A 57,671-nucleotide genomic window follows, 5' to 3' on the forward strand; every position below is an offset into this window, starting at 1 on the left:
AGACGGATGGAAGACACTCCACTTTGGACATGGTTTGTTCTTATCGTCAACGGCTAATTGATCCTTGCGTTCGCGCGGCGGAGGCATCCGTCAACGCCGCCGATGCACTCGTCGCTCGGCCCGATACGCCGAAGATGGCGCCTGCATGGGCTTGCGGTACGTCTGGTCACGGCCCACCGACCGGCGCATCGCATACGAACCGACGAGGGGCTCGGCGACCACACCCGACGCGCGGCAATACCCCCGCTTTCCGCGGCGCGCTTTTCCGGCTAGGGCGAGCGGATGAACGGACTTTTCCCTGTCATGGTCGGCGGTGCGATCGGCGCGGGTGCGCGGCACCTGGTCGGCCAGATCCTGCTCGCGCGGCTCGGTCCCAATTTCCCGTGGTGGACGCTCAGCATCAACATTTTCGGTAGCTTTCTGATGGGCTTGCTGGTCGGCTGGCTGGCACGCGATGCCAGCGGTGGCGAAGCGGCGCGGCTGTTTGTCGGCGTCGGCATCCTTGGCGGCTTCACGACCTTTTCCTCCTTCAGCATGGAATTCTGGCTGCTGTTCGAACGCGGCCAAGCCGGGCAGGCGGCCGCCTATGTGCTCGCCTCGGTCGTCGGCGGAATCCTCGCCTGCGGCCTCGGGCTGCTATTGATCCGGCAGCTTCCGGCATGACGCAGGACCGCGGCATTCAGGACAGCGCCACCGTTGCCGAGGAGGATGGCGGCATCCGCCTCGACCGCTGGTTCAAGCGGCACCGGCCGGGAACTCCGCACGCGCTCATCGCGCGCTGGGCGCGGTCGGGAGAGCTCACGATCGATGGCCGCAAGACCGACGTTTCCGATCGCATCGAAGCCGGGCAGCGGATCGCGATGCCCGTCCCGCCCGCAGCACCCTCGGGTCCGAAGCCGCGCAAGGAAAAGCCGCTTTCACCCGCCGAGGTCGCGCTCGCCGAGGCGATGGTGATCCACCGCGACAAGAGCGCGCTGGTCCTCGACAAGCCGCCAGGTCTTGCGACGCAGGGCGGCACCAAGACCGACGCGCATGTCGATGGCCTGCTCGGCGCCCTGCAGGGCGAGGCACCGGTGCGGCCAAAGCTCGTCCACCGGCTCGACAAGGACACATCGGGCGCGCTGCTCGTCGCGCGCACGCCGCGCGCGGCGGCCTGGTTCGCCAAGGCCTTTTCGAACCGCAGCGCCCGCAAGACCTATTGGGCGATTGTTGTCGGCGTTCCCGACATCGCGCAGGGCGAGATCGACCTGCCGCTTGCCAAACAGCCCGGATCGGGCGGCGAGAAGATGCACGTCGATGAAAAGGGGCTGGCATCGAAGACCCGCTACCGCGTCATCGAACGCGCCGGGAACAGCGCCGCCTGGGTCGAGCTGCAGCCGCTTACCGGCCGCACGCACCAGCTTCGCGTCCATATGGCAGCGATCGGGCATCCGATCGTCGGCGACGGCAAATATGGCGGCAAGGGCGCGTTTCTAACCGGCACGATCAGCCGGAAGCTGCACCTCCACAGCCGCCGCCTGCGCATCGACCATCCCGACGGGGGTAGCATCGACGTCAGCGCCGACGTTCCCGAGCATTTCGCGGCCAGCCTCGATGCCCTTGGCTTCGACTTGCTGCTCGGCGAGGCGGGCATCGACGATGCCCCCAAGGGCCCGCCCCCCAAAGCTGCAGCCAAGGCAGCCGCCAAGGCGCATAGCAAACAGATCCGCAAGGCGCGCCGCGGCGAACGGCGCGGGCGTACAGCGACAAGCAAGCCGACCGACCGGGTTGGAAAACCGAAAACCAAAGCAAAAAACAAGCCCAGCAGCCCTTCCGGACGCGGCGGCCCGCCCAGCCCTCGCAAACCTCCTTCCAAAAGGCCACGCTGATGCACCCCAATTCCGCTTTTCGTCCGGATCATGACGACCTTGCCGCGATGTTCGTGCGCGAGATCGGCTTCGCCGCAATCTTTGCCGGCACGCCCGACGGCCCGCGCGTCGCGCACGCTCCGGTCGTGCTGAGCGAAGATAACACAACGATCCGTTTCCACCTGTCACGCGGCAACGCACTGACAAAGCATCTCGATGGCTCGCCAATGCTCGCCGTCATCCAGGGACCCGACGCCTATGTCAGCGCGAACTGGTACACCGACATCGAGAAGTCGGTTCCTACATGGAACTATGTGGCTATCGAGATGGAGGGCGTCGCTCAGAAGCTCGACGACGCGGGTCTGGTGGCCCAAATAGACGCATTATCCGCGATCCACGAGGCGCGCGTCGGCGAGAATCCGCCTTGGACCCGCGACAAGATGGATCAGAATTATTTCGGCAAGCTGACGGGCGCCATTGTCGGATTCGAAATGCGCGTCGTCGCGTGGCGAACGACGCTGAAGCTGTCTCAAAACAAACCTGCTGACGAGCGTGAACGACTCGCCGCCGGAATCGAAGCCACAGGCAATCGAGCGGTAGCACATCTGATGCGCGAGCTCGGCAGAAGCAGGGAGGGGGCATGAACCCTTCAGACGAATCCTTGGCCAAGAAGCGCTTCTTCGCCATCGCCTCGATGCGGCTGATGGGCGCGATCTTCATCATCGCAGGCTTCATCCTGATCCGCGGCGCCTTCGAGCTTGCGGGGCAGCCGACCGACCGCTGGATCGGCGTCGCGGTGGTGCTGGTCGGAGTGTTCGATTTCGCGATCATGCCCAAGATTCTCGCGCGCCGCTGGCGGTCGCCCAAAACTCCGTGAAGCGCTTCTGGAAGCAGGCCGAGGCCGTCCGCGAAGACGGCGGCTGGGGCATCGCGCTCGACGGGCGCCCCGTCCGTACGCCCAAGCGCGCGCCGCTGTTCGTCGAAAGCCCGGCGCTCGCCGAAGCGATCGCGGGCGAATGGAATGCGGTCGGAGAGAACATCGATCCCGCGCGCATGCCGCTGACGGGAATCGCCAATGCGGCGATCGACATTGCCGGCGCCGATCCCGCTGCGTTCGCCGAGCCGATCGCGGCCTATGCGACAAGCGAGCTTTTCTGCTACCGCGAGGACCGCGACCCGGCGCTGCAATCCGAACAGATTGCCGCTTGGAACCCCCTGCTCGCCTGGGCCGAGCAGCGGTACGGCATCGAATTCGCCTTGGCGCAGGGTGTGCTGCCGATCGATCAGCCGGAGACGACCATCGCGGCGCTGCGCGACGCCGTGCTGTCACACGATCCGTTCCGGCTCGCGCCGCTCATGCTGCTGGTGACGATCGGCGGCTCGCTCGTCGCGGGCCTCGCGCTGATCGAAAATGCCTATACCGCCGCAGAGCTATGGGAGGCCGTCAGCCTCGACGAACTGTATCAGGAACGCCGCTGGGGCGCCGACAGCGAGGCGCAAAAGGCGCGCGCGCGGCGCGAGGCCGACTGGCACAATGCCGCGCGGTTTCTGAGCCTGCTCTAGTCAGCGAAATCCGGCTTCCGCTTCTGCATATGCGCCATTACCGCCTCCATCTGGTTGGGGGTGCGGATGACCTTTACCTGCTCGTCGCTCTCGGCCTGCAGGATCTCGGCGTCGCTCGCGTCGGCGAGCATGTTGCAGAGCCGCTTCGCGCCGCGGATCGCGTGGGGGTTCTTGTTCGCGATCACCTGCGCCAGCTCCATTGCCTTGGCGAGCGGCTCGTCCGACACATGCGTCGCGAAGCCGAGAATCTTGGCTTCCGACCCGGTGAATTCGCGGTTGGTGTAGATCATCTCGCGCAGCACATCGTCGGCGACCTGCGTCCGCCACAGCGCCATGCCCGCAACGTCGGGGACAAGGCCCCAGCGCATTTCCATGATCGCGATGCGCGTGTCGGGATGGACGATGCGGATGTCGGCCGCCGCCATGATCTGGCTGCCCGCACCGAAGGCGACGCCATGCACTGCGGCGATCACCGGCACCGGGATTTCGCGCCAGCCCCACGCGGCATATTGGGCGTTGTTGGCAATGCCGCGCGTGCGGTCGGACAAGGTGCCGCCCGCGCTGCTCGCACCGGGGTCGCGATCGTTGCTGAGGCTGGAAAGGTCGAGCCCGGCGCAGAAGGCACGCCCCTCGCCCGACAGGACAACGACACGCAGCCCTTGCCGGGCCTTCAGGTCGTCGACCGCCTCGGCGAGCGCCGACCACATCGCGGGGTCGAGCGCGTTCATCTTGTCGGCGCGGATCAGCCGGACGTCGGCGATGCCGTCCTCCAGCATGGTGATCGAGATACGGTCCTTCATCGGGGAGTCCTCTGCATCTGACGTTTCAGGGCCGCTTCGACGAGCGGCAGTTGGTCGTTGCCGAAATACATGTCGGTGCCGTCGACGAAGATCGTCGGCGATCCGTAGCCGCCACGCGCGACGACCTGTTCGGTGTTGGCGCGGAGCCGCGCCTTCACCTCGTCGGAGCTCGCGGCGGCGCGGATCGCTGCGCCATCGAGTCCCTCGGCCGTCGCGACGGCTTCCAGAACGTCGGGATCGTCAAGATTCTCCTGACGGTCGAAATAGCTGGCGAAGGCGGCGCGCGCGAAACGCACGAGGGCGGCCTGATCCGCTTCGAGCGCGGTCGCGAAGCGCATCGCCTGCACGCTCTTCGCCGGGTGATATTGCGAGGGGAAGTTCATCGGCACGCCGGCGAGCTGCGCCCAATCCTTCAGTACCTTCCAGCTGTGCTGCAAACGCCGGTTATCGCTCTGCTCGCGCGCCGCATAGACGGCGGGATTCACGGCGTTGAACACGCCCCCGACAAGGATCGGGCGATAGACCGCCGCCGCGCCGACCCGCTCCAGCACGCCGGGCAGGTTGTGGAACGCAAGGCAGGTCCACGGGCTCGACAGATCGAAGAAGAACTCGACGCGCGCGCTCATCGTTCAGGCTCCTGCCTTCGCCTTCTCCCAATATTGGTCGCGTAGCAGCCGTTTGTAGAGCTTGCCCGTGTCGTGGCGCGGCAGGGCTTCGAGGAAGTCGATCCGCCGCGGCACCTTCACGCCCGACAATTTCTCGCGCGCGTAGGCGGTGAGTTCGTCGCGGAAAGCGTCGGTCGCGTCGGCCATGTCGGCGGGCTGGATCACCGCGATCACTTCCTCGCCCATTTCCTCGTGCGGTCCGCCGACGACCGCGACGTCGGCGACCTTCGGGTGGGTGACGAGGTGGTTTTCGATTTCCTGCGGATAGATGTTCACGCCGCCCGAGATGATCATGAAGCTCTTGCGGTCGGTGAGGTAGAGGAACCCATCTTCATCAACTTTGCCCACATCGCCCAGCGTCGACCAGCCTTTCGAATTGCGGCTCGATGCAGTCTTCTCCGGATCATCATGATATTCAAAGATATTTTCGCTTTCGAAAAAGACCGCGCCTTCTTCGCCCACCGGCAGCTCGGTCTCGTTATCCTCGCCGACGATATGGAGCGTGCCCATGATCGGGCGGCCGACGGTGCCCTTGTGCGCGAGCCAGTCCTGGCTGGTCGCGAAGGTCATGCCATTGCCCTCCGAGCCCGCATAATATTCGAGCAGCACCGGCCCCCACCAGTCGATCATCGCCTGCTTGACCGGCACCGGGCACGGCGCGGCGGCGTGGATCGCGCCCTTCATCGAGGTCACGTCATATTGCGCGCGAACCGCTGCCGGCAGCTTCAGCATCCGGACGAAGTGGGTCGGCACGAACTGCGCGCAGTTGCAGCGGTAATGCTGGATCGCCGCGAGCGCGCCCTCGGGATCGAACTTCTTCATCAGGACGACGGTGCCGCCGAGGCGGTGGATGGTCATCGACCAGCGCAGCGGCGCGGCGTGATAGAGCGGCGCGGGCGACAGATAGACGCTGTCGGCATTGATCCCGAAGGCGGCTGAGGCGAGCATGACGAGGCTGTTCGCGGCGTCGATCGCCGGATCCTCCGGCAGCGGGACGCGCACGCCCTTCGGCCGCCCGGTGGTGCCCGACGAATAGAGCATATCGACCCCGGCGCGCTCGTCGGCGATGCGCTCCGCCGGCATTTTTTCCAGTTCGTCCTCGATCTTCGCCCAGCCCGCAATGTCGCCGCCCATCGAATAGCGGGTGATCTGCGTCGTCAACTGCTGCGCCGCCGCCGCGAGGCTCGCCGAAACGACGAGCATCTTCGCGCCCGAATTTTCGAGGATATAATCGGTCTCGTCTTGGGTCAGCCGCGACGAGATGCAGACGTAGCGCAGCCCGGCGCGCTGCGCGCCCCAAGTCAGCCCGTAGTAATGCGGGGTGTTCTCGAGCATGAGGGCGACGACGTCCTCGTGCCCCAGCCCGTGCGCGCGAAACAGCTGCGCGGCGCGGTTCGAGGCGGCGTCGAGTTCAGCATAGCTTACCGTCTCCCCCGTTTCGGCGACGATGATCGCCGGCTTGTCGGGATGGGTCGCGGCATAGGTCGAGGGGTGCATCGGGCGCTCTCTCCAAAGGGCTTATTGCTTTGTTTATGTCGAAGACCCGTAGCAAACTGAAACTTTCGGTCAAGCAAGCTGGGACGGACGGGGCCGTGGTCGTCAAAAAGCGTCAAATCCCCGCCGACGATCGGTCAAATCGCCCCGTCGGGGCGCGATTTCAGCGCGTAGCCGAGCCCCTTCACCGTCTGCAACATCGGCCAGTCGAACCCGCGATCGACCTTCGCCCTGAGTCGCGACATATGGACCTCGACCCGGTTCGTTCCGGGGTCGAAATCGATCCGCCAGACCGCTTTCAGAAGCGCCGCACGCGACAGCGGCCGGTCGGGGACCCGCGCCAGATTGGCAAGAAGGTCGAATTCGCGCAGCGGCATGCGAATCAGCCGTCCAGCGCGTTCGACGCGCCGGTCGATCAGGTCGATGCGCAGTTCGCCTTCGCCAAGCTGCCCCGCCGCGACGCGGCTGCGCCGGAGCAGGCTGGTCGCGCGCGCAAGCAGTTCGGGCAGATTGTCGGTCCATCCGACCGCATCGTCGGCGCCAGCGTGCAGCGCAGCCATCCGATCAGCGAGCGAATCGCGATCCGAAAAGACGAGCAGCGGACGGCGTCCCGCGATCGTCCGCGCAAGCCGGACGAATTCGGCGGGCTCCTGCCAGCTCAAAAAGGGATTGATCGCGAGCAGGTCGAAACAAGTGTCAAGCCAGGGCCGTAGCCCGCCGGTCGGCGCGGGAAGCGAAGCGGCGCAATAACCCGCCGCCGTTACGGCATCGCAGAGCGCGGCGGCGCGCGACGGATGATAGACGGAGACCAGCGGCCGCCGCCCCTCTTCCCCCGTCCCGCCGTCTCGCCCCATCCGCGCCCCCGTGCCGCCTCGATTTCGCGCGCATGCCCGCCCCCGCCGACGTTGCGCGCCGTCCCTGCTGTGCTAACTCCGTCGCCATGACCAGTCACGAGATGCTCGATAGCGACTTCGCCACCCTGCCCGACCTCGTCCGCGCACATGCGACCGAGCGCCCGAATGCCATAGCCGCAGCCGATCCAGCGCGGCGGCTGAGCTGGTCCGAACTGGACGCAATGATGGACCGCATCGCGGCGCGGCTGCAGGCCGACGGCTTCGCCAAGGGCGATCGCACCGCGATCGCGGGCCTCAACAGCGTCGAGCAGATGGCGGTCATCCTCGCGACGCTGCGCGCCGGCGGCGTCGCGGGGCTGATCACCAACAGCGCGACGGGCGAGCAGATGGCGGCAATGATCGCCGACACCGGGGCGCGCCACCTGTTCCTCGATGCTGCCGCGTCGGCGAGCCTCGAAGGCCAGCATGTCACGGCGACCGACCGGATCGCGATGGACGGCAGCACCGTCGGCGCGCCGCTGGAGGCCTGGATGGCGCCCGACGGCGCGAAGCCCGAACCGGTCGCGATCGATCCGCTCGACGGCTTCAACATCATCTATTCGTCGGGGACGACCGGTACGCCCAAGGGCATCGTCCACAGCCATGCGATGCGCTGGCAGCATATCCAGCGCGGCAAGCCCGCCTATGGCGCGCAAGCGGTGACGATCCTGTCGACGCCGCTCTATTCGAACACGACAATGGCGAGTTTCCTGCCGACCGTCGGATCGGGCGGGCAGGTGGTGCTGATGAAGAAATTCGACGCGCGGGGTTTTCTGGAGCTTGCCGACCGCGAGCGCGCGACGAACACGATGCTGGTGCCGGTGCAATATCGCCGCATCATGGCGCTGGAGGATTTCGACCGCTTCGATCTGTCGAGCTTCGTCGTGAAATATTGCACGTCGGCGCCCTTCCTGGCGGCGCTCAAGGCCGAGGTCCTCAAACGCTGGCCGGGCGGACTCGTCGAAATCTATGGCATGACCGAGGGCGGCGCGGCCTTCATCCTCGAAGCGCATCAATTCCCCGACAAGCTCCACACCGTCGGCAAGCCCGCGCCGGGTCATGTCGCCAAGGTGATCGACGAGGACGGCAACGAGCTGCCGCAAGGCTCGGTCGGCGAGGTCGTCGGCCGCAGCCCCGCGATGATGACTGGATATAACAACCGCCCCGACGCGACCAAGGCGATGCACTGGTACGATGCCGACGGGAATCTCTTCTACCGCCATGGCGACATCGGGCGGATCGACGAGGACGGATTCCTGACGCTGATGGACCGTGCCAAGGACATGATCATTTCGGGCGGCTTCAATATTTTCCCGAGCGATCTCGAAGGCATATTGCTCGCCGACGAACGCGTCGTCGAAGCGGCGGTTGTCGGCATGCCAAGCGAGGAATGGGGCGAGACGCCGGTGGCCTTCGTCGTGCTGAAGCCCGGCGCCGATGCGGAAAGCGTGCGCGCCGACTGCAACGCGAAGGTCGGCAAGACGCAGCGGCTGAGCGGCATTACCGTCGTCGACGAACTGCCGCGCAGCGCGATCGGCAAAGTTTTGAAGCGCGAGCTTCGCGATGCGCACGCCGGTGACCGGTAGGCATCAGCCGGAACCCGGCACTTCGTCGATCGTCATCCCGGACCCGTCGTCACCCCGCGCCTGACCCGAAGGCGATTCACGCAGCGTTGAAGGACGCGATCCCGGGTCAAGCCTGTCCCGAGCCTGTCGAAGGGTCCGGGACGACGAAGGCGATGCCAGCGCTCCACCGCAAAGCCGCCATCGCCTTCAAATAGGCCTTTCCTACATTATCCGGCTATGCCAGCCTTTCTTCGGCTCCTTCCTCTGGTGGACAAACGCGGTTGCGGGCGGGCTTGGCGTCAGGCCGCGGCGGCGCACGAGATGCGTTCGGCAATCCTCCCGGTCACGAACGGGCGATGCAATGGGCTAAACTTTCCTGAACTTTGGAATCCAGGGCCGCGATGACCAGCGCAGGCACGGCAGCATTCCATCCCGATGCGGCGATCACCCCATGATGAAGGCGTTGAGCTTGTTCCCGTCGGGGTCGCGGAAATAGCCCGCGTAAAAGCCCTCTCCGCGCGGTCCGGGAGGACCTTCGCAGGTGCCGCCGTTGGCGAGCGCGATGTCGTAGAGCCGCTGCACCTGCGCCTCATCCTTCGCCTCGAGCGCCACCATCACGCCATTGCCGACGCTTGCGGCATTGCCGTCGAAGGGCTTCGTCAGGCCGATTCCGGCCCCGCCGCCTTCCTTGCCCCACGCGATGAAGCCGTCATATTCCATCATCCGCGGCACACCCAGTTCGCCCGCGATCGCGTCGTAAAAGACCGCCGCGCGGGCAAGGTCGTTCGTTCCCAGCGTCACATATCCGATCATCGTTCCATCTCCCGACTCGTATCGATGGAACATAATAAGAACATACGGTGTCGCGCGCAAGAAAAAGGGCGCCGGACCCGAAGATCGCGGCGCCCCTGTTCCGATGTCTGACGAGGCCTCAGGGCTTGAGGCGGATCGCGACGAACTGCGACGGCCCGCCGCGGCGGAGGACTTCGATCAGCACCGCGTCGCGGCCCGCCTTCTTCGCGTCCGCGACCACCTTGGCGAGCGCTTCGCTGGTGGTCACAGGTACGCGGTTGGCGGTGACGATCACGTCGCCGCGGCGCAGCCCCTTGCGACCGGCATCGCTGTTCGCCGACGCGGCACCGATCACCAGACCCTTGGTGCCGGCTTCGACCCCGACCGCGCGCGCGATGTCGGCGGTGAGCGTCTGAACCGACAGGCCAAGCTCGTTCTGGACCGCAGTGTCGGCGGTTCCCTTCGGATCCTCGGGCACCGCCTGATCGTCCTCGGGGTCGAAATTCGCGCCCGCCAGCTGGTCCTCGGGCGGGCGCGTCGCGACGACGGCGTAGAGCGTCACCGTCTTGCCGTCGCGCACGACCTCGAGCGGGATGCGCGAGCCGGGCTTGGTGTTGGCGACGATGTACGACAGCGTCTGCGAGGGCGTAACCTCCTTGCCGTCGACCTTGGTCACCACGTCGCCGCGCTTGAGGCCGGCCTTCGCCGCCGCGCCATCGTCCTCGACGCGCTGGACGAATTCGCCGCGATCCTTGGGCAGGCCGAGCGCCGCCGCCAGATCCTCGTCGACCGGCGCGATGCTGATGCCGAGATAGCCGCGCTGGATCTTCTCGCCCGCCTTCAGCGCGTTGATCACCGGGATCGCCGCTTCGGCCGGGATCGCGAAATTGACGCCGATGTTCGCGCCGACGGGCGAGATCAGCATGTTGTTGATACCGACGACATTGCCATGCAGGTCGAACAGCGGGCCGCCCGAGTTGCCGCGGTTGATCGCGGTATCGGTCTGGATGAAGCGGTCATAGGCGCCGCCCTGGCCAAGGTTGCGCTGCACCGCCGAGATGATCCCCGCGGTCACCGTCGAGCCGAGCCCAAGCGGGTTACCGATCGCGACGACCCAGTCGCCGACACGCGCGCGGCTCGAATCGGCGAATTTCACGAAGGGCAAGCCCGTCGCGCTGATCTTGAGCAGCGCAAGGTCCGACTGCACATCGCGCCCGACGATCGTCGCCTTATATTCCTTGCCGTTGGTCAGCGTGACCGTGACCTGGTTCACCGCCTCGCCGCGCGGGCCGCCGGTGACGACATGGTTGTTGGTGACGATATAGCCGTCGTCGGAGATCAGGAAGCCCGAGCCGCCGCCCTGCTGCTCCTGCGTCACCGGCTCGCGCGTCCCGGCGAAGGGATCGAGCCGGACCCCGAGCGTGACTTCCTGCTTGGTCGAGATATTGACCACCGCAGGCTGGAGCTGTTCGACGAGGTCGGCGAAGCTTTCGGGAGCGCCGGCGCGGGGAACAGCCTTGGCAATCTCGCTGCGCTCGTTCTGCGCAACCTGCGCGATCACGGGCGACTGGGTGACCAGCGCCAGCGCGGTACCGCCCACCAGCAGGGCCGAAGTGATGCCATAAACATAACGCACGATCGCAATTCCTTTTCTCTTGCGAATAATTCCAACCCCGGCACGGCGCTATCTGCGCACCGCAGGCTGAACGGTGTTTGAACATGAACGGAGCCTGCAGGTTCCGTTCATGCCCCAATTTTCGGGATCAGCCGCCGCGGAAGTGGCGCAGATACTCGTTATCGGGCGACAGGATCACCGACGTCCCGCCCTGGTTGGTTTCACCGAGGAAGGTCTGCCGGTAGCTCTGCATCGCGCGATAGAAGTCATAGAATTCCGGATCCTTGCCGAAGCTCGCGGCATAGATGCGCGCGGCCTCGCCGTCGGCGGTACCGCGGATGATCTGCGCTTCCTTCTGCCCCTCGGCGCGGATCGTGATCGCTTCCTGCTCGCGCGCGGTCCGCATCCGGTTGTACGCCGCCTCGAGCGTTGCGCCCTCGGGCAGGTCGGCGCGCTTGATACGGACGTCGATGATTTCGGCGCCATATTTGTTCGCCTCGCGGTTCAGCGCGACCTGGATATTGTCCATGACTGCCCCGCGTTCGGGCGACAGCAAGGTCGCAAAGGTCCGCTTGCCGAGCTCGTTGCGCAGCGAAGACCCGAGGATGGTCGCGAGCTGCTGCTGCAGCCGCTCCTCGGTGCGGATCGCGGTGTACATCCGCACCGGATTGGTGATGCGGAAGCGCGCGAAGGCGTCGACCTGCAAGCGCTGCTGGTCGGTCGAGAGCACCTGCTGGCGCTCCATGTTGATCCCGAGGATGCGCTTGTCGATATACTGGATGCTCTCGAAGAAGGGGATGCGCAGCGCAAGGCCGGCGCCCGAGCGCCCGAATTCTTCCTTCGGCCTGTAGCGGTTCACGGTGCGCTCGATTTCGCCGAAACGCAGGATCAGCGCCTGCTGGTCCTCGCGCACGATCGAGACGGTCTGCGACAGGATCACGAGCAGCGCGAGCGCGCCGACGAGCCAGCGCATGGGATGACGGGTGAGACCTTCGAACATCACTGGCCTCCCTTGGTCGTCGCTTCGGGAGCCGGGGCGACGCGCCGCTGGACTTCATTCAGCGGCAGATAGGGGGTCACCCCTCGCGCCTCGACGATCGTCTTGTCGGTATTCGACAGCACGCCCTCCATCGTTTCATAGTAAAGGCGCTTGCGGGTCACGTCCGGCGCAAGCTTGTACTGTTCATAAATCTTGTCGAACGCCGCAGTGTCGCCGCGCGCGCGTTCGAGCACTTGCTGTTGATAGGCGCGCGCGAGGTTGATGTCCGATTCGCGCTTCTGGCGCGCCGCGGTCACTTCCTTGAACGCCTCATCGACTTGGCTCGGCGGGTCGGCCTGACGGATCGCGATGCCCTGGATCGTCACGCCGGCGCGATACTGATCGAGCAGGTCCTGCATCCGCAGCTGCACCTGCCGTTCGATCTCGACGCGCCCGGGGCCGATCGCCTGGACGAGGTCGAAATTGGCGACGGTCGCGCGCATCGCGCTTTCGGCGACCTCGCGGATCGTCCCGTCGGGGTCGGCGAGCTGGAAGATGTAAAGCTCCGGATCGCGGATCGACCAGCGGACCTCATAGGCGAGGTCGACGATGCTCTGGTCGCGGGTGAGCACGAAATTCTCGTCGGTCGCGTTCGGCGATCCGACCTGCATCGTGCGAATCGCACGGACGTCCTCCAGGCGGATACGCTCGATCGGCGCCGGCCAAGTGAATTTGACGCCGGGACCGACGGTCCGCGAATAGCTGCCAAGGCGCGTGACGACGCCTTCCTTCTCGGGCGGGACGATGTGGAAGGAGGAAAAGAGGAGCCAGGCGACAACCAGTGCGCCGACGCCCCATTTCCACAGGCCCGCCGAATCGCCGAGGTTGAAGCCGCCGCCGGAACCGCCCGAACCGCCGCCGCCAAAACTGCCGCGCCCCTTGCGCAGCAACTCGTCGAGCGCCGAGGGGCCGCGCGGCTTGCGCCCGCGCGCGGGATCGGCGGGATCGGGGGTCACCCACGGATTGCGCGGCCCCGTGCGGTCGCCGTCGCCGTCTTTTCCACCCTTGTCGCCCTTGGGGCCGCTACCCCAGGGGCTGTTCGCCATCAGGCTGATCTGGTGGAAAAATTGCCGCACACCCCTCGGGCTGCGGCCTCCCATGCTGCCTTCATTTTCGTTCGTCATGCCTGCTTTTATAGGGATGACCAGCGCGAATAACAGGGGGGCAAGTGAAAATGGCTGGCAATCCCCCGCGCCATGCCTATCTCGCGCGGACATGACCGACACTGCTCCCCTCGCCAGCATCGCGACCGACCTCAGCGGCGGCCGCACTTCGGGCCTCCGCTTCCTCGACGAAAACGGCACGCTCGCGATCGTCCTCGACGTGACCGGACTTGGCGAGGACGAGCGCAAGCCGCTCGAGGACAAGCTGCGCGCCGGCCTGATGACGAAGTCGGGCGTCACGTCGGTGCGCGTCGCGATGACTGCCGAGCGCAAGGGGCTGACGATCGTCGCGGTCGGCAGCGGCAAGGGCGGTGTCGGCAAATCGACCCTCGCCGCCAATCTCGCGGTCGCGCTGCAGCGGCGCGGCGTGAAAGTCGGGCTGGTCGATGCCGACATTTATGGCCCCTCGCAGCCGCGCCTGATGGACAGCGAAGGCGTGAAGCCCGAAGCACGCGGATCGAAGCTCGCGCCCGTCCCCAACGCTTATGGCGTGCCCATGCTCTCGACCGGGCAGATCGCGGCGCCGGGGCAGGCGATCGCGTGGCGCGGCCCGATGGCGGGGCGCGCGCTCGAACAGCTGATCGACGCGAGCTGGGGCGATATCGACACGCTGATCGTCGACCTGCCTCCCGGCACCGGCGACGTGCAGCTCACGATGATCCAGAAGCACAAGCCCGCGGGCGCGGTGATCGTCTCGACCCCGCAGGATCTGGCGTTGATGGACGCGACGCGCGCGATCGGCTTTTTCGAGCAGGCCGATGTGCCGCTGATCGGGCTCGTCGAGAATATGGCGGGCTATACCTGTCCGCATTGCGGCGAGGTGAGCGACCCGTTCGGCAGCGGCGGCGCCGAGGCGGCGGCGAAGGTGATGGGGCTCGACTTCCTCGGCCGCATCCCGCTGTCGATGGGCATCCGTCTCGCAAGCGACGGCGGGGTGCCGCCGGCGGCCGGAACCGATCCGCAGGGCGAGCCGTTCCACGCGATAGCGGCGAAGGTCGCCGACTGGCTCGCGGCACGAAAGGGCAAATGATGGCGATCAACGACGAAGGCGAAATCCGCGAGTTGCTGAGTCAGCCGCGCCGCATTGCGGTCGTCGGCGCCTCACCCAACCCCGCGCGCGCGTCGAACGAAGTGCTCGCCTTCCTCATCCGCCAAGGCCACGATGTGATCGCGGTCAACCCCGGCCATGCCGGCAAGACGATCCACGGCGCGCCGGTCGTCGCAACGCTCGCCGATGTCGAACCGCCCGCCGAGATCGTCGACATCTTCCGCAACAGCGCGGACGCCGGCGCGGCCGTCGACGAAGCGATCGTCCACGGCGCGAAGGCGGTGTGGTTGCAGATCGGGGTGATCGATCGGGAAGCGGCGCGGCGTGCGAACGACGCGGGGCTCGCCGTCGTGATGGACCGCTGCCCCAAGATCGAAATTCCTCGCCTCGGGCTCTTGCGCTGATTTTCTTTGCGCCGATTCCCGGGGCTGACTATCAGCAGCGGGCATGACCGGCATCAGGGACAAAGTGGGGCAAAACAGGTCGCGCCTGCCGCACGTCAGCCGTCGTTCCTTTCTGGTCGGCGCCACCGCCGCAGGCGGACTTGCGCTTGCCTGGTCGGTCTGGCCGCGCAGCTACGATACCAACCTCACCGCCGCCGAGGGCGAGCATGTCTTCAACGCCTTCCTGAAGATCGGCGACGACGGCCATATCGGCGCGATCGTCCCGCAATGCGAGATGGGCCAGGGCGTCACGACGCTGCTGCCGCAGATCATGGCCGACGAACTCGGGGCCGACTGGCGCACGATCGCGGTCGAGAGCGCGCCGATCAGCCCGCTTTACGCCAACACGCTGCTCGTCGACGAGGACAGCGGCACCTTCATGCCGCGCAGCCTCGTTCCCGATTTCGTCGCCGATGTACGAAGCTGGGCACGCCGCGAATGGGCGGTGCGCCATGCCGTGATGCTGACCGCCAACTCGTCCTCGGTTCGCATGTTCGAGGGGCCGTGCCGCGCCGCCGCGGCGCAGGCGCGCGCGCTGCTGATGATGGAGGCGGCGCGGCGCTGGGACGCCGACTGGCAGGAATGCGACACGCAGGATGGCTTCGTCATCCACGGCAAGAAGAAACTCCGCTTCGCAGAGGTCGCGGCCGGCGCCGCCGCGCTCGATCCGCCCCCTGAACCCGTCTATCGCGCGCCCGTCGCCGATCCGCTCTATGGCAAGGAACTGACGCGGCTCGACCTGCCGGCCAAGGTCGACGGTTCGGCGAACTATGCCGGCGACATCCGCTTGCCCGACATGGTGTTCGCGGCGATCCGGCAGGGCCCGCTCGGCGCGACTCGCCTCAAGAGCATCGACCGCAAGGCGGGGATGAAATCGCCCGGCCTGCTGCATATCGTCGAGCATGAGCGCTGGCTGGCGACCGTCGCGCGCAACTGGTGGGCGGCAAACCGCGCGCTCGACCGCTTTGCCCCGGTGTTCGAAACGAATGGCCCGCCGGTTTCGACGACGCGCGTCGACAAGGCGCTGAAGGCCGCACTAAAGGAGGACGGCTACCGCATCCGCCAGCAGGGCGACGTCGGCGCGGCGATGGAGGCGCGCAGGAAGATTTCGGCGCATTATGCCGTCGCGCCCGCGCTCCATGCTCCGATCGAGACGCGCACCGCGACCGCCGCGCCCGATCGCGGGCATGTGCGCGTCTGGGTCGCGACGCAGGCGCCAGCGCAGTGCCGCGACGCAATCGCCCGCGCGACCGGGCTTGCCCCATCCGAGGTCACGCTGTTCCCGATGATGGCGGGCGGATCGTTTGACGCCTGCCTGGATCATAGCGTCGCGGTGCAGGCGGCGATCATCGCGCTCCAGATCGAACGACCGGTGCAGCTCGCGTGGTCGCGCGCCGAGGAGATTATGCGAGATATCCCGCGCGCGCCCGCTCGCGCAAAGATGACTGCGACGCTCGACGCGGCGGGCGGGATCGACGCACTCGTCGCGCGCATCGCGGTGCCAGCGACGAACCACGAGTTTCGCGCGCGGCTGTTCGACGGCACGCCTGCCGACGTTGCGCAGCGCGAAGCGGCCGGTACGCCCGACGCGGTCTCGGTCGAGGGTGCACTCAGCACCTATGACATCCGCCATTTCGCGGTCGATCATTGCCCCGCCGACATCGGCCTGCCGACCGGCCGCTGGCGCGGCAACGCCGACAGCTACACGGCCTTCTTCACCGAGTGTTTCATCGACGAGATGGCGGCGCGCTCCGGGTCCGATGCGCTCTCCTATCGCGTCGCGATGCTCGGCGAATCGCCGCTGCTCGCGCGCTGCCTGCTCACCGCGACCAGCCTCGGCGGCTGGGAAGGCGGCGTCGCGGGCACCGCGCAGGGCCTGGCCTGCCATTCGATGCGCGGTAGTCACATCGCGCTGATGGCAACCGCGCGGCCGAGCGAAAACGGATTGCAGGTGCAGCAGCTCGTCGCCGTGGTCGACGCCGGCCGCCTCGTGAACCCCGCGGTCGCGCGGCAACAGGTCGAGGGCGGGCTGATCTTCGGTCTTGCCGCCGCGACCGGCGCGACGACCGACTATGCGGGCGGGATCGCCACCGCGCGCAAGCTCGGCCAACTCGGCTTGCCGCGCCTGTCGCAATCGCCCGAGATCATCATCGAATTCGTCGACAGCGACCGCGACCCGGGCGGGCTTGGCGAGATCGGCGTTCCCGTCGTCGCACCCGCGATCGCCAACGCCATCGCCGCCGCGACCGGTCGCCGCATCCGCCGGCTTCCACTCTCGGCGAACCCCGCATGACGAGACGCCCCGACGATCATCCGGCGGTTCCCGACGCGCGCGTCGGCGTGCTGCTGGTCAATCTCGGCACGCCCGACGCCCCGACGGCACCGGCGGTCCGCCGTTACCTCGCCCAGTTCCTTTCCGACCGGCGCGTGGTCGAAATTCCGGCCCTGCTCTGGCAACCGATCCTGCGCGGCGTCATTCTGGCCGTTCGCCCCAAGAAATCCGCCCATGCCTATGCCCAGGTCTGGACCGATCAGGGCTCGCCGCTCGCCGCGATCACGCGGCGCCAAAGCGCGTCGCTGCAAGCCGCGCTGGGGGACGATATCAGCGTCGCCCATGCGATGCGATACGGCCAGCCCGCGATCGCCCCCGCGATCGACGCGCTGATGGCCGAAGGGTGCCGCCGTATCCTCGTGGCGCCGCTCTATCCTCAATATTGCGCTGCAACCACCGCGACGGTGGTCGACGCCGCCAATGCTCATCTTGCAACGCTTCGCTGGCAGCCGACCCTCCGCTTCCTGCCGCCTTATCCCGACGCGGCGGCCTATATCGAGGCCCTCCAAACGTCGCTGGAGCAGGGGCTGGAGGCGCTCGACTTCGTGCCGGACACAATCATCGCGAGTTTCCATGGGATGCCCGAGCGCACGCTCCGGCTTGGCGACCCCTATCATTGCCAATGCCGAAAAACCGCACGCTTGCTGTCGGAAGCGATCGGCCGCCCGGTCGAAGTCGCGTTCCAGTCGCGCTTCGGCCGCGCCAAATGGCTGGAGCCCGCAACAGACGTGACGCTCGAACGGCTGGGCCGCGAAGGACGTAGCGTCGCGATATTCGCGCCCGGTTTTGCCGCCGACTGCCTCGAAACGCTGGAGGAAATCGCGATCCGCGGCCGCGAGCAGTTCGTCGCGGCCGGCGGCCAGAATTTCGCCTATCTGCCCTGCCTCAACGACAGTGCGCCTGGCATGGCAATGCTCGAAACGCTGGTTCGCCGCGAGCTGGCCGGCTGGCGCTGAATTTTCCGACGCTTACCTCCTGTTTAGGTCCGCTCGCTAGGGTCGATCCGCGCGGGGCCGGGATCGCGCGTTGGAAGGAACATCATGAGCGATCTGACTCAGGCGGCACTGATCCTCGCGGGCTTTACGCTCGCCTTTCTGTTCGTCGTCTATGCGGTCTACCGGAAGCGCAATCCGCGCCCCGTGACCGCCGCACCACGGATGCCCAAATTGCCGAGCCTGTCGTTCGAGGCGAGCCTGCCGCGCCTGTCGCGCAAACCCGAGATTGAATTCGAACCGGTCGAAATCGCGCCCTCGCGGCTCGCACGCATCAGCAAGCGGCCGGTCTACGAGCCACTCGAAGAGCCGGTCGAAGCGGTCGAAGCGGAGCCCGTCGCCGCCCAGGTGCGCGAAGAAGCTCCGCCTTTCGAGGCCGCTGAGGAGCCCTTGGCCGCCATCGAACCCGCAGCCGCGCTCGAGCCGGTGACCGAACCCGTAACCGAAGCCACGGCCCCTGTCATCGACGAGCGGATTCTTCAGGCTCTCGCAACCGAAGTTGAGGCGCAGGCACACGGGACCGAATTCGCTGAACCAACGCATGAGCCACCCGCACCTCTTGCCGCCGTTCCAACCGGCCCGACCGTGCGGCTGGTTCCGCAGTTTCCGCCGCGCGACGCCATCTTGCGCAAGCATTGGCTCGGCGGGCGGCCGTATCTGCCTGCCGGTGCCGGCTGGCCAAAGGTCGACGGACGCGACGGCGATTTCCTCGCCCAGATTGCCTGCACCGACCTCCCGTCCGATTTGTGGGACGGGCTCGGCCCGCGTTCGGGGTCGCTCGCCTTCTTCGCCAATCCTGATACCGGAGCGGCCATGGCACTGCACCTCGTCGAAGACGGCGTGCCGCACGATCCGCCGCATCCGCCCGGCCCGGCCTATTTCCGCCCGTGGGGCCTCGCATCGGCAACGCTTGCGCCACTCGCCGTACGCGCCTTTCCCGAATGGCCCGTCGACGCGGTCACCGCCGAGGCGTCCGTGGCGACGGCTGGCACCGGCCGAGCCGCGATTGATGCGCTGTTCGCCGCCGACTATGATATCGGCGATCCGGCTTTCCATCCTTTCGACTGGCCGACCATGCTGGCAATGGCCGACATTCTCGAAAGCCATGTCATGGCAGCACCGACCGATGGCGCAGCTCCCCCGGATGCGAACGACGAGCTGGTGGAAGCGATCGCCGACGCCGCGGCGAGCAATCGCGAGGCGCAGGCCAAGCTGGCCGAGATCATTGCGATCATCCACGAAAGCGCCACCCCCGGCGCGAGCTTCGCGCCGTCCGACGCGACCGCAGTCATGGCGGCGCTGCATGCGATCCGCTGGACCGGCGTCACCGCAACCTCGAACCCCGAAAGCGGCGAGGACCAGGTCGAGACGCTGACGCTTCCGCTCACCCGTCGCCGCCCCGACAGCGACCTGTGGGTCGACGACTTCCGGCTGGTGCTGTTCGATCACGCCAAGCACGCCTGGTCGGCGAACCCCGACCGGCTGTCGGCTCCTGCGCGTGCCTTTTTCGAACCGGTTTGGCAGGCCATGGCGGCGGACGAAACCGCATTGATCGGCGGCTTTCCGTCGCGTCATGCCCCCGGCTTCAATGACGAATTCGACGTCGTGATACTCGAACTCCCGGCGAGCGCGCTGCTCGGACTCGCGCATCGCGATGGCGGCCATCTCGTCCTCGCGATGCGCAAGGCCGACCTCGCGAGCGGCGATTTCACAAAGCTCCGCGCGATCGCCTGCAACTGATTGGACCGTCTGCCCGAATTGTCGCCTGATTGACGTTACGGTCATCTTGCGGGGTGCGCGCGCGCACCTTAAGCATGGGACCGAGAACATTTGGGAGACCGGGAACATGGCACGTATCGCAGTCGTCACAGGCGGGAGCCGCGGCATCGGGGAGGCGATCAGCCTCGCGCTGAAGGATATGGGCGCCACCGTCGTCGCCAATTACTGCGGCAACGACGAAAAGGCGCGCGAGTTCACCGCGCGCACCGGCATCCCCGCCTATAAATGGGACGTCGGCGACCATCAGGCGTGCCTCGACAGCTGCGCGCAGATCGCAGAGGAAGTCGGCCCGATCGACATCGTCGTCAACAACGCCGGCATCACCCGCGACGGCACCCTTGCGCGGATGCAATATTGCGACTGGGACGATGTGATGCGCGTCAACCTCGGCGGCTGCTTCAACATGGCGAAGGCGACCTTCCCCGGCATGGTCGAGCGCGGCTGGGGCCGCATCGTCAACATCGGATCGATCAACGGGCAGGCCGGCCAGTACGGCCAGGTCAATTACGCCGCCGCGAAATCGGGCATCCACGGCTTCACCAAGGCGCTTGCGCAGGAAGGCGCGAAGAAGGGCGTGACGGTGAACGCGATCGCCCCCGGCTATATCGACACCGACATGGTCGCCGCAGTGCCCGCGCCCGTGCTCGAAAAGATCGTCGCGAAGATCCCCGTCGGCCGCCTCGGCCACGCCGAGGAAATCGCCCGCGGCGTTGCCTTCCTGTGCAGCGAGGATGCGGGCTTCGTCACCGGATCGACGATGTCGATCAACGGCGGCCAGCATATGTATTGAGCGGGCGGGATTGCATCCGCCCGTCAAACGCTCGATCACCATCGCCGGTCACCCGACCTCGATCAGCCTCGAGCCGATATTCTGGGAGGCTCTGGAGGAAGCGGCTACGCGCCGGTCATTGCCGGTGAACGCGTTGGTCGCGCGGATTGACGTCGAACGAATGGAGGCGGAGGACCCGCCGAACCTGACGTCGGCGATCCGGCAATGGCTGTGGCGCACACAATTCGGAAAGACAGCCGAATGATTCTTGCCCGCGCCCTGCCCGGTCTCCCGCCTTACGGTGAGCCCGCCATTTCCTTCCCTGCGCGTGATGCCTTTCGCGAAGGAACGGTGGTCGAGTTTGACACGGGCAACCGGCAATGGATCGGCAATTTCGCTGATGGATGGCGACAAGGGGTGTCATCGCTGCACACCGAATTGGGTGCTCGGGCTATTGTCGTCGTGGCAAGCGGAGCCGGATATGTCGTCGATGCAACGAGCCAGACGCTCCGCTGCGAGTTCGGCGACGTGACATCCATATGGTTCGAGCCCGAAATCGCTGCGATGATTGTCTCTAACGACCTCTGGTTCCATGCCTTTGATGCCGAAAAGCCAATCTGGACCACCCGGCGTATTTCATGGAATGGAATGCGGAATATTCAACGCGACGAACTTGTTTTGCGCGGCGAGGCTTATTCACCGATCGAAGACGATTGGTCTGTGTTCGAAGTCGATCTACGCAGCGGCAGTGTTGCGGGCGGAAGCTATACCGGCCCCTGACCTCGCTGCTAAAGGACTACTGCCCTCGCCACTGCATGACCGAACGCCGCCCCGCTGTCGGGCGCGTGGTGGAGGAACAGTGACGGCTCGATCAGTTCCAACTCCATGATGTGGAGCTTGCCCGTCGCATCGCCGACCATGTCGACGCGCGCATAGACGGGCGGCGCGGGTGCGGCGGCGAGCGCAGCGGCGGCGAGCGCCTGCGCCTCCGCGCTCGCATGCCAGTCGCTCTCGCGCCCGCCGAACTGTTCCTGCACGCGAAAGTCGCCCGAGGCGGGGCGCTTGACGATCGCGTGGCTGAACTTGCCGTCGAAGAAGAAGAGCGAATATTCGCCCTCGGTCAGGATGCCGGGCATCAGGGGCTGGACGAGCCGGCGCTGTCCGAGCGCGTCGGCGGGAACGGCCGCGCCCGCCGCGATGCGGTGCGTGCCGTCGGCGCCGCCCGAGATCGCGGGCTTGATCACGACCTCTTCGGCATCGAGCTCGGCGCGCGCGGCGGCGAGAACTGCCTCGCCGAGCGCGGCGACCTCGATCGTCGGCACCACCGCGACGCCTTTCGCGCCCAGTTCGGCGAGATAGGCCTTGTCGCTGTTCCAGCGCAGCACCGGTACCGGATTGACCACCGGCAGGGCTTCGGATTCCAATCGGTCGAGCAGCGCGTACCAGACCGCCACATCGCGCTGATAGCCCCACGCGAAGAGCGGCAGGATCAGGTCGTATCCCGACAGGTCGCCCGGATCGGTCCACACGCGCTGTTCGACGATCAGGCCGACAGCGGTGAGAGCAGCCGCCTTGCGTGCAAAGGCGGGCTGCCACTTCTCGTAATAGTCAGGCGTCGGGACGAGGATTGCGACGCGCGGCTGAAACGGCATTACCGCCCCAGCAGCCCGCGCGCCTGTCCCGCGATGTGCGACAGCATCGCGCCGTTCGGATTCGGGATCATCCGCGCGCGATCGACGGTGGCCCGGAATTGCGCGACGCGCTGGCTGTTGTCGGCGAGCCATTTGATCACCGCCGCGTCGAGGTCGCCCTTCGGCAACCCGGCAAGGAAGGTCAGGCGCATCTGCTGGAAATCGCGCGCGAGGCTGTTGACGAGCAGGCGTTCCCACGGATCGGCGGGGCTCATATGCGCCGCGAGCGTCTGCGCCCAGTCGAGACCAAGCGCTTCGCCGAGGTGCGTGAAGGCGTGCGTCACGGCCACCTCGTCGTCGCCGCGCCGTGCCGCGAGATCGACGATCCCGATGGCGCCGTCGGTCTTGAACAGCCGCACGACCGCCGAGGTCAATGTCTCCGGCGCGCCCGCGTCGAGCAATTGCTGCGCCAGCATGTCCCACTGGCGCCGCACCGATGGACTGAGCAGGCTGTCGACGCCGCTCATCAGGCGCTCGACGCCGGGTTCGAGCCTCGCAACGACCGGTCCCGGCTGTGCGAGCGTCGATGTCACGCGCAGCAGGTCGGCCATCTGCGAGGTCATCGCCGACGCCGCCTGGCTGAAGAGCGAGAGGCGGATGCTTTCGTCGATCTTCGCACTGTCGAGCGCCGACCAGATTTCGTCCATCCCGAGCAGCCGTTGGACCGCGACGAACGCCGCCGCGACGTCGCCGAGCGAACAGCCTTCCTCTTCGACGAGCTCGAAGGGATGGGCAATCCCCATGCGGTTGATCATCCGGTTCGCGAGCTTGGTCGCGATGATCTCGCGGCGCAGCTGGTGATCGGCGATCGCCTGCGGAAAATCCCGCTGCATTTCGGCCGGGAAGGCTGCCGCCAGATCGCTTCCGAGTGCGGGATCGTTCGGCAATTCGCTGTCCTCGATCGCATCCTGCAGCGCGAGCTTCGCGGTCGAGAGCAGCACCGCAAGTTCGGGGCGCGTGAAGCCGCGTCCTTCGGCCGAGCGGCGGAGCAGTTCGTCGTTCGCGGCGAGCCCTTCGACCTTGCGGTCGAGCCGGCCCGTCGCCTCGAAATTCTCCATGATCCGCACGAGCGAGGGGACCGCCGCCGCGCCGCCCTTTTCGGCGATCGACAGCGCGAGCGCCTGCAAGCGGTTGTCCTCGAGCACCAGCGCCGACACATCGTCGGTCATCCGCACGAGCAGCGCGTCGCGCGCCTCCTGCGGCAGACGCCCTTCGGCCATCTCGCGGTTGAGCGCGATCTTGATGTTGACCTCGTTATCCGAGCAGTCGACGCCCGCGCTGTTGTCGATGAAGTCGGTGTTGATCCGCCCGCCCCTCGCCGAGAAGGCGATGCGTGCAGCCTGCGTGACACCGAGGTTCGCGCCCTCGCCCACCGCGCGGACCCGCAGATCCTCGGCATCGACGCGCAGCGCGTCGTTCGCGGGGTCGCCGACCTCGGCATTATTTTGACTTGCGGCCTTCACATAGGTGCCGATGCCGCCGAACCAGAGGAGGTCGGCGGGCGCCTTCAGGATCGCCGAGATCAAGGAACCGGGGTCGATTTCGCTCACCGACAGGCCGAGCGCGGCCTGCACCTCGGGGGTCAGCGGGATGCTCTTCTGGCTGCGCGGGAAGACACCGCCGCCCTTCGAGATCAGCTTTTTGTCATAATCTTCCCAGCTCGACCGCGGGAGATTGAACATGCGTTCGCGTTCCTTCCAGCTTTTCGCCGGATCGGGATTGGGATCGAGGAAGATGTGGCGGTGGTCGAACGCCGCAACGAGTTGGATCGCCTTCGACAGCAGCATGCCGTTGCCGAACACGTCGCCCGACATGTCGCCGCAGCCGACGACGCGGATGCTGTCGGTCTGCACGTCGACGCCCAATTCGGCAAAGTGGCGCTGGACCGAAACCCACGCACCCTTCGCGGTGATCCCCATCGCCTTGTGGTCATAGCCCTTCGAGCCGCCGCTCGCGAAAGCGTCGCCGAGCCAGAAGTCACGCTCCATCGCGAGCGCGTTGGCAACGTCGGAGAAGGTCGCGGTGCCCTTGTCGGCGGCCACGACGAAATAGGGATCCTCGCCGTCGCGGACGACGACGCCCTTCGGATGCACGACCTTGCCGCCGACGAGGTTGTCGGTAATCGACAGGAGCGAGCGGATGAAGATGCGATAACATTCGGTGCCTTCGGCGAACCACGCATCGCGGTCCTCGGCCGCGCTCGGCAATGCCTTCGGATAGAAGCCGCCCTTCGCGCCGGTCGGCACGATCACGGCGTTCTTCACGCGCTGTGCTTTCATCAGTCCGAGAATTTCGGTGCGGAAGTCGTCGCGGCGATCGGACCAGCGCAGCCCGCCGCGCGCGACCGGGCCGGCGCGCAGATGGATGCCCTCGACACGCGGGCTGTACACCCAGATTTCGCGCCACGGTAGCGGCTTGGGCAGGCCGGGAACAAGGGCGCTGTCGATCTTGAACGCCAGCGCCTCGGCCGCGGCGGGCGCGAAAGCGTTGGTCCGCAGCGTCGCGCTGATCACGGCATGGAACAGGCGCAGGATGCGGTCGTCGTCGATAGACTGGATGTCGGCGAAACCCGCAACGATATCGGCTTCGAGCGCCTCGGCGCGCGCGCCGTCCTTCGCCTTCGGATCGTGGAGCGCCCGGAAGCGGTCGATCAGCGCAGACGTGAGCGCCGGCGCATGACGGAGCGCCGCAACGACGGTGTCCATGCCATAGCTCGCGCCGCCCTGACGCAGGTAGCGGAACCAGGCGCGAAGCCACACGATCGCCTGCGGATCGGTCTGGCTGACGAGGACGAGCTGGTTGAACGCGTCATTCTCCGCCTTGCCGTCGAGCACCGCGGCAATCGCAGTTTCGATGACCTCGGCAAAGGGAAGCAGCCCGAGTTCGTCGACCGACGGAGGCAGGCGCAGCGAGAAATCGTGGATGAAGGCCGACCGGCCATCATCGCCTTCGCCATGCGCGCGCGCGACCTCGGTCGGGATTTCCTCGAGCACTTCGAAGCCGAAATGTTCGAGCGCGGGGACGACATCCGAAAGCGCGAGCGGTCCAGCGGCGCTGTACACCTTCAGCCGCAGCTCGTCGTCGCCGTCGAGAGTCTGACGGACGATCTGGACCCCGCGCGGACGGTCCGCGTCGAGATCGCGAAGCTGGAGGATATCGAGCGCCGCCTCCTCGGGGCTGTAGCTGTTGCGATAATTCGCGGGGAACAGCGGCGCGAAGCGCGCGGCAAGCGCCGCCGCGCGGCCGGCGTCGCCATGGCGCGCCAGCGCAGCCTCGACCTCGGGCAGCCAGCCGCGCACCATCTGTTCGAGCTGGGCATTCAGCGCGTCGGTATCGGGAACGACGCCCTCGCCGCGCAGGTCGAGCGTGAAGCGCATCAGCGCCGCGCCCCCGTCTTCCAGCACCATCGTCCAGTTGATCACGCCGGCCTTCGCCGCGCGCACCAGCATCGCCTCGACATCCTTGCGGCGGCCGGTCGATACCTCGTCGCGCGGCAACCAGACGAAAACGAACAGGTGACGGCCGAGCGCACTGCGCACCGCGACAATCTTTGGCCGCGGGCGGTCGGTGATCGACATCGAGGTGAGCACCAGATCCTCGAGGGCGGCGCTATCGAAGGCGATCAGCAGGTCGTGCGGCAACGCGGTCAGCGCGTGCGCGAGCGCCTTGCCCGCGTGTCCCGCCGGGTCGAAGCCGAATTTCGCCATCAGCGCGTCGAGCTGCGCGCGCAGCATCGGCACCTTCGCGGGCGGCGTCGACAGCGCGGCGCTGGTCCACAGGCCCGCATGGATCGACAGGCGCTCGACCTTCTTGCCCTTGAATTCCGGCACGATGACGAGGTCGAGCAACACGCGGCGATGTACCGACGACAAGCGGTTCGACTTGATCAGCAGCGGCGAGGAATGACCCTTGTCGAAATAGTCGAAAGCGGCGTCGAGCGCGGTCTGCGACAACAGCTGCTCGGCACGCGACGTCGAAATGCCGAGCGCGTCCTGAACCGCACCATCGCGGGTACGCCATTCGTGGCCGAGTTGCGTCATCGCGCCACCTTCGAACCAGCGCAGCAGTTCGGCGGCTTCCCCGTCGGCACGCATCGCCGCGTCGGCGAGCATCGCGGCGCGCATCGCTTTCCAGTCGGTCACCGCGGCACGCACGTCGGCGAGCGCGGCTTCGAGCGCATCGAGCAAGCGGCGGCGCGCGCGCGCATCGCCGCGTTCGAGTTCCATATAGATGACCGATTCGCGGTCGCTCCCCGTGCCGACCGCTGTCAGCTTGCCCTTCGCGTCACGCTCGACCGAGACGACGGGATGCAGGATGCGATGGATCGCAAGCCCCTGCGCGCCGACGATCTGCGAGGTCGAGTCGACGAGAAACGGCATGTCGTCGTTGACGACGACGAGGCGCATGCGCCGGTCGGTGCCATCGGCGATGACGGGTTCGAGCAGCAGCGAGGGCTTGCCTTCGCTCCGTCCGAGCGCCGCGCGCCCCGCAAATTCGCCGGCTGCGGCGAGCGCCTTGGTATCGAGATCGTCGCCCTCGCCGGGCAGGGCGCTGCCGTGGAGCGCAGCCGCGAAGGCCTTGGCGAATTTTGAAGGAACTTGCTGGGCCGGCGAGGCTTCGGCTTCGGCGGCGTCGGACAAGGTGGAAGTCATAGGGGGCAGCATCCCGAACCAAGAAGGGCGGGCCTCTGCGGGGGATTCGGCCAGCCCGTTTGCAGGGCCCTCCTATGCGCCTGTGGCGCGCGCGGCTCAAGACCCTGTCGAGCGCCCGCGTAAAATAATTTCAATTTTCAGATTATCTATTACGCGGACTTGCGAAGACGGCCCGGCGGCGATCCTCCCGGCGATGAAGATTGCGCATTCCGCACCTCCACCCCGGTCCCGTCCCGCAATTTTACGACGTGATCGCGATCGCCTTTTTGGCGAGCCTGGCGATCAGCGCCGGATCGTCGGCCGCCTTGGCGACGATACCGATATGTCCGCCCGGCATCGCGCGCGCGATCAGCACGACGAACTCGGCCTCGCCCGCATCATGTTCGAGGATCAGCGCGGGATGCGCGCGGCGGAGTGCCTCCACCGCATCCTCGCCCTTGTCGGAGGCGTCACCTTCGGGTTTGCGACGCGCGCGCGCGTCCTTGACCAGTCCCTTGAGGCCGCCCGGATAGCGGTCGAGATAGGCAGCGAGTTCGCCGCGGGCGACGCCCTCTTCCTTCGCGTGCCCAAGCACACAGGCATATTCGGCAAGCCGAGTCTTGTCGTAATTCGCCCCGAACACGAGCTTGACGACAGGGGTCATCGGCGCGCGGTCCTGCGCCTGCAGCCCGGCGTCCTCCAGCATCTCTGCAAAGGCTTCGGGCTGGGCCTCGGCCGCGAGCGCGAAGTCCCACGCCTTGCCCACCGCCTGATAGAGCGCGGAGCGGCTGCGGCTGTCGGCGGCGATCGCGCGCTCGGCGGTCTCGCGCGCGAGCGCCAGCCAGTCGGCGAGTTCGGCGTCGGTGCCGGGATCGGCGGAGATGGGGACGTCTTCGTCGGCGGTCTCGGTCAGCAACATCTCGTCCTCGTCGCCAAGCGCCGCGAAGCCCGGCGCCGCGCCTTCGTCGATATGCTCGGAATCGGGACCATCGGCCCACACCGGAACCGGCGCGGTCAGCGGCGCGGCGGTGCGCAGCGCCTGCTCGACCGAAAGCTGCAGTTCGGCTTCCTGCTCGGCGGGAACGCCCTCCTTCCAGTTGATCACGCCCATGATGAAGTCGATCGTGTCGTCGTCGGACGAGAAGGGCAGCAGTATGCCGCGATACATGATGGTCACGCCGCGGTCGTTAACGAACTCGGCCTCGAAGCCGATCGGCGCGCGGTTGGCGATGATCTGGAGATAATGGTCGGTCAGCCGCGAGAGCAGCGAGCGGCCGGGGATCTGGTTGATATAATGGACGTCCTCGCCGATCTCCGATTCCTCGCGCAGTTTTTCGCCAAGGAAGGAAATGCCCGGATTCTCGATGCCGGTGGTGAAGTCGAGCAGCACCGCGTGCGGCCCGAAATCGGCGCCCTCGAGGTCGACATCCTCGACCGACGGATAGGCGCGGTCGGCCAGCAGCGAAGCCCAGTAATTATAGGCCCTGACCTGCATCCGCCGTTCGTCGACCCCGACCACCGGCGGCGCGTCGATCGCGCCATCGTCCTGGTCGTGGCTGCCCGAAAGCAGTCCGCGCAAGCTGTCCATCACATGTCCCCAGTCGCAAACATCGCCGGATGTCATGCAACAAGAGTGGTAAAGGCCGCGTAAACGATGCCTTGGGGGCGGCCCTGCGCGCTATGGTCTGTCAGGCGAGACGCGTATCGATCGGCAGGCCGTTCTTGAGCGTCAGCGTCACCGGCGTGCGCTCGGCAATATCGGCCATCCGCGCCCGCTGCTCGTCGTCGAGACCGGCGATCGTCAGCGTGCGGTCGATCCTTTTCTCCTCGATCCCGTGCAGCCGCAGCGCGACTTCGAGCGACTCCATCGGCCAGCCCTTGCGGTCGGCATACATGCGCAGCGTTATCGCGGTGCAGGCGCCAAGGCTGGCGAGCAGCAGGTCATAGGGCGCGAATCCCGCGCCCTGCCCGCCGAGCGCGGGCGGCTCGTCGGCGACGATGTCGCGGCCGCCGACGCTGATCTGGGTGCGGTATTTGTCCTTGCCGATACGGGCGGTGCCTTGGGCCATGGCGTGTCTCCTTCGTGCGCGCCGGCCCTGATAGCAAAGCGCGGCGCGGAAAGGCGATGAATCCTGCGCCCCGCTGCGGCCCGGTCGAACAGACGGATTGCCGCGAAGCCGAAACCCGCCCCCCTCGCGGGTGGGCGGGTCCCCCTTTTTGGGTCAGGCGGTGCGATCCGCGAGGTCCGGCGCCGGCCGCCGGGCATACACGCCGAAGGCAGCGATGATCGCGTAGCAGGCGGCGGGCAGCAACAGCGCGAAGCCGAGGTGCCCCGTGAGGTCGGCAAGCGCACCGGTCGCGAGCGGAACGACCGCGCCGCCGAAGATCGCGACATTGATGATCCCCGATCCGTCGGCCGCGCGCGGCCCGAGCTTTTCCGACGCGAGGCTGAAGATCGTCGGGAACATGATCGAGTTCATCAGGCCGATGGCGAGTAGGCTGTAACCCGACACGCTGCCCGTTGTGCCGATCGAGATCAGGATCAGGGTGATCGCACCGACCGCGACGCACGCGAGCAGCTTGCCGGGGCTGATGACGCGCATCACCGCCGAGCCGATGAAGCGGCCGATCATCGCGCCGCCCCAATAAAGGCCGATAAGCTTGCCGGCGGCCTGTTCCTGCAACCCCATCACGCCCGGTTGCATGAGGTAGCTGACGATCAGCGAGCCGATCGACACTTCCGCGCCGACATAAAGGAAGATGCAGAGCGCCCCGAAACCGAAGCGCGGACGTTTGAGGAGGTCGAATCCCGTCAGCCCTGCGCTCGCCTCATGCTTCTCGCCTTGCAGACGGTTGCGGAACAGCCATACCGCTCCCGCCACCACCGCCAGCGCGACCGCGATACCGAGATAACCGTGGACGATCGCCTGGCTCTCGGCGGTCCGATAGGCATCGAGTTCGGCGCCCGACAGCTGGTCGGCGCTCACTTTTGCCAGGCTGCCGAGAATCAGCGCCGACCCCGCGATCGGAAAGATCGTCGTGCCAAGCGAATTGAACGCCTGCGCGAAGGTCAGGCGGCTGTGCGCGGTCTCGGGCTTGCCGAGCAGCGAGATCAGCGGATTGGCGACGACCTGGACGACGACCACGCCGCTCGCGAGGACGAAGAGCGCGAGCAGGAAGAGGCCATAGGTCGCGGTCCGCGACGCCGGGATGAAGAGCAGGCAGCCGACCATCATCGTCAACAGCCCTGCGACCGCGCCGCGCATATAGCCGATCTTCTTGACCAGCTTCGCGCCGGGAATCCCGATCAGAAGATAGGCGGTGAAGAAGCAGAACTGCACGAGCATCGCCTGCGTATAGTTCAGCGTGAACAGTTCCTTCAGCTTCGGAATGATCACGTCGTTGAGCGATGTGATGCCGCCGAAGATGAAGAACAGCCCCATGACGAACAGGCGCAGTTCGGGGGCATCGACATGCTCCCCGGCGCCCTCTCGGGCAATGGAATCACTATTGGTCAGATCTGGCGTGACGGCCACGATATCTCTCCCCGGAGAAGCTGCTCCGCCAACCCGTGTGCGGGTTTGGCTATTTCACGGTCGGCGGGCAAGCGAGATTCTCGCCGACCGCCTCGATCCGCGCCGACAGCAAGGTCAGCGCAAGTCCCTTGTCGCCGTGCACCGTCGTCGCGTAGCCGACCTTGGTGAGGTCGGCACCCGCGTCGGCGAAGCAGCGCAGCGGAATCTTGATCGTCGAAACCTGCCCGGTCGGCGCGGCCTTGACCCAGCCGCTGACGTCGAACGCCTTGCCGCCGAGTTCGACCTGCGTCAGCCCGCTGCCGACCGCATCGATCCGCCAGTCGATGCGCAGCGCGAAGCTGTTGTTCAGCTGGCGCGACATATCGGCACCGGGGCCGGTCAGATGGAACGCCGCCGGCCCGCTCCACGCGAAGCTCTTGCCATCCTCCTGCGCCGCGACATCGACCGAACGCGTCTTGAGGAGGCCATAGCTGCTGTCGACCGGGCCCGATTCGACCTGACGCGATCCGCCTGCATCGGTAACCGAGAGCAACCACGGCGCGCGGGCGCGGCCGCCCGAGAAGAAATTCTCGACGTTCAATATGCCAGCGAGGTCGAGGCCGAGCTTTTCGGAAAGCTGCGGAACCTTCACCTTGTCGCCGTAGGCGAGGCCGTAGCCGACCGGGAACTGCGCCTTCTCGATCGGCGAGCGCGCGTCCGACGGCCAGGCGAAGGGCAGCTTTCCGGTGAAGCCGCGCGCGGTCTTGCCGTCCTTGCCCGCGACCAGCACGTCGGCGACGCCGGCGCCCTGCGATCCCGGCAGCCACGCGGCGACGAAGGCATCGACGGCGTTGATCTCGGGATTGGTGAACATCGGGCGGCCCGACAGGAAGACCGCGACGACCGGGATGCCCGCCGCTTTCAATTTCTTGAGCGTCGCCAGATCTTTCGCCTCGGCGGGCTGGTAGTCGAGCGTCGGGACGTCGCCCTGAAACTCGGCATAGGGATGCTCGCCGAACACCACGACCGCGACGTCGGGCTTTTCCTTGTAGAAGCCGTCTTCGGACAACGTCGCGATGCCGCCCGCCTCGCGCACCGCCTTGTCCATTCCCTCCCAGATCGTCTGACCGTTCGGGAAGTCGGCGTGGGTCACATCGGTGCCCTGCCAGCTGATCGTCCAGCCGCCCGACTGGATCGCCATGCTGTTCGCGCCAGGACCGGTGACGAGCACGCGCGCACCGGCCTTGATCGGCAGAACGCTTCCGTTGTTCTTGAGCAGCACGAGCGATTTCGCGACCGCCTCGCGCGCGATCGCAAGATGCTCGGGCGCGCCGACGGCGGCGAAATTGCCGCGATCGACATGCTCGACGTCGAACAGGCCGAGCTTGTATTTGACGCGCAGGATACGGCGCACCGCGTCGTCGAGGCGCGCGGCGGGAATCGTCCCGTCCTTTGCCTGGCGGACCGTCGTTTCGTATAGGCCCTTCCAACTGTCTGGCGCCATAAACATGTCGAGCCCGGCGTTGATCGACTGCGGACAGTCGGTGACGGTGCAGCCCGCGACCTGGCCGTGGCCGTTCCAGTCGCCGACGACGAAGCCCTCGAAGCCCATCCTGCCCTTGAGCGCGTCGGTGAGCAGCCCCTTGTTGCCGTGATTCTTGATGCCGTTCCAGCTCGAGAAACTGGCCATCACAGTCAGCGCGCCGGCGTCGATCGCGGCGGGATAGCCCTGTGCGTGCTTGGCGACCAGCTCGGCCTCGCCGATCTTGGCATCGCCCTGGTCCCTGCCCTCGAAAGTGCCGCCGTCGGCGAGGAAGTGCTTCGCGGTCGCGGCGACATGGCTCGCGTCAACCGAGCGGCCCGGGACGAGCGGCCCCTGCAGCCCGGTCACCATCGCCTTCGCATAGGCGGCGACGAGCGCCGGGTCGGACGAATAGCCTTCATAGCTGCGGCCCCAGCGTAGATCCTGCGGGACTGCGAGCGTCGGGGCAAAGGTCCATTCGATCCCGCTGCCCGAAATCTCGGCCGCGGTGACCGCGCCGATACGTTGGATAAGCTCGGGGTCGTGCGCCGCGCCGAGCCCGATATTGTGCGGGAACAGCGTCGCGCCCGGAATATTGTTATGGCCGTGGACCGCGTCGACGCCGAAGATGATCGGAATCGCAACGCCGTTCGCCTGCGGGCGCTGCGACACGGCGCGAAATTCGCCGACCAGCCTTGCCCAATCGGCGGCGCTCGACCGTTCGTTGCCGTTCGGGCCGCTGTTGCCGCCCGCAAGGATCGATCCGAGCGGATAGGTTTCAAGGTCCTTTGGCGTGATCGTGCTAATGTCGGCCTGGACGATCTGCCCGACCTTCTGCTCGATCGTCATTTTCGCCAGCGTCGCATCGATCCGCGCCTCGGTCGCCGGGTCGGTGATCGCAGTGGGGCTCTTGGCGGCGGGCCAGAGATCGGGGTGGACCGCAGCCGACGCCGCCTCGCCCGGAGCTTCTGCCATCGCCATGCCGGCGGTTCCCGTCAGCAGCAGCGCGGTCGCCATCGCTATCGCCTGTCGACGCATCTTCACTCCCATCCCATTTTTATGTGAACGTTATCAATCGATCTGTCGCACAGCCCCCTCGCGAAATCAAGGGGCCACGGCGGAATTGCGATCAGGCGCGTCGCGGCAACGTTGCGAGCAGTAGCACTGCGCACCCTGCGAGCCCCGCAAGCAACAGGAAAAGCGTACTGAAACCGAAGCTGGGGACGAGCGAGATCGTCAGCCAGGGCATGATCAGCGACGGGATGGTATTGGTGAGGTTGAAGAGGCCAAGATCGCGTCCGCGCCGTTCGGGACGCGGCAGGACGCGAAGCATCTGCCCCGAATGAAGCGACAGGAAGACTGTGGTCGCGATTCCGAAGCCCAGATAGGCGGCCTTTGCCGATGCCGCATCGCCCGCCAGCGCCATACCGACGAGGCCGACCGATGACAGGGCGGCGGCAAGGATGAGCGGGGTAAACGGGCGGTCGTTGCGGTCGGCCCAGCGACCGGCGAGGAGGGCAACGGGCACCGCGACCGTCAGCGCGATGCTGAAGATACCGGCCTTTTCATGGTCGCCCATCGCGGGATCGATCGAGCGGAACCAGAAATAGAGATAGGCGAAGAGCGCCGCCTCGGCGATCTGGACGAGCAGGCGGGCGAGCCACATGCGCACGGCAGGCTGCGCCGGCTGCTTCGCCGCTTCGCCCTTCGCTTGGCGCTGAATCAGTTGGGGAAAGGGCTGCGGACGCCCGGCGAGCAGCGCGGGCAGGATCGCGAGCGCCATCAGCGCGGCGATGACCACGAGCCGCTGTTCGAGCGACACGACCCCCGGTAGCGTCACCAGCGCTCCCGACCAGGCGCCGAGTGCGGGCGAGAGGGCGAGCAGCCCGCCGAGCAGGCCCTTCTGCTCGTCGGGCACGAGGTCGCCGCCCCACGCCGCAAGCGGTCCGAGCATCATGTTGAGCGCCAATTGCCACGCGACGATGATCGCGACCAGCGCCGTGACATCTTTCGCCAGCGGCACCGCCAGCAGCAGCAGGATGGCGAGCAGCAATCCCCCCGCGATCCAGCCGCGCCGCCCGCCCGTACGGTCGCTGAGCCAGCCGAAGACGATGCCGCCGACGCTCGCCGCGACCGCGCCGAGGAAGGTCGAATAGCCGAGCCATTCGACATCGGCGGCGCCTGCGAGCTCGGCCATGCGCGCGGGCAGCAGCAGGGTCAGGAAGGGAACATAGGCGATCGCGCCGCCCGCCGACGCGAGTGCGTAAAGCAGCAGAAAGCGGGTCGACTGACGCCGCGGCGCCGCGGCTTCAGCCGCCATGCGGAGCGGTCGATCCGCGCTCGACCAGGCTGCCGCTGACCACGGTCGGGCCATCGGGCAGCTTCTCGCCGCGCTGCGCCGCGATGATCAGTTCGACCGCACGCGCGACCGTCTCCGCCACCGGCTGGTCGACTGCGGTCAGCGGCGGCTGGCTGAAATGGACGATCGGCGTGTTGTCGAAGCTGACGATCGACAAGTCGCGCGGCACGTCGAGCCCGAGTTCGCGCGCGACCTCCAGCGTCGCGAGCGACATTTGATCGTTGCTCGCGATGATCGCGCTCGGCGGGTTCGGTCCGGCGAGCAACGCGCGCGCGCCCGCTTCGCCCGAGGCATAGCTGAAATCGCCCTCGGCGAGCAGGCCGTCGACGGGCAGCCCTGCTGCCGCCATCTCGGCCCTCCAGCCGTCGATGCGCCAGTGGCTGAGGTCATATTCGACCGAGCCCGAGATGAAGCCGATGCGCCGGTGCCCGAGATCGATCAGGTGCCGCGTCGCACGCGCCGCCGACCCCTCGTCGTCCATCGTCAGCGCGATCCCCGCCGCGCCGCCGTGCGAGCCGATCCGCGCAAAGGGTATCCGCTGGTGATGAAGCAGGTTCACGATCAGCGGATTGTCCGAGTGTGGCGGGGTCAGGATCACGCCATCGGGCTGCAGCGCGGCGATCGTCGCGCGGAGCTCGCGTTCGACATGATCGCTATGCGTATCGACCAGCTCGAAGATCATGCGATAGCCATATTCGGCGCATTTCAGCATCCCGCCGAACAGCATCTGGTCGACCCAGTCGGTGCCCTGCCGCGCCTTCCAGTCGGCGATCGTGCGTTCGCGGTCGTTGATCGCAAGGATCAGGTACGAGCGCGATCCGCTCATCCGCTGTGCAGCGATCGAAGGAACATAGCCCAGCTTGTCGATCGACGCCTGCACCCGCTCCTTCATCTCGGCGCGAACATTGGGTTCGTTGTTGATGACGCGGCTCACCGTCTGCAGCGACACGCCCGCGTCGGCCGCCACATGCTTGATCGTCACCGATTGCCGCCGCCGCCCCATCAGCCCCGCTGCCCCTCCGTTTCGCTCCACTGCGGACTGCTAGCGTTCCCATCGGCGCATTGCCAGACGCGAACCCGCTCGATTTCCATCTTTTTCAGGGCGCGGAGCCCGATCACGCCGCCTGCGGCTCCGCGGCGCCGCAATAGCGTGCGACATAGGCGTGATGATCGGGCAGCGTCGCGGCGGTGCGCGCGACATTTTCTCGCAGGCCCGCCATGAATTTCTCAAGCTCGTCGTCGCCGAACTTCTCGGCGATCGGGTGCCAGCTCTGCGGCTCGACCCCCTGCCCCATCATCACCTGCACCCAGCTGTTCTCGGCGAACAATTCCTCATTCTTGCGGAAGGTGCGGCCGGTTTCGCGGAAAAGCTCGATTTTCTGTTGCAGGCTGTCGGGAACCGGCATGTTCGCAACATGGCGCCAGAACGGGCTGTCGCGGCGCTCGGTCGCCTTGTAATGCAGGATCACGAAGTCGCGGATCTGCTCGATATCCTGCCGCTGCTGCTCGTTGAACTCGATCGCGTCGCGCTCGCTGACGCGCCCGTTCGGCATCAGGCGGATAAAGCGCAGCACCGCGCGCTGGATCAGGTGGACCGTCGTCGCCTCGAGCGGCTCGACGAAGCCGCCGGCCAGCCCGACCGCGACGCAGTTGCGATACCATTGCTTGCGGCGGACCCCGCCCTTGAACTTGATGTCGAACGGTTCGATCCGCGGCGTGCCGACGCTCGACATCAGCCGGTTCAACGCCTCGTCGCGGGAGAGATATCCGCTCGAATAGACGATCCCCGCGCCCATCCGGTGCTGCAGCGGAATGCGCCATTGCCAACCGGCGTCGTGCGCGATGGCCTGCGTATAGGGCATCGGCGGGCCGAGATGATCCGACTGGACCGCGATCGCGCTGTCGTTGGGCAGCCAGTGCGACCAGTCCTCGAACCCCGCGTGCAACGCGCCGTCGATCAGCAGGCCGCGGAAGCCCGTGCAGTCGACGAACATGTCGCCTTCGATCCGGCGGTCGCCGTCGAGCAGCAGCGCGGCGATGTTGCCGGTCTCGCCGTCGAGTTCGACCCTTTCGATCCTGCCCTCGACGCGCTTCGCACCGTCGGCCTCGGCGAGCTTGCGCAGGTAGCGGCCATAGAGCGTCGCATCGACATGATAGGCGTAGTTCATCCGGTCTTCGGGCAGGTGCGCGAACTTGCCCTGCAGCCCGGCGACAAGCTCGAGACAATAATCGTCGTAGCTGTGCGGATAGCCCTTCGCGCGCGCGGCGAGCCAGAAATGCTGGAAACCCGCCGACCAATGGTCCTTCCCGCTGAGCCCGAAGCTGTGGAAATAGCTGTGCCCGTCATATTTCCAGTTGTCGAACAGGATGCCGAGCTTGAAGGTCGCCTGCGCCGCGCGCATGAATTCGGGCTCGGCTATGCCGAGGATACGGTTGAAATTGACGAGTGGCGGGATGGTGGATTCGCCGACGCCGATCGTGCCGATCTGTTCGGACTCGACCAGCGTCAGGTCGACCGTATGCCCTAGCGTCCGTGCGATGGCCGCCGCCATCATCCAGCCCGATGTTCCCCCGCCGGCGATCACGACGCGGCGGAGTGGCTTGGTATCGTTCATCGGCTGAGTGTCCTTAGCAAGAAAGCGCGCAGCCGCCCCGCCGTCTCGGGGGTGAGCGGGGCGAGGATGCTACGCGCGGATTCGGGAATATGGTCGGTCACGCCGCCATCATTTTCGAAGACATAATGGTCGAACAGGTCGCGCCAGATCGCCTTGTCCTCAGGCGGCAGATCACGGATCGCGAGGATCGCGTGATTGAGCGCTTCCTGCGGCTGGCCGAGCCAGGCCGGGGTGCGCCGCCACCAGTAATTGACGAGGATGTTGAAGTCGGCGAGCCCCTCGACGTGGTGCCACCACATCGAGGGGATGAAGATCGCGTCGCCCGGTTCGAGCTCGACGGTCAGCGCATGCGCCATCGCCTCGACAAAGCGCGGATACGCGGCGAGATCGGGGGCATCGAAATCGACCATGCTGACGACGCGACCCGCAGGAGTGTGGTCGATCGGCCCGAGATAGAGGTTGCGGAACTGGTCGGGCGGAAACAGCGTGAAGCGCCGCCGTCCTGCCGCGCAGCAGGCAAGATTGTCGGGGAAATCATTGTGCGCGGCGATCCGCGTGCGCGTCCCGATCCAGATGCTCTTCAGCGGATCGCGCGCGCCGAGATCGACCGGATTGGCCTCGTCGAGTCCGTCGAAATGCGTCGGGATGTCGATCGACGCGAGATAGACGGTGCGAATGTCGCCAAGCTGTTCGCCCTTGTCGATTCCGGCGAAGATGTCGGTGAGCTTGCCCGTCCCGGACCGGAAATTCATCGCCATATCGTGATCGTAGAACAGCCGCCCGTCGTGTCCGGGCGGCCCGATCGACACCATGAACGGACGGTCGCGCGCATGATCGACCAGATAGCGGCGCACATCGCGCGCCGAGCGTTTCGCCGCGGCGACGAGCGGCCAGCCGGCTACGAGCCCGCGCAGCACGAAGGGCTCGCGCGCATCGTCGAGCAGCGAATCGAGCCCGGCGCCGCTCCACTCGCGCTCGGGTACGCGGGCCAGGCGGTCGTAGATCGGGCCGTCGCGGTCAGCCATGGCGCCGCCTGCGGTTCTTGCGGTCGACGAGCGGACGAAGCTGCGAGAGCGAGGCGAGCGCCATGAAGATCGGCATCAGGTGGCCGTCACCGTGCAGCTTGCCGAGCGCCGCCGCGTCGAGCGCGCGGAGCTTCGCCTCGTCGATGATGTGAAAACCGACGAGCGAATTGACCGATCCGTCGTCGAGCGTCACCTCGAGCGTGAAAGGTTCGAGCAGGTCATGCTCGGCCAGCGCATCGAAGAAGGCGGCGCTCTGACGGTAGCCGAGATCGAGGTCGCCGAGCTTGCCCGCGATCTCCTCGAGATACGGGGTCGCCAGCCCCGCCGCGTCGAACAGCCGCACCCCTTCGTCGCCCGACGCGATACGCGGGTGCGCAAGGTCGACATGCACCTGCGCGGGGCCATCGCCGCTCGCGGGGCGGCCGACGAGGAAGGGCTGGATCGCGAGCGACAGCGGCCGGTATCCGGCATCCCAGCGCGCGCCGTCGAGGAACAGATTCTCGCCCGATTCGAAGCCGAGCAGCGCGACCGCGAAAAACTGGTCCTGTCCGGCCTCGCGGCGGAACAGGATCGGGAAATGGCCCTGGATGTTTCGGAACTCGGACGGCACGGTCAGCGTCGCCATCACTCCGTCGCCAAGGTCGGCCCCCGCATCGACACGCACGCGCAGATCCTGGTGGACAGTCTGGTCGAGAATAGCGTGGTTGGTCATGCGGGTCTTTCTATTCGGCGCCAGCTTCTGCTGCGGCAGGGCGCTCGCCGGCGAGTGCGTCGAGATAGGCGCGGTTGGTCGGCAGGCCGGCCGCGAGCGTGCGAGCGCGCTGGCGCATCTCGGCGAGCGCCGCCACCGCGCCGTCGCTGGCGGGCCAGCCCGCGGGCGGCGGAAAGCCCATACCGTAAAGGATATATTGATGGCTCTGCGCCGAGAAAATCTCGTCGATGTAGGGGAAATCCGACGATGACGGCGGCTGGTCGCGCCACAGCGTCAAGAGATCGGCGAGGTGCGGCGGGATATGGTCGGGGTCGCGGTGTGCGCGCCAATAGGGCTCCTCGCGGCGGCTCAGCACATAGTGGAGCTTCAGAAACTCGATGATGCGATCCCAGCGATAGCGGAACAGCTTGTTGAAGCGCCCGGCGTGGATATCCATCGCCGCGCGGTCGGCCGGGAAATTGTCGATGAGCGCGCGCAGCGACAGCTCGATCAATACAATCGCCGAGGCCTCGAGCGGTTCGACGAAGCCCGCAGCGAGCCCGACCGACAGGCAGTTGCGTTCCCAGAAGCGCTCGCGGTGACCGGTCTTGAAACCGATATGCCGGAACGGCACCCCGAACACATTGCTGTCGGGCACGGCGCCCGGCAATTCGCGGGCTATATAGTTGCGAAGGATCGCCTCGGCCCGCTCGGCGTCCATGAAGCGGCTCGAATAGACGCAGCCGATGCCGCGCCGCGACGGCAGGCCGATGTCCCAGATCCATCCCGCTTCGTGCGCGGTCGCGATCGTCTGCGAGGCGATCGGGCTGCCCGGGGGCACCGGCACCTGCGAGGCGATCGCGCGGTCGTTGAACGCATGGTCGCTGCGGTCGACCCACTCGACGCCCAGCGCGCCGTCGATCAGCAGCCCCTTGAAGCCGCTGCAATCGATGAAGAGGTCGCCTTCGACCTCGCGGCCGCTGCGTGTCGTCAGCGCAGCGATATCGCCATTTTCGGCATGCCGGACGCCCGTCACATGGTCGAGGATATGCGTAATCAGCGGGTTCCGCTTCGCGTGAGCGCCGAGCAGCGCGCCGAATTTCTCGGTCGCGAAATGATAGGCGTAATTCGTCGCGCCCTGATAGCCGGGCATCGCGCGCTGGCGCGGCGCGAGGTGGAGGTCGCAGACCGCGGCCTGCGCGCTCATCGCCGCCGCGAAGGGCTGGTCGGGCGCGGTCGCCTGCCAAGCCGCGAGCAGCTCGCCCATCGGCAGCGGCGGCGGTGTGGTGAAAGGATGGAGATAGCTGTCGCCCGCCGACCCGTCGACCCAGCCGTCGAAGCGCGACGCCTGTTTGAACGCACCGTCGCACGCGGCCAGAAATTCGGCCTCGTCGAGCCCGATCGTCTGGAGCGTCGTGCGCATCGTCGGCCAGGTGCCCTCGCCGACCCCGACGATCGGCACATCGGGCGCCTCGACCACGGTCACCCACAGCGGCGCCGCCTTCGCGCGGCGTGATGTCGCGATCAGCGACGCCGCCAGCCACCCGGCGGTGCCGCCGCCCACGATCACAACCCTCTCGACCTTTTGCGTCATTGGGAACGTTCCTAAGCCACTCGCAACGATCCGTCACGCAAAAGAGCCGCACCCCATGGGAGGCGCGGCTCTCTCGCCAACGGGCGGACGGGGGACGCCGCGCCTAGAAGGTGAACCGGACCCCGGCAGCGTAGCGGGCATAGCCCGGCGACACGAAGCTCACGTTGTTCTTGCTGCGGAGATGCCCCCGCCGTCCTTCGCCCGTCAGGTTGATCGCCTCGACGAAACCCGTAAGGCCCGGGATGAACTCATAGCTCGCGCTGGCGTCGATCTGCCAATAATCCTCGACATAGAAAGGGTTGGGACCGGTGCCCGAAAGATATTCGTCGCGCCAGTTCCACGCCACACGGCCCTGGAGCGGCCCCTTGTCGTAGAAGAGCACGGCGTTCGCGCTGTCGCTGAGCCCGGTCAGCGCGAACTGCGGGACCGACGATGGCTGCGTATTGTCGTAGGTCGCATCGCCATTGACGATCGTGTAGTTCAGGATGACGCCGAAGCCGGTGTCCCAGAAGCTGTGCTGGAGCGCGAATTCCCATCCGTTCAGCGAGGCGGTCTGGTCGCTGTTGATCGGCGTCGTGATCTCGAAATTCAGCAACGGATCGCCAGGGGCGCTGTTGATGATGTTTCCGGTCACCGTACTCGGGAAGTTGGTGATGATATATTGGCGGATCTGCGCCACCGTCGCACTGGCACCGAGCGCGGCGATCGCCGCGTTCCAGCGCGGGCCGCCGACCGGAGTCGTCAGTCCGAACGCATTGGTGTCGATCCGCGTCGACGAGATGAAGTTGCTGACATCCTTATGGAAATAGCCGACCGACAGGTAGCTTGCCGGCGCGTAATACCATTCCGCCGACAGGTCGATATTCTTCGACTTGTACGGGATCAGGCCCGGGTTGCCCTGTGCGCCGGTGCCGCCGCCGACGCGGAACAGCGTATCGATGGTGCGGCCGCCCTGCATGCTGGCATAGTCGGGACGCGTGATCGTGTGGCTGTACGATGCGCGCAGCTTCACATTCTCCATCGGCGAGACGTCGAGGTCGAACGCCGGCAGCCAATTGTCATACGAGCCCTTGAAGCGCGTGAACTGGCTATCGCCCGAATAGACGACGTTGAACTCATTGTCGCCGACCCAGCGGGTATCGACCGGGACCGGAACAAGCGCCGCCGACGAAATGTCGGTGGTCTCGTAGCGGATGCCGGCAACGAAATGACCCGGATTGCCGAACAGGTCGAACACCGCCGAGGCCTGCAGATAGGGTGCGAGCGTCTTTTCGGTGATGCGGCGATCGGTGTTGAACTTCGCAAGGCAGGTGCCGGGCACGCCCTGCGCCCCTGTCTGCGGGCTGCTGCACGTGCCGTACAGCCCCTCGATCAGGTCGACCATCCGGCCGAAATCGAACTTGTAGAAGCTCTGGATCATCCCCGGCTGCGCCAGCCCCGGGAATTTGTCGGGAATGGTTTCGAGCTCGAAGATGTCGTCGGGAATATCCGACGCCGGACCCGCACCGCCCCAGGTGTCGTTCTGGATCGTACCGAACGCCGAACGCACCTTGTTCTCGACATAGGACACGCCGAAGTCGATGGCATCGAGCAGACCGCTGTCATGATCGTACCGGCCGCGCAGCTGGACCTGGTTGATCTCGTCCCTGAAATAGGCGTTGCGGAAGGCGTTGCCCGTCGGCGTGATCAGCGCGGCATTCAGCGGGTCGATGCCCGGATGCATGTTGTACGAGATGACCGGCAAGTCATTCTCGAAATTGATCGTCTGGTTGGCGACGCCGAACACCGCGTTGCCGACCGAGATGCTCGACCCATAGTCGTTGACGGGCTTTACCGTCGCGGTCGAATGATGCGCGTCGAGCTCGAAGCTCACGCCATCGGAGCCCTCCCACTCGACGTTGAAGCCGAGCGACTTGTTCTCGGCGCGCGTTTCGGTGAGCGCGCCGCTGTACGACAGATCCTTGCCGATCGCGCACTGGTTCGGCGGCGGCGGCGACGGCGCGGCGCAGCCCGGTCCCGGGGGACCGAAGCGTTCGGTATAGAAGATCGGGCCCGCGACCGGACCGTCGGTCCACGCGCTCGACGTATCTTCATGGTTGAACCAGACGCCGACGTTGCTGTTGCGGGTCTGAACGGTGTTGCGCGAATAGGTATAGTCGATCGTCGCGGTCAGCCCGTCGGTCGGGCGGAATTGCAGCACGGCCTGGCCGTTGATGCGCTCGCGATCGATGTCGTTGAGGTCGTAGGACGCGTTCTGCGGCACCTGATAGACATCGGTCGCGTCGGGACGATTGGTGATGTTCGGGAAGCGCGGGTCGCCCGGCTGCGCGAGCGAACCCCAATTATTCTCGCTGCCAAGATAGCCGTCGCGCCAGCCGACGTTCGCGGTGTTCGTGCTCGACTTGCGCTTCTGGTAGGAACCGCTGATCGCGAAGCCGATGGTGTCATCGGCAAAGGTCGTGCTGAAGATGCCCGACACTTCGGGCGTCACCGAATCACCACTGTTGCGCGAGGAATCGACCACCGCCTTCGCCGACAGGCTGCCGTGCATGCCTGGCTTGTCGAGCGGGCGCGGGGTGCGGATGTTGATCGACGAGCCAATGCCGCCCGACTCGATCGTCGCGCGGCCGCTCTTGTAAACCTCGACCCCCGAGATCGATTCCGAAGCGAGGTTGGCGAAGTCGAACGAACGCGACGAGGGCGCGCTGCCGCCGTCGCCGATGAAGGCGGTCGGCATCTGGCGCCCGTTGAGCGTCACGAGGTTGAATTCGGGTCCGAAGCCGCGAACGGTGACGAGCGAGCCTTCGCCGTTCGACCGGTCGATCGAGACGCCCGTAATGCGCTGAAGCGATTCCGCGAGGTTGGTGTCGGGAAATTTGCCGATGTCTTCCGCCGAGATCGCGTCGACGACGCCCTGCGCATTGCGCTTGATATCGGCCGACGCCTCGAGGCTGGCGCGAATACCTGTAACGACGATCTCGTCGCCCACGCTATCGCTGCTGTCCGCCGGAGCTTCCTGCGCCATAGCCGCCTGGGCCGCGCCCATCAGCGACAGCGCCGACGTGCCGACCAAAAATTTGGCGAGCCAATGCTTGTGCGAAGCCTGCATCCCGTAACCCTCCCAAATGCGCCGTTCTGGTGACGGCATTCGAATAATGTGAACGTTCACCTAGATGATAACGTTCTCTTTGTCAATTCATATGCGGGCAGTTCCTCTTCTCGGCGCCCATCCTCACAGAAAGGTTCCGCGGCGTCTCGCGCCCTGGTTTTCAGCCAAAAGGAGGCGAAAGGCGAGGGACCGGGGCAGCGAAAGGTCCCCGGCGCCTGCAGGCATGAAGCGGCATTGACTACGAATTCCATCGCGCCGGTGGGCGGCTGCCGCGCCGCCTTCGCGAGACGTGATCGCAGGGGCCATTAAGCTTATTCTTACCTTGTTCAGGCATCTGCCGAAGCATGATGAGCCGGCTTCTCTCATCCTGCTCGCCCATGGCCCGCACCGCAATCGCGGCGGCGGCGATGCTCGTGGCGACCGCGGCGCATGCCGCGATCGACGCCGACGTCGCGAAAACCGGCAACGGAAAACCGGGCTGGTTCAATAGCGACACGTGCCACTCCGTCGCCAATACCGCCATCCCGGCATCGATCGCTTCGCCGACCGGTACGCCCTACCGGCAATTGAGCGCGCTCGACCGGATGCGCCTGCGCCAGGAGGGCGGCGTGCTGGAGCCCGCCGCCACGGGGCGCACTCCGTCCGCCGATGCCACGCAGGCGATGGCACCGGCAAGTCCAGCCACTTGCTCCCGCCGCCCGGCCGTACCCGGCCGCATCTCGCGCCCCGATTTCTTCGAACCCGTTGCGAGCGATCCGGAGTCCGAACTCGGCACGGTGGCGCTCCCGGTCGCTCATACGCGCTTCGACGCCCGCTGGGACCGCGTCCGGCGGGCGGCGCCGGGGCCGCTGATGCGCGCCGAACTGCGCAAGGCCGGAGTGACCGCCGGGATCGACGAGCGCGATTTGCTCCAGCGCGTCAACCAGGGGGTCAATCGGACGCTCGCCTATGTCGAGGACGAGCGCAATTACGGCCAGCGTGATTTCTGGGCGACCGCCGGGGAAACGCTCGCGCGCGGCCGCGGCGATTGCGAGGATTTCGCGATCCTTAAAATGCAGATGCTGCGCGCCGCCGGGATCGACGACGACCATATGAAGCTCGTTCTGCTGCGCGACCTCGCGCTGGGCGCCGACCATGCGGTGCTGCTCGTCCGGGCGAAGGACGGCTGGCTGGCGCTCGATAATATGACCGACCGTCTCTATAGCGGCCCGCAAGCCGGCGAGTTGCGGCCTATGCTGTCGTTCAGCGGCGCGCGGCGCTGGATTCACGGCTATGCCGACAGCCAGCCCGCGCCAGCACAGCTCGCCGTTCCGGGAAATGCGGATGCCGTCCCGGCGCGGATAGGGAATTGGACGATGACAAGCCTTGGCCGACGGCCCGAAAAGACCGCCGCAACGCGCGACACCGCGACCGGCTTCGTCCTGGCCAGCCTGACGGCCGCGCGGACGGTGCGCGACATGGTCGGCCGACGGCGACTGTTCGAAACGCGATAGCAAGGCACGCGACCACCTTAACATTACCATCGATACGGGCAGCGATATCGTGCCAGTTCGGTTGCGTCGCGCGCAACGCGACTCGCCGCGCGCCGAGTCTGCTTGCGACTCGGGCCATGGCCTAAATGATTAAGAATTGTGACCGAACCGATCATATTTTGGGACACTTAGCTCGCACGCGGGCGCCGGCTGAGCTATCCATAGGGGTAGCACCGAATTGCTCGCTCCCGCACTCAGGCATCGTTTAACATTCTGCATTTCATGTGTTAAACAACGCCCACTCTTCGGAAGGGCCGACAGGGGACAAGGGGGGCGGGAACGGACGCTACCTCTTTGGGGGTAGAGGGCTGAATCCCGATGGAATCCCTAAGCAAATTGTATAACCATATTTGCAGTAAATCGATCACGAATCGAAAAAGTTAACGCGATTTAACAAAACAAGCGATCCGGGTTTGATGATCGGCGGGGACATGCGGTTCGAGTGACGTTGAAAAACAAAATGGGTTGCCTTGACTGAACTTTCAGGGAGGCGGGTGATGTTGGAGGTGGTTCAAATTTCGCTGGTGGCGAAAAACGAAATCGCAAGGGAGGGTTTGCGAAACATACTTTCGAGTGACAATTTTCGGATCGAGGCTTCGGTGTCGGATATCTCGGCGCTTCTCGACCCACAGGGAAATATCGAACGCGACGACGATCATCATGTGATCGTGATCGACAGCGGAAACGCCGGTTTCGGGCTCGACGCGTGCCGCAAGCTCGCCGCGAAGCGAAGCAGGACACGGTTGGCGCTGCTCATGGACCACTATGCCTTCGAGGACGTGGTCGAAGCGTTCCAGATCGGCGCCGATGGCGTCATCATCAAGGAAATTTCCTGCGCGCCGCTCACCGAATCGATCCGGCTGGTGGCGCTTGGCGAAAAGGTTTTCCCGTCGCAGCTGGTCAACAATCTGACGAGTTGGATTCCGACCGCGATTGCGGGCGACTGGAAGGTCAGCGCGGCGTCGGTTGGCCTGTCCGACCGCGAGATCGAGATTCTCGAAAGCATCATGGCGGGCATGGCGAACAAGGTCATCGCGCGGCAATTCGGGATCTGCGAAGCCACGGTGAAGGTGCATGTGAAGGCGATCCTCCGCAAGCTGGGGGTCGAGAACCGCACCCAGGCCGCGACGTGGGGAGTCAAAAACGGTTTAGGTGAACCGGTGCAGCTCAATTTGCGGGAGGTACGGCCGGCGCGGGCTCTCCCCAGGCTGTCACCGGTCACGGGACGGGCGGCCTGATCGCCGCGACGATCTGAACGAGAGCCGCGCACGCTCTCGTTCGCTGCGACAAGCATCAAAAAAGCGGGCTCCGGATCAAATCCGGGGCCCGCTTTTTTGGTCCGGACGGGCGCGATCAGCGTTCGGTAAAGGCTTCCGAGCGAGCGCGCAGGAAGGGCTTGAACAAGTAACTGAGCACGCTCTTCTTGCCCGTGATCACCTCGACGTCGCAGATCATGCCGGGGCTGATCGGCAGCTTGCGCTGCCCGCTCTTGAGGTAAGCGACGTCGGTTTCGACAACGACGGTGAAATAGGCCTCTTTCGCGACCTCGTCATAGATGCTGTCGGCCGACACCTGCACGACGCGCCCGGACAGCGCGCCATAGATCGCGAAATCATAGGCCGTGACTTTCACATTCGCGCGGTCGCCGACCTTGATGAACGCGATGTCGCGCGGCGCGACACGCGCCTCGACAAGCAATTTGTCGCCGATGGGCACGACCTGCATGATCTTCTGCCCGGCCTGAACGAAGCCGCCGACTGTCGTCACCTGTACATCGTTGACGATCCCGTTCACCGGCGAGCGGATTTCGCTGCGGTCGCGGCGCCCCGCGGCGCCGCGCAGCGATTCCGAATTCACCGCCATCTTCGCCACCAGCTGGTTGCGTTCGTTGAGCGCCTCCTGCCGGAACTGCAGCCCCGCCTCCGACATCTGCGCGCGCGCCTCGCTGATCGCCGACGAGGCGCGCGAGGCCGCCTGTTCGGCGGCAGCAAGCTTGCCGCGAATCTCGGTCGCCTCGCGCCGCGCGTTGAGCAATTCGGTCTGCGGAACGATCGATTTCGCCGCGAGCGGTTCGAGCAGCTCGACCTGATTCTGCGCGAGACCGAGGCTCGATTTCAGCGACGCGATCGTCGCCTGCGCCTCGTCATAGTCACGGCGGCGCTGCTCGACCGCGGCGGCAAGCGCGGCCTGCCGGCTCTTCAGCGCAGCGGCACGCACCGATTGCAGGTCGGCCTCCTGGCTGCATTCGGACCCGCTCTGCCCCGGCCCGCATTCGGCGCCCGCGCCGCTGCCGCTCCCCTCGCGCCCGAGCCGCGCAGCGCGCGCGGCGAGCGCCCGGTTCTCGGCCTCGATCTGGCCGAGCTGCGACGAGGATTCGGTATCGTCGAGCCGGACGAGCAACTGCCCCCGGCGCACCGGCTGCCCCGGCCGGACGACGATGTCGAGGATCGTCGCGGGCTCGGAGGACTGCACGACCTGCGCCTTGCTCGACGGGATCACGCGGCCCTGCCCGCGCGTAACCTCGTCGACGTTGGCAAAGCTCGCCCAGCTTACGAAGACGAAAAGGCCGACGCCCGACGCCAGGATCACCCGGCGGGTGCCCACATAGGGGCGCGCTCTGATCACGAACCGCTCTCCTTCAATCCGATATCAAAGTCGCCGCCCTGCTGCGCGGCGATCATCCGCGACGCGCGGCTCGCTTCCTCGGGCGCCGGGATCGCAAGCTCCCAGCCCTTCGCAGTGTCGAGACGGCCGCCATTGTCGTTTTCAGCGCGGCGGTCCTGCAGCGCGGCGGCTGGGTCGCCCGCCGCCGCGAGCGTCCGCCCGTCGCCGCTTGCGCCGTCCGCACCCTTCGCGAGCGAAGCGCGCGGCAGGATCGCCGGTATGGCTTCCATCCCGCTGTAGCGGCCCGAAAAGGCGCCCGGCGTGCCCCAGCGGCCCGGCCAGCGATAAAAGATATGCGCACCGATCTGCGCGAGCTTGACCAGCTTGGGCGCCCAATAGGGCGACACATAATTGGCGTGATAATGGGTCGCATAGCCGACCGACGGTTCGACATAACCATTGAGGGCGGCGAGCGCGACTTCCTCGGCTTCCTTCCACGCCTCGGCATTGGGGCGCCGCTTCAGCGAGCCGTCGCAGGTGAAGCTGAACTGGCACACCGGCCGGTTCACCCCCTGATAGACGACGCCGCACACCGATTTCGGAAAGGCAGGATGCATCATGCGATTGAGCACGACCTGCGCGACCGCGCGCCGCCCCTTGACCGGTTCGAAGCCGGCCTCGAAATAGACTGCCTGCGTCAGGCATTTGAGCGCGGTCAGCCGCGCAATCTGGTCGGCGGCCATCGGCTCGAACGGCCGCGCCTTCACGACCGGGCCGTGGGCGAAGGGGATCGCCTCGTTGCGCGTGATCGCGGTCTCGGGCGCCTCGACGATCATCTGCGCGGGGTCTTCGGTCAGCTTGATCAGTTCGACCATCTCGCGATCGAGCTTCGGCGGCGGCGCCGCATCGCGCTCGTGATAATCCGTATCGCTGGCGCCGATGATTTCGCCGAGTTTCGCCCACAGCATGTTCGAGGTCAGCAGCGACACGATCACGACGATGCTAAGCACCCACAGCGCGGTGCGACGATTGTCGTCGGGCGCAACGGTGCCGTAGCGGCGAGGGGCGACCGCGGCGCTCATGAAAGCGTCCGCTGCGCGAGGATCTCGTCGCGCGGGCCGTCGGCGACGATCCGGCCATTGTCCATCACGATCAGCCGGTCGACGAGGTTCAGCACCGCCATCCGGTGCGTCGCGAGGATCAGCGTCTGGTCGGCGGGGATCGCGGTCCGCAAACGGTGGACGAACAATTGCTCGGTCTGGCTGTCCATCGCGCCCGTCGGCTCGTCGAGGAAGAGCAGATGCGCCGGGGTCACAAGCGCACGCGCCAGCACCAGGAAGCTGCGCTGCCCGCCCGACAGGCGCGATCCGCGTTCGCCGATGTGGAAATCGAACCCCGTCGCGTCGCGGCCGATAAAGGCATCGGCGCCCGACCGCTTCACCGCTTCGATGATCGCGGCGTCGTTCGCTTCGTTCGCGCCGACGAGCAGATTCTCGCGCACCGTGCCGCTGAACAGCTCGGCGTCCTGCCCGACGAAGCGAAGCGTTTCGCGGAGGTCGTGCGGATCATATTGCCGGCTTTCGAGGCCGTCGATGCGATAGCTGCCCGCGGTCGGATCATAGAGGCCGCAAAGCAGGCGGCCGAGCGTCGATTTGCCCGATGCGACGCGGCCGATCAGCCCGATGCGCTCGCCGGGCTCGATCGTCAGGCTGATGTCGGCCAGCGCCTCGCGCTCGGTATCGGGATAGCGGAACCCCGCATGGTCGAGCTGCAAGCGCCCACTGCGGATCTCCGGCGTGATCGAGCGGCTGCCCTTCTCGCGCTCGTCCTCCTGGTCCATCAACAATTGCAGGCTGTTCAGCGTGACGAACGCCTGCCGCCCGCGCGTCATCAGGAAGGCGAGCTGCCCGACTGGGGCGAGCGAGCGGCTGGCGAGCATGACGATCGCGATGATCGCGCCCATCGAGATGATACCGGCGTTGAACAGGTAAAAGCCACCGATGATCAGCGCGATGCTCGTTCCCTGCTGGCAGAGCGTAGCGAGATTGACCGCGGTCGCGGTCAGCTTGCGCATCTCCTCCTGCGTATAGGCGTTCGATGCCGAGAGCCGCCGCCACTTGCCGAGCATCCGCCCTTCGGCGCGGCACGCCTTCACGGTTTCGAGGCTGCCGATCGATTCGATCAGCGTCGTCTGGAGCAGGCTGGTGTCGACCTGCGCGTCGGCGACCGCGAGGCTCATCCGCCGCTGGAGCAGCCAGCCCATGACGAGCATGATCGCCATCGAAACGATGGGGATCACCGCCAGCCAGCCGCCGAGCACCGCGATCAGGCCGACGAAGACGAAGAGGAAAAAGATGTCGGTGACCAGCACGACGGTGGTCGAGGCGAAGAAGTCGCGCACCTGTTCATACTCGGTCACCCGCCGCGCCAGTGCGCCGGTGCTGCCGCGCTGCGTCGCGAGCGGCAGGTTCAATACCTTGTCGAGCAGGCGCTGCGACAAGCGCGCGTCGATCCCGCGTCCGACCTCGTCGATCAGCCCGGTTCGCGCGAGCCGCAGTCCATATTCGACCGCGATCGCGAACATCGCGCCGAGCGCGAGCACCCACAGGCTCGACGCCGCCTTGTTCGGGATGATCCGGTCATAAACGTTCATCGTGAACAGCGGCATCGCGAAGGCGAGCAGGCTGATCAGGAACGACGCGAGCATGACATAGGCATATTGCCCGCGCTCTTTCCACACCTCGCTCCAGAACCAGTGATGCTTTGCCGCCTCGTCCCACGGCCGCTCGCGCGCCGCCTCGCTCGACGGATCGTGGCGCACGATCACGCCCTGCCCCGAATAGGCGGCCTCGAGCAGCGCGCGGTCGACGCGGACGTCGGCGCTCGCACCCGGCAGGCGCACCGAACAGGCGTCGCCATCGAGGTCGGTGAGGATCAGCGGCCGTTCGCCATCGACGAGCAGGATCGCGGGCACGTCCTGCGTGTTCCAGCCCGCCAGCGGCCGGCGCACGAGATGGCAGCGCAGCCCGACGGCATCCAGCGCATGGTCGATCTGGTCGAGCGGGACGAACCCGTCCTCGTCTAGCGCCAGCCCCTTCTTGACGCGCCCCTCGGCGAAGGGGCGCTCGAACATCGCGGCGATGCCCGCGACCGTATCGAGCAGTTCGTCGCCATCGGCAGGCGCGGCCCGCCAGCTATCGAACCCCGTCATCAGCGAAACGTCGCGAAGTCGGCGGGCACCACGCATATGACCCGGAAAATTCACCGCGGTTCCCGCATCGAGGCCGGATCGGTCTGCGGTGCGGGCTTGACCTTGAAACGCTCGCGCGCATCGGCGATCGCGGCCTTCGGCGGCGCGACCTCCATCGCCGCGAGCAGGTCGTTGAGCGCCGCCAGCAATTTGAACTCGGCGTAAAATTGCGCGAATTTGGCCGTCTCGGCGCGAACCTGGACATTGTAGCGGGTGTTCTGCGCGTCGAGCACGTCGAGCAACGAGCGGCGGCCCACGTTGAACTGGGCGCGGTACGAGCGCAGCAGTTCGTCCGACACGCGGCTCTGCTCTTCGAGTTCCTTGACCAGCCGGCCTTGCGCGTCCCACGTATTCCAGGCGATGCGCACATCCTCTTCGGCTTCGCGCACCATCTGGTCGACACGGAAGCGCGCCTCGCGCTCGCGGCGGTACATTTCCTGCACCTTCGACTTTTTGATGCCGCCGTTGAAGACGTCCCAGCGCATGACGACGCCCGCTTGCAGATCGTTGGTCTCGCCGCGGAAGCCGTCGATATCGTCGCCGATGCGCGCATTGCCCTCGAGCGCGAGCGTCGGCATCTGCTCGGCCTTCGCCTTGCCGACCATCGCGTGCGCCGCGTCGAGATCGGCCTGCGCCTCGCGCACGCGGGGATTGCGCTCGCGCGCGCGGCCGAGCGCTTCTTCGAGCGATGCGGGGATATTTCCGGCGAGCGACGGCGGCAGCGAAGCGCCGTCGACAAGTTCGAGACCGGTCAGCGTCCGAAACGACGCCCCCGTGTTGACGAGGTCGAGATTGGATTCGGTCAGCCGTGCCTGTGCCGCCTGCTGCCGCTCTTCGGCCTGCTGCTGGTCAGCGATGCTGAGCGAACCTTTCGCCACACCCTCGCGCAGATCGGCCACCAGCTTGCTATGGAAATCGATATTGTCCTGCGAGGCCGCGACAATCCGCTGCTGGAGCAGATAGTCGAGATATTGGCGCGTTACCTGCAGCGCGATGAACTGCGAGCGTTCCTCGACGCGAAAGGCGGCGCCGTCGGTCCGCGACGCCTGGCGCTTCACTTCCTTGCTCCGCACCCCTCCGTCGAACAGCATCTGTTCGATGCGCAGGCTGCCTTCGACCGGATAGAGCTTGTCATCGGCGATCCCGAGATTGCGCCGCGTGCTGTTTTCGAGCCGGCGGATTCCCGCCGATCCCTCGACCGAAACCCGCGGCAGGAACAGGCCCTGCGCCTGTTCGCGCTCGAATTCGATTGCGGTACGGTTTTCCACCGCCTGGTTGATTTCGGGGTTCGTCTGCATCGCCGTTTCGACCGCAGTCTTGAGCTCGACACGCTGCGCGCGCGCCGTTCCCGATATCGCGACGACGGCGACGGCGGTGAGCAACAAGGCTGCTGTACGGATCTTCGGCATCTTACTTCCCCTGCTTTTCCCTCGGTCGTCGTCGGCGGATAGCGGTCCCGGCCAGTCGGCCTGCGTTGCTTCCCCCGTTGCGCCCCTTGTCTTTTGTTCCGTCTTTCGTGCGGTCACGCGTGAACCGCCGCCGCCTGTTCGAGTTGCGCGGCGATATGCTGTTCGGCGAGACCCGCCATGAAGCCGTGCCCGGCACCCATCGCCCCACCATCGCCGAGCAACCCGTCGGTTGCACTCGCGAGCACGGGCACCTGCGGCAGCGCCTCGTTCGACGCCGGCGCCGCGCCGAGCAGCGCATCGAGATCGACCTGCGGCCCTTCGAGCGCTCCGGCGACGATCGCCTTGACGTCGTGCGCGGCCCCGTCGGCGGGAACGATCTGCGCCGGCGTCAGCACCAGGACCTGATCGACTGACGGCGCCGCATCGGGCTTGGGCGCCGCAGCCTCGGCGCGATCGATGTGCGTCTCTTCGAGCAGGCTCGCATAGCTGCGCTCGGGCGCCGGATCGGCGGCATGGCCGGTCGCGTCATTGTCTTCGCCGCCACGGTCGATCGCTTGCCGCGTCGGGGCGTCGTTATGGTGGCGGTCGCTGCCCGATTCATCCGATGCCAGATGCGAGGAGAGGTCGGCCCTGCTCGCCGGTTCGACGTCCTGCTGTTGCGAAGCGGCGCTCGTCGTCGCCTCGACCGCGAGGGTCGCCGCGACCGATTGTTCCGCCGGAGCAGATGCAGGCTCTTCGGCGGCGAGCGGGGTCGCCGCAGCGAGTCCGGCGACGAGCATCGCGGTCGACAGCCCCGCCGCGCTCCGCTGCTGGTCGGCGACGAAATTCGTCGCAAAGGCGGCGTCGGCGAGCTTGCCGGAGCTGCCGTCGGCGCGGGTATAGGTCGCCTCCCCGCGCACGACGACCTGGCCGTCCGCAGCCGTGTAGCCACGATTGTCGGAGACCAGCGCTATGCTGATGATCCCGGCATCGATCAGCGAGCGATACTCGCCGGGATCGGTCACGCCATTGCCATTGGCGTCCTGCCAGACGCCGAACTTCGCGAAATCCTTGTCTGCCGCGTCGAGCCTGCCATCGCCGTTGCTGTCATAGGCGGCAGCGAGTCCCTGCAGGTCGGACAATCCCTTGCCACCGAAAACCAGTTCCGACCCGTTGTTGACCTTGCCGTCCCCATTCTTGTCGATCGCGAGCAGCGCATCGTCGCGGCCGACCCATGCAGTCGTCTCCGCCACCCCGTCACCGTCATAGTCGAAGCGGACCGCCGCGTCGGACGACACGAACTCGATCCCGTCGCCATCGAGGTCAAGCGCGACCGGCGGCGCCAGCGCGTTGATCGTGATCGACAGGTTCGCCGTCGCGGTGTCGCCATCGCGGTCGGTCAGCACATAGGAAAAGACCTCGGTCGCGGTGACGGTGATCGGCGTCGGCGGCTGGTAGGTATATTGGCCGGTCGCAAAGTTGAGCGTCAGCGTGCCGCCCATCGGCGTAGCCACGGCATTGAGGCTGGTGCCGGCGATCGACCCGCCGGTCGACACCGATATGCTCGATGCGCCGTCCCAGCTGTAGGTGGTCGTCCCGACCGTGATCGACAGCAGGCGGCCGCCGTCGGCGCCGAACGCATCGTTGGTATCGAGATCGCCCACCACCGCCGACGGCACGATGACCGACAGCAAGGTGCCGACCAGGTCCTGGAAATCGTCGACGAGGATCGGCTGGTTGTTCGGCGCGTCATTGAGGTCGACGTCGCGCAGCCGCTGGATGTTGAGCGGCTGGAGCGGGTTGTTGTCGATCCCGATCGCGGTGACATTGATGTGATTATTGTCGACGAAGCTGTTCCACGCCGACGCGGTCGATGCGGCGAGCGAATTGATGACCTGCGGCGGGATGCCGCCGAACTGCACCCCCTGGTTCGGGTTGCCGTCGCTCAGGAAGAAGACCTGGTTGCTGGCGCCCGAGATCGCCGTGAAATTGGCGAGCGCGGTCTGGATCGCGCCGGTATAGTTGGTGTTGAGCCCGATTTCCTCGTTCGACGGACGTTCGCCGCCCGCCGCCGGGTTGAGCGAGTCGAGATAGGCGTTCGCATCGGCAGCGCTCGCGAAGGAGGGCGAGGCGAAGGAGCCCGACGAGAAGATCACGAAGCGGATCGTCATCACGCCCGATGCCGCGTTGTCGAGCTGGCTGAGCGCGCCCTGCACCGCGCTGATCATCGTGTTCAGCTCGCCATTGTCGATGCTGTCGCTGAAATCGAGGATGAAGAGCGTGTTCACATCCTGCGTCGGCTGCGAAGTCGATCCGGCCTCGCCGACCGCGTTCGGCGCATCATCCTCGATCACGACCTGGATCGCCGCCGCGTTGGTCGTCGTCGTGGTGCCGTCGGACACCGACACCGGAACCGAGAAATTCTTGAGATCCTCCAGCGCAACGGTCGGATGGTCGACCGCGTTCGACAGCGTCACCGTATAGGCGCCGTTCGGCGCCAGCGTGACGCGGATGATTTCCGCCCCGCCGGCCGAACCGATCAGCGTTCCGGTGCCGACGCCCGTCCAGGTCACCGGCACCCCGCCCGCGGTCAGCACCGCGCCGGGATCGCCCAGCGTCGCGGTCAGCGTCTCGCCCGCATCGGCGTCGCCGATCGCGAGCGTCCCGCTGGCTGTTGTGCTGTTCGTGGTATCAAGCGTCGCATCAGGCAGCGCATCGGGCACCCCGCCAGCCAACCCTTCTTCCGACACGCGCGCGATCGCAGTGCCGATCGTCGGCGCATCGTTGGTCCCGAACACGGTGACCGACAGCGTCGAGGCGACCGAAAGCGCGCCGTCGCTGATCATATAGGTGAAGGTATCGACCAGCGTCTGGCCCGCGTCGAGCGCGTTGACCGCCGCCTTGTCCTCGTCGAGCGTGTAGGTGTAGCTGCCGTCGGCGGCGATCACCAGCGTGCCATAAAGGCCGACATAGGTGCCTGCCGAGGTGACGGTGATCGGCTCGAGGTCGGGGTCATTGTCGGCGACGTCGGCGAAGAGGCCGAAGGGCGCGCCGGGATGCGCGATATCCTGCAGCACATTGCCGGTGGCGCTCGGATCCGACCCGCTCGGTCCGTCGAGCACCCAGTTGGTGTCGGCGCGCGCGACGGGAAAGTCGTTGGCGCCGGTGATCGTGATCGTGATTGTCGCGGTCGAGCTGTCGCCGTCGGCGTCCTGCACGGTGTAGTGGAAGGTTTCGGTCAGCGTCTCGTTCGCGCCGAGCGCGATGACCGCCGGGTCGGCCGGGTCGAGATCGTAATGATAGCCGCCGTCGGCAGCGATGGTGATCGCACCATAGTCGCCCGCCAGCGCCGCGCCGATCGATCCCGTCGTCGCGCCGAAGGCGACCCCCGTGACATGCAGCCCGCCATCGGCGCCCGCAGTGTCGGCCGACCCGTCCATGCCATTCTCGTCGGTGCCACCGATCCCGGTCAATACATTGCCGTCAGCGAAATTCTGGCCGTCGCGCGCGACATTGTCCTCGTCATGGACGGCAAGCGGGGCGTCGTCGCGGATCGCGAACTGGCCGGTGATGTCCGCGGTCGTCCGCGCCGTGTCGCCGTCGCCATCGGTGACGATCGCGGTCAGCGTGATCCGGTTGCTGCCCGCGAGGAACAGCGCCTGGTCGGGGCCACTGTCGGGCGTATGAAGTACCGCGCGCGACTGGTCGAAGGTGACGAGGCCGCCGGGGCCGACCGAAATGCGGAACACCTCGTGCGACGCGGTGCGGCCATAGACGACGCCGCCGACGATCGAGAGGATCACCGGCTCGCCGGTCAGCGAATCGATCAGCCCGCTCGGTCCGGCGGTCACCCCCAGCTCATAGGCGGTGGTGCCGGGGCCGTCGGCGCCGAAATCGGTCGTCGGTGCGAACAGGCTCGACAAGTCGGCCGTCGTATCCACGGCGAGATTGCTCTCGTCGAGCTCCAGCACCGGCGCGCTGCCGCCTGCAGAGACGGTCGGACCATCGTCTGCAAAGCGGATGTTGCCGCCAAGGTCGACGGCGACCGTGTCCGATACGCTGTCGCCATCGCGGTCGGTGATCGTCGCGGTGCCGCGCAGCTCGATCAGATTTGCGCCCAGCTCGACGAGCTGCGCCGCATAGTCGGCCGGAGACCCCGGCAACGGATGGTCGATTTCGGCGAACTGGGTGAGTGTGACGATGCCCGTCGCCGCATTCACCGACACGGAAAAGACCGGCGTGCCGCCCGCGCTGCCCACAATCTGTCCGGATACAAGGGCAAGCGTGACCGGCACGCCATTGCTGGTCAGGGCGGTGGTCGCAGCCGCCGTGCCCAGCGCAAGCGCATAACTCCATGTGACCTGACCCGCCCCGGCGGGGCCGTCGGCGCCGAATTGCACCGACGCTGCCGAGAAAGCCGATGACAGGTCTGCGGTCGCGGTGTCGAAGGCCGCGCCGCGCGTGTCGGCATCCTGCGTGGTGAGCAGGATGCTGTTCGTGTCGACATTCGTCGCGTCGATCGACGGGCCATCATCGCGAAACGCCAGCGTGTTGCCGACGAATGCGATCGCCGACGCCTGGTCGCCATCGCCGTCGGTGACGGTGGCGACGAGGCGGATCAGCGTCGACGACAGCGTTGCGATATCGTCGGGATTGGTCGCATCGCCATGTTTGATCGCGCGCATCTGGTCGAGCGTCGCCTGCCCGTTGGCGTCGATCGTCAGCCGGAAGGCGACGGTCGAGAGCGAGTCCTGCAAGCGCCCTTCGACGACATTGCCGTTCGCCTGCAGGATGATCTTCGACCCCGTCGCGACATCGACCAGCCCCGAAGCGGTCGTGACCTCGAAGGCATAGCTGACCTTGCTTCCCGCGGCGTCGGCGCCGGTAACGACGTGGAAGAAAATCGCGAAATTGGCGGTCGCGTCGGCCGCAAGATTGGTCTCGTCGACCATCAGCGCGCCGGTGGAAGAGGTCACCGCCATGATCGAGGGAACATCGTCGGACACCGAAAGATCGACCGTGCCCGCCACCTTGTCGCCGTCGGCGTCGGTCGCAATCACCTCGACCGAGCCCAGTTCGGCAAGGTCGTCGGCGAGCGTGTCGGGGTGCATGCCGTAGTTGGACTCGAGCGTCATCGTGACGGTCGCGACATTCCCCGCGACGCTGAGGTCGAGGATGACGACGACATTGTCGTCCGCATCGCGGCCGATGATCTGCGTATCCGACTCGAGCGTCCAGATCAGCCCGCCGTCGAGGCCCGAGGGATCACCGAAGCCGATCGACGCAATCGCATCGGAGCCCGGCGTGAACGCGATCTGACCGCTTGCGGTCACCGGCTGGAAGATC

General features: G+C 66.4%; 42 protein-coding genes (1 of these 42 running past the window's edge). 16 read left to right on the forward strand and 26 right to left on the reverse strand.

Annotated features, from left to right (window positions below):
- Window positions 1-282: 282 nt before the first annotated feature.
- The 5 genes from crcB to QOL79_RS16020 are packed head-to-tail and all read left to right on the forward strand — an operon-like array spanning window position 283 to window position 3,410.
- Window positions 283-663, forward strand: a complete 381-nt coding sequence (gene crcB, locus QOL79_RS16000) for a fluoride efflux transporter CrcB (protein WP_283420108.1) — start codon at window positions 283-285, stop codon at window positions 661-663.
- Window positions 660-1,868: an RluA family pseudouridine synthase gene (locus tag QOL79_RS16005; protein ID WP_283420109.1), complete on the forward strand. Its 1,209-nt coding sequence runs from the start codon at window positions 660-662 to the stop codon at window positions 1,866-1,868. The genes crcB and QOL79_RS16005 overlap by 4 nt, the downstream gene beginning before the upstream one ends.
- Complete coding sequence (locus tag QOL79_RS16010) at window positions 1,868-2,491, forward strand: FMN-binding negative transcriptional regulator (protein WP_283420110.1); 624 nt, start codon at window positions 1,868-1,870, stop codon at window positions 2,489-2,491. Before QOL79_RS16005 ends, QOL79_RS16010 begins: the two co-directional genes overlap by 1 nt.
- On the forward strand, window positions 2,488-2,724 hold the full coding sequence (locus QOL79_RS16015; protein WP_283420111.1) for a hypothetical protein: 237 nt from the start codon (window positions 2,488-2,490) through the stop codon (window positions 2,722-2,724). Before QOL79_RS16010 ends, QOL79_RS16015 begins: the two co-directional genes overlap by 4 nt.
- Window positions 2,721-3,410 carry an ATP12 family chaperone protein gene (locus QOL79_RS16020; protein ID WP_283420112.1) on the forward strand — a complete coding sequence of 230 codons (690 nt, stop codon included), beginning with the start codon at window positions 2,721-2,723 and terminating at the stop codon, window positions 3,408-3,410. Before QOL79_RS16015 ends, QOL79_RS16020 begins: the two co-directional genes overlap by 4 nt.
- Here the strand turns inward: QOL79_RS16020 and QOL79_RS16025 are convergent.
- From QOL79_RS16025 to QOL79_RS16040, 4 genes are all read right to left on the reverse strand, one after another.
- Window positions 3,407-4,210: a crotonase/enoyl-CoA hydratase family protein gene (locus QOL79_RS16025; RefSeq protein WP_283420113.1), complete on the reverse strand. Its 804-nt coding sequence runs from the start codon at window positions 4,208-4,210 to the stop codon at window positions 3,407-3,409. The genes QOL79_RS16020 and QOL79_RS16025 overlap by 4 nt on opposite strands.
- Window positions 4,207-4,836 (reverse strand): 2-hydroxychromene-2-carboxylate isomerase, encoded by a 630-nt coding sequence (locus QOL79_RS16030; protein WP_283420114.1) that lies wholly within the window; start codon window positions 4,834-4,836, stop codon window positions 4,207-4,209. The genes QOL79_RS16025 and QOL79_RS16030 overlap by 4 nt, the downstream gene beginning before the upstream one ends.
- 3 nt (window positions 4,837-4,839) lie before the next feature.
- Window positions 4,840-6,372 carry an acyl-CoA synthetase gene (locus QOL79_RS16035; RefSeq protein ID WP_283420115.1) on the reverse strand — a complete coding sequence of 511 codons (1,533 nt, stop codon included), beginning with the start codon at window positions 6,370-6,372 and terminating at the stop codon, window positions 4,840-4,842.
- Between the two features lie 134 nt (window positions 6,373-6,506).
- Window positions 6,507-7,223 carry a response regulator transcription factor gene (locus tag QOL79_RS16040; protein WP_283420116.1) on the reverse strand — a complete coding sequence of 239 codons (717 nt, stop codon included), beginning with the start codon at window positions 7,221-7,223 and terminating at the stop codon, window positions 6,507-6,509.
- 86 nt (window positions 7,224-7,309) lie between these two features.
- Between QOL79_RS16040 and QOL79_RS16045 the strand changes: the two genes are divergently transcribed.
- A complete protein-coding gene (locus QOL79_RS16045; RefSeq protein ID WP_283420117.1) occupies window positions 7,310-8,848 on the forward strand; it encodes a class I adenylate-forming enzyme family protein in 1,539 nt (512 codons plus the stop codon).
- Between the two features lie 423 nt (window positions 8,849-9,271).
- Here the strand turns inward: QOL79_RS16045 and QOL79_RS16050 are convergent, their stop codons facing one another.
- The 4 genes from QOL79_RS16050 to hflK form a co-directional block, all read right to left on the reverse strand.
- Window positions 9,272-9,640: a VOC family protein gene (locus tag QOL79_RS16050; RefSeq protein ID WP_283420118.1), complete on the reverse strand. Its 369-nt coding sequence runs from the start codon at window positions 9,638-9,640 to the stop codon at window positions 9,272-9,274.
- Window positions 9,641-9,758: 118 nt separating this feature from the next.
- On the reverse strand, window positions 9,759-11,255 hold the full coding sequence (locus tag QOL79_RS16055; RefSeq protein WP_283420119.1) for a trypsin-like peptidase domain-containing protein: 1,497 nt from the start codon (window positions 11,253-11,255) through the stop codon (window positions 9,759-9,761).
- Window positions 11,256-11,382: 127 nt separating this feature from the next.
- Window positions 11,383-12,234, reverse strand: coding sequence for a protease modulator HflC (gene hflC / locus QOL79_RS16060; protein ID WP_058457043.1), 852 nt, complete (start codon window positions 12,232-12,234; stop codon window positions 11,383-11,385).
- Window positions 12,234-13,397 carry a protease modulator HflK gene (hflK, locus tag QOL79_RS16065; RefSeq protein WP_283420120.1) on the reverse strand — a complete coding sequence of 388 codons (1,164 nt, stop codon included), beginning with the start codon at window positions 13,395-13,397 and terminating at the stop codon, window positions 12,234-12,236. Before hflK ends, hflC begins: the two co-directional genes overlap by 1 nt.
- A 91-nt stretch (window positions 13,398-13,488) precedes the next feature.
- Between hflK and QOL79_RS16070 the strand changes: the two genes are divergently transcribed.
- From QOL79_RS16070 to QOL79_RS16105, 8 genes are all read left to right on the forward strand, one after another.
- On the forward strand, window positions 13,489-14,466 hold the full coding sequence (locus tag QOL79_RS16070; protein WP_283420121.1) for an Mrp/NBP35 family ATP-binding protein: 978 nt from the start codon (window positions 13,489-13,491) through the stop codon (window positions 14,464-14,466).
- Entirely contained in the window at window positions 14,466-14,888 is a 423-nt protein-coding gene (locus QOL79_RS16075; RefSeq protein WP_283420203.1) for a CoA-binding protein, read from the forward strand. Before QOL79_RS16070 ends, QOL79_RS16075 begins: the two co-directional genes overlap by 1 nt.
- Before the next feature lie 43 nt (window positions 14,889-14,931).
- Window positions 14,932-17,220, forward strand: a complete 2,289-nt coding sequence (locus QOL79_RS16080) for a molybdopterin cofactor-binding domain-containing protein (protein ID WP_283420122.1) — start codon at window positions 14,932-14,934, stop codon at window positions 17,218-17,220.
- Window positions 17,217-18,215 (forward strand): ferrochelatase, encoded by a 999-nt coding sequence (gene hemH, locus QOL79_RS16085; RefSeq protein WP_283420123.1) that lies wholly within the window; start codon window positions 17,217-17,219, stop codon window positions 18,213-18,215. Before QOL79_RS16080 ends, hemH begins: the two co-directional genes overlap by 4 nt.
- Window positions 18,216-18,299: 84 nt before the next feature.
- On the forward strand, window positions 18,300-19,991 hold the full coding sequence (locus QOL79_RS16090) for a DUF1963 domain-containing protein (protein ID WP_283420124.1): 1,692 nt from the start codon (window positions 18,300-18,302) through the stop codon (window positions 19,989-19,991).
- 106 nt (window positions 19,992-20,097) lie between these two features.
- A complete protein-coding gene (gene phbB, locus QOL79_RS16095; protein ID WP_058457048.1) occupies window positions 20,098-20,820 on the forward strand; it encodes an acetoacetyl-CoA reductase in 723 nt (240 codons plus the stop codon).
- A gap of 10 nt (window positions 20,821-20,830) precedes the next feature.
- A complete protein-coding gene (locus QOL79_RS16100; RefSeq protein WP_283420125.1) occupies window positions 20,831-21,064 on the forward strand; it encodes a ribbon-helix-helix domain-containing protein in 234 nt (77 codons plus the stop codon).
- Window positions 21,061-21,579: a hypothetical protein gene (locus QOL79_RS16105; protein ID WP_283420126.1), complete on the forward strand. Its 519-nt coding sequence runs from the start codon at window positions 21,061-21,063 to the stop codon at window positions 21,577-21,579. Before QOL79_RS16100 ends, QOL79_RS16105 begins: the two co-directional genes overlap by 4 nt.
- A gap of 8 nt (window positions 21,580-21,587) precedes the next feature.
- Here QOL79_RS16105 and QOL79_RS16110 read toward each other — a convergent pair whose 3' ends face one another.
- From QOL79_RS16110 to QOL79_RS16170, 13 genes are all read right to left on the reverse strand, one after another.
- A complete protein-coding gene (locus tag QOL79_RS16110; RefSeq protein ID WP_283420127.1) occupies window positions 21,588-22,451 on the reverse strand; it encodes an ATP-grasp domain-containing protein in 864 nt (287 codons plus the stop codon).
- The gene (locus QOL79_RS16115) at window positions 22,451-27,142 is read right to left on the reverse strand and encodes an NAD-glutamate dehydrogenase (protein WP_283420128.1); all 4,692 of its coding nucleotides are present in this window, start codon (window positions 27,140-27,142) and stop codon (window positions 22,451-22,453) included. The genes QOL79_RS16110 and QOL79_RS16115 overlap by 1 nt, the downstream gene beginning before the upstream one ends.
- 241 nt (window positions 27,143-27,383) lie before the next feature.
- Entirely contained in the window at window positions 27,384-28,709 is a 1,326-nt protein-coding gene (locus tag QOL79_RS16120; RefSeq protein WP_283420129.1) for a PAS domain-containing protein, read from the reverse strand.
- A gap of 100 nt (window positions 28,710-28,809) precedes the next feature.
- The gene (locus QOL79_RS16125) at window positions 28,810-29,190 is read right to left on the reverse strand and encodes an OsmC family protein (RefSeq protein WP_283420130.1); all 381 of its coding nucleotides are present in this window, start codon (window positions 29,188-29,190) and stop codon (window positions 28,810-28,812) included.
- 153 nt (window positions 29,191-29,343) lie between these two features.
- Window positions 29,344-30,657 (reverse strand): sugar MFS transporter, encoded by a 1,314-nt coding sequence (locus QOL79_RS16130; protein WP_283420131.1) that lies wholly within the window; start codon window positions 30,655-30,657, stop codon window positions 29,344-29,346.
- A gap of 49 nt (window positions 30,658-30,706) precedes the next feature.
- Complete coding sequence (locus QOL79_RS16135) at window positions 30,707-33,175, reverse strand: glycoside hydrolase family 3 protein (RefSeq protein ID WP_283420132.1); 2,469 nt, start codon at window positions 33,173-33,175, stop codon at window positions 30,707-30,709.
- 112 nt (window positions 33,176-33,287) lie between these two features.
- Window positions 33,288-34,478: an MFS transporter gene (locus tag QOL79_RS16140; RefSeq protein WP_283420133.1), complete on the reverse strand. Its 1,191-nt coding sequence runs from the start codon at window positions 34,476-34,478 to the stop codon at window positions 33,288-33,290.
- On the reverse strand, window positions 34,468-35,520 hold the full coding sequence (locus QOL79_RS16145) for a LacI family DNA-binding transcriptional regulator (RefSeq protein ID WP_058457054.1): 1,053 nt from the start codon (window positions 35,518-35,520) through the stop codon (window positions 34,468-34,470). The genes QOL79_RS16140 and QOL79_RS16145 overlap by 11 nt, the downstream gene beginning before the upstream one ends.
- A 112-nt stretch (window positions 35,521-35,632) precedes the next feature.
- The gene (locus tag QOL79_RS16150; protein ID WP_283420134.1) at window positions 35,633-37,132 is read right to left on the reverse strand and encodes a tryptophan halogenase family protein; all 1,500 of its coding nucleotides are present in this window, start codon (window positions 37,130-37,132) and stop codon (window positions 35,633-35,635) included.
- Window positions 37,129-38,157 carry a cupin-like domain-containing protein gene (locus QOL79_RS16155; RefSeq protein ID WP_283420135.1) on the reverse strand — a complete coding sequence of 343 codons (1,029 nt, stop codon included), beginning with the start codon at window positions 38,155-38,157 and terminating at the stop codon, window positions 37,129-37,131. Before QOL79_RS16155 ends, QOL79_RS16150 begins: the two co-directional genes overlap by 4 nt.
- On the reverse strand, window positions 38,150-38,869 hold the full coding sequence (locus QOL79_RS16160) for a SapC family protein (RefSeq protein WP_283420136.1): 720 nt from the start codon (window positions 38,867-38,869) through the stop codon (window positions 38,150-38,152). Before QOL79_RS16160 ends, QOL79_RS16155 begins: the two co-directional genes overlap by 8 nt.
- A 10-nt stretch (window positions 38,870-38,879) precedes the next feature.
- Window positions 38,880-40,442, reverse strand: a complete 1,563-nt coding sequence (locus QOL79_RS16165) for a tryptophan halogenase family protein (RefSeq protein ID WP_283420137.1) — start codon at window positions 40,440-40,442, stop codon at window positions 38,880-38,882.
- 103 nt (window positions 40,443-40,545) lie between these two features.
- Entirely contained in the window at window positions 40,546-43,551 is a 3,006-nt protein-coding gene (locus tag QOL79_RS16170) for a TonB-dependent receptor (protein WP_283420138.1), read from the reverse strand.
- A 377-nt stretch (window positions 43,552-43,928) separates the two neighbouring features.
- Here QOL79_RS16170 and QOL79_RS16175 point away from each other — a divergent pair, with 377 nt between their 5' ends.
- Both QOL79_RS16175 and QOL79_RS16180 read left to right on the forward strand, forming a co-directional pair.
- Window positions 43,929-45,044, forward strand: coding sequence for a transglutaminase-like cysteine peptidase (locus QOL79_RS16175; RefSeq protein ID WP_283420139.1), 1,116 nt, complete (start codon window positions 43,929-43,931; stop codon window positions 45,042-45,044).
- A gap of 638 nt (window positions 45,045-45,682) precedes the next feature.
- Complete coding sequence (locus QOL79_RS16180; protein WP_283420140.1) at window positions 45,683-46,321, forward strand: LuxR C-terminal-related transcriptional regulator; 639 nt, start codon at window positions 45,683-45,685, stop codon at window positions 46,319-46,321.
- A 115-nt stretch (window positions 46,322-46,436) separates the two neighbouring features.
- On the opposite strand, the gene QOL79_RS16185 is transcribed toward QOL79_RS16180, so the two are convergent.
- The 5 genes from QOL79_RS16185 to QOL79_RS16205 all read right to left on the reverse strand — a co-directional run.
- Window positions 46,437-47,708 carry an HlyD family type I secretion periplasmic adaptor subunit gene (locus tag QOL79_RS16185; RefSeq protein WP_283420141.1) on the reverse strand — a complete coding sequence of 424 codons (1,272 nt, stop codon included), beginning with the start codon at window positions 47,706-47,708 and terminating at the stop codon, window positions 46,437-46,439.
- Window positions 47,705-48,769, reverse strand: coding sequence for a cell wall hydrolase (locus QOL79_RS16190; RefSeq protein WP_283420142.1), 1,065 nt, complete (start codon window positions 48,767-48,769; stop codon window positions 47,705-47,707). Before QOL79_RS16190 ends, QOL79_RS16185 begins: the two co-directional genes overlap by 4 nt.
- Window positions 48,766-50,898 carry a type I secretion system permease/ATPase gene (locus QOL79_RS16195; protein WP_283420143.1) on the reverse strand — a complete coding sequence of 711 codons (2,133 nt, stop codon included), beginning with the start codon at window positions 50,896-50,898 and terminating at the stop codon, window positions 48,766-48,768. The genes QOL79_RS16190 and QOL79_RS16195 overlap by 4 nt, the downstream gene beginning before the upstream one ends.
- Window positions 50,899-50,948: 50 nt before the next feature.
- Window positions 50,949-52,346 (reverse strand): TolC family outer membrane protein, encoded by a 1,398-nt coding sequence (locus tag QOL79_RS16200; protein ID WP_058457064.1) that lies wholly within the window; start codon window positions 52,344-52,346, stop codon window positions 50,949-50,951.
- A gap of 113 nt (window positions 52,347-52,459) precedes the next feature.
- Window positions 52,460-57,671 carry the 3' portion of a DUF5801 repeats-in-toxin domain-containing protein gene (locus QOL79_RS16205; RefSeq protein WP_283420144.1) on the reverse strand. Its footprint extends 3,434 nt past the window's final position, so only the last 5,212 of its 8,646 coding nucleotides appear in the window; its start codon lies off the right edge, out of view; its stop codon occupies window positions 52,460-52,462.

This window comes from Sphingopyxis sp. Geo48 (assembly GCF_949769155.1).
In the GTDB taxonomy this organism is placed as follows: Bacteria; Pseudomonadota; Alphaproteobacteria; order Sphingomonadales; family Sphingomonadaceae; genus Sphingopyxis.

Excerpts from the sequence above, each read along its gene's own strand:
- phbB (WP_058457048.1), top strand. The coding sequence starts at position 20,098 with ATGGCACGTATCGCAGTCGTCACAGGCGGGAGCCGCGGCATCGGGGAG.
- QOL79_RS16110 (WP_283420127.1), bottom strand. The coding sequence starts at position 22,451 with ATGCCGTTTCAGCCGCGCGTCGCAATCCTCGTCCCGACGCCTGACTAT.
- QOL79_RS16150 (WP_283420134.1), bottom strand. The coding sequence starts at position 37,132 with ATGAACGATACCAAGCCACTCCGCCGCGTCGTGATCGCCGGCGGGGGA.
- QOL79_RS16170 (WP_283420138.1), bottom strand. The coding sequence starts at position 43,551 with ATGCAGGCTTCGCACAAGCATTGGCTCGCCAAATTTTTGGTCGGCACG.
- QOL79_RS16125 (WP_283420130.1), bottom strand. The coding sequence starts at position 29,190 with ATGGCCCAAGGCACCGCCCGTATCGGCAAGGACAAATACCGCACCCAG.
- crcB (WP_283420108.1), top strand. The coding sequence starts at position 283 with ATGAACGGACTTTTCCCTGTCATGGTCGGCGGTGCGATCGGCGCGGGT.
- hemH (WP_283420123.1), top strand. The coding sequence starts at position 17,217 with ATGACGAGACGCCCCGACGATCATCCGGCGGTTCCCGACGCGCGCGTC.
- QOL79_RS16200 (WP_058457064.1), bottom strand. The coding sequence starts at position 52,346 with ATGCCGAAGATCCGTACAGCAGCCTTGTTGCTCACCGCCGTCGCCGTC.
- QOL79_RS16195 (WP_283420143.1), bottom strand. The coding sequence starts at position 50,898 with ATGACGGGGTTCGATAGCTGGCGGGCCGCGCCTGCCGATGGCGACGAA.
- QOL79_RS16115 (WP_283420128.1), bottom strand. The coding sequence starts at position 27,142 with ATGACTTCCACCTTGTCCGACGCCGCCGAAGCCGAAGCCTCGCCGGCC.
- QOL79_RS16140 (WP_283420133.1), bottom strand. The coding sequence starts at position 34,478 with ATGGCGGCTGAAGCCGCGGCGCCGCGGCGTCAGTCGACCCGCTTTCTG.
- QOL79_RS16080 (WP_283420122.1), top strand. The coding sequence starts at position 14,932 with ATGACCGGCATCAGGGACAAAGTGGGGCAAAACAGGTCGCGCCTGCCG.
- QOL79_RS16035 (WP_283420115.1), bottom strand. The coding sequence starts at position 6,372 with ATGCACCCCTCGACCTATGCCGCGACCCATCCCGACAAGCCGGCGATC.
- QOL79_RS16015 (WP_283420111.1), top strand. The coding sequence starts at position 2,488 with ATGAACCCTTCAGACGAATCCTTGGCCAAGAAGCGCTTCTTCGCCATC.
- QOL79_RS16120 (WP_283420129.1), bottom strand. The coding sequence starts at position 28,709 with ATGGACAGCTTGCGCGGACTGCTTTCGGGCAGCCACGACCAGGACGAT.
- QOL79_RS16135 (WP_283420132.1), bottom strand. The coding sequence starts at position 33,175 with ATGGCGACCGCGCTGCTGCTGACGGGAACCGCCGGCATGGCGATGGCA.
- QOL79_RS16145 (WP_058457054.1), bottom strand. The coding sequence starts at position 35,520 with ATGGGGCGGCGGCGGCAATCGGTGACGATCAAGCATGTGGCGGCCGAC.
- QOL79_RS16010 (WP_283420110.1), top strand. The coding sequence starts at position 1,868 with ATGCACCCCAATTCCGCTTTTCGTCCGGATCATGACGACCTTGCCGCG.
- hflK (WP_283420120.1), bottom strand. The coding sequence starts at position 13,397 with ATGACGAACGAAAATGAAGGCAGCATGGGAGGCCGCAGCCCGAGGGGT.
- QOL79_RS16050 (WP_283420118.1), bottom strand. The coding sequence starts at position 9,640 with ATGATCGGATATGTGACGCTGGGAACGAACGACCTTGCCCGCGCGGCG.
- QOL79_RS16040 (WP_283420116.1), bottom strand. The coding sequence starts at position 7,223 with ATGGGGCGAGACGGCGGGACGGGGGAAGAGGGGCGGCGGCCGCTGGTC.
- QOL79_RS16030 (WP_283420114.1), bottom strand. The coding sequence starts at position 4,836 with ATGAGCGCGCGCGTCGAGTTCTTCTTCGATCTGTCGAGCCCGTGGACC.
- QOL79_RS16165 (WP_283420137.1), bottom strand. The coding sequence starts at position 40,442 with ATGACGCAAAAGGTCGAGAGGGTTGTGATCGTGGGCGGCGGCACCGCC.
- QOL79_RS16005 (WP_283420109.1), top strand. The coding sequence starts at position 660 with ATGACGCAGGACCGCGGCATTCAGGACAGCGCCACCGTTGCCGAGGAG.
- hflC (WP_058457043.1), bottom strand. The coding sequence starts at position 12,234 with ATGTTCGAAGGTCTCACCCGTCATCCCATGCGCTGGCTCGTCGGCGCG.
- QOL79_RS16105 (WP_283420126.1), top strand. The coding sequence starts at position 21,061 with ATGATTCTTGCCCGCGCCCTGCCCGGTCTCCCGCCTTACGGTGAGCCC.
- QOL79_RS16175 (WP_283420139.1), top strand. The coding sequence starts at position 43,929 with ATGGCCCGCACCGCAATCGCGGCGGCGGCGATGCTCGTGGCGACCGCG.
- QOL79_RS16090 (WP_283420124.1), top strand. The coding sequence starts at position 18,300 with ATGAGCGATCTGACTCAGGCGGCACTGATCCTCGCGGGCTTTACGCTC.
- QOL79_RS16160 (WP_283420136.1), bottom strand. The coding sequence starts at position 38,869 with ATGACCAACCACGCTATTCTCGACCAGACTGTCCACCAGGATCTGCGC.
- QOL79_RS16025 (WP_283420113.1), bottom strand. The coding sequence starts at position 4,210 with ATGAAGGACCGTATCTCGATCACCATGCTGGAGGACGGCATCGCCGAC.
- QOL79_RS16155 (WP_283420135.1), bottom strand. The coding sequence starts at position 38,157 with ATGGCTGACCGCGACGGCCCGATCTACGACCGCCTGGCCCGCGTACCC.
- QOL79_RS16075 (WP_283420203.1), top strand. The coding sequence starts at position 14,466 with ATGGCGATCAACGACGAAGGCGAAATCCGCGAGTTGCTGAGTCAGCCG.
- QOL79_RS16045 (WP_283420117.1), top strand. The coding sequence starts at position 7,310 with ATGACCAGTCACGAGATGCTCGATAGCGACTTCGCCACCCTGCCCGAC.
- QOL79_RS16070 (WP_283420121.1), top strand. The coding sequence starts at position 13,489 with ATGACCGACACTGCTCCCCTCGCCAGCATCGCGACCGACCTCAGCGGC.
- QOL79_RS16190 (WP_283420142.1), bottom strand. The coding sequence starts at position 48,769 with ATGAGCGCCGCGGTCGCCCCTCGCCGCTACGGCACCGTTGCGCCCGAC.